Genomic DNA, 55,280 nt, shown 5'->3' on the forward strand with positions numbered 1-55,280 from the left:
CCGCCCTGGGCGGGCCGCATCCGGCGGGACCGCCCCGCGCCCGCCCGGCCGACCGGCGGGATCATCCTGCGCCGGCCGGGTGCGGCGGGACCGTCCTGCGTCCGCCCCGGACAGCGAGACCGTCCTGTGCCGGGTTCGAACGCTGGGGGACCGTTCCGCGCCGACCGCGCCCGGCGGGCCCCTTGCGCCCGCCCCGGCCGGCGGAGCCGTCCCCCTGGCAGGCCCTGCCAGGGGGACCGTCGTGCGTCCGCTCCGTCCTGCGGGGCCTTCCCGTGTCGGCCGCGTCCGGCGGGACCGCCCCGCGCCCGCCCCGGCCGGCGGCACCCCCGGGACCTCCTGCGCGGGCCGCGTGCACCGGACCGCCCTGCCCGGGCCCCGACAACGGAACCGCCCCGTGCGGACCCCGGAGACGGGGTCCGCACGGGGCGGTCATGGAGCGGGCCGGGTCAGGACGGGACCGCCACGGGGTCGCTCAGCGTGCCGGTGGCGTTCTCGGTCCAGGAGTGGTCCTCCTCCGAGCGGGACCTGATGGTGAGGGCACGGGCCCCGGACGGGTCCTCGGGACCGACGACCACCTGGAGGAGCGCGGCGTCGTGCGTACCGAAGGTGACCGGGGCGTTCAGCACCAGTTCCGCCACCTCGTCCAGGCCGACCGTGAGGGCCGCGTGCAGCGCCAGTTCCACGAAGGCGGTGCCCGGCAGGATCACGGTCCCCATGACGATGTGGTCGGCCAGCCACGCGTGCGTGCCCAGCGTCACCCGCCCGGTGAACAGGTGGCTGCCGTCCGGGAGTTCGGTGGCCGTGGCCAGCAGCGGGTGGGTGGCGGACTCCAGCCCCAGGCCGGCGGGCGAGCCGATGGAGTCGACCGCCTCCAGCCAGTAGCGGCGCCGCTGGAGGGCGTACGTGGGAAGCGTGACGCCACGGGCCCCGTGCCTGCCCAGGAACCCTTCCCAGTCGACGGCCGCGCCACCCGCACGGGCCTGGACGAGACCGTTGAGCAGGGCGACCGGCTCGGCACTGATGTCGGACCGCAGCACCGGTACGGCGGTGGCCTCGGGCAGCGCCTCACGGGCGAGCGCGGTCAGGACAGCGTCCGGGCCGATCTCCACGTACACGGTGACCCCGTCGTCGTGCACCGCGGTCAGGGCGTCGTGGAAACGGGTGGTGTTGCGGACGTGGTCGGTCCAGTAGTCGGCGCCGGTGATCTCGGCGCCGGCGGGCCGGCCGGTGACCGTGGACACCAGGGTGGTCCCGGGCGTCCGGTAGGTGAGGGACTCCGCGACGGCGCGGAAGTCGTCGAGCATGGGGTTCATCAGCGGTGAGTGGAAGGCGTGCGAGACGGTGAGCCGCCTGGTGCGCCGTCCTTCCCCGGTGAAGTGGCCGGCGATGGCGGTGACGTCGGCCTCGTCGCCGGAGACGACCAGCGAACGGGGGCCGTTGATGGCGGCGATGCCGGTGCGCCCGGTCAGGTGCGGGGCGACCTCCTCCTCGGTGGCCTCGATGGCGATCATGGCGCCGTCGCTGGGCAGGGCCTGCATCAGGGTGCCGCGGGCGGCGACCAGGCGGCAGGCGTCGTCCAGGGACAGGATCCCCGCCACGTGCGCCGCGGCGATCTCGCCGACGGAGTGGCCCACGAGGTGGCTCGGCAGGACGCCGAACTCGTCGGCGAGGAGCCGGCTGAGGGCGATCTGCAGGGCCAGCAGGCCGGGCTGGGTGTAGCGGGTCTGGTTGAGCAGGGCGGGGTCGTCGTCGAAGACGACGTCCTTGACGGGCCGTTCGGCGTCGAGGTGGCGGTCCAGGGTGGCGCAGACCTCGTCGAAGGCGTCCCGGAACACCGGGTACGTCTCGTGGAGGCGCCGTCCCATGCCCGCGCGCTGGGCGCCCTGGCCGGTGAAGAGGAAGGCGACCTTCTTGGTCCGCGGCCTGGTGGGCAGGGCGACGGGGGAGGGCGCCTGGACGAGGGCGTCGAGACGGGCGAGCAGGTCCTCCCGCGAGGCGCCGACGGCGGCCACCTGGTGTTCGAAGGTGGCGCGGTTGGCGACCAGCGAGTAGGCGATGTCGGCCGGGTGCAGCTCCGGGTGCTCGGTGGCGTGGTCCAGGAGCCGCTGGGCCTGGTCGCGCAGGGCCTGCTCGGACTTGGCGGACAGGATCCACGGGACGGCGGACCCTTCGGGCAGGTCCGGCTCCCGCTCGGCCTCCGCGTCCGCCGGGGCGGGCGGGGCCTCCAGGATGAGGTGGGCGTTGGTGCCGCTGATGCCGAACGAGGAGACGGCGGCGCGGCGCGGGTGGTCGGTCTCGGGCCAGGGCCGTGCCTCGGTGAGGAGCTCGATGTTGCCGGCCTCCCAGTCGATGTTCGGGCTGGGCTCGTCGACGTGGAGCGTCTTGGGCAGGGTGCCGTGGCGCATGGCCTGGATCATCTTGATGACACCGCCCAGACCCGCGGCGGCCTGTGCGTGACCGATGTTGGACTTGAAGGAGCCCAGCCACAGCGGCTCGTCACGGTCCTGCCCGTACGTGGCCAGCAGGGCCTGTGCCTCGATCGGGTCACCCAGCGAGGTGCCCGTGCCGTGGCCCTCGACCGCGTCGACCTGGTCCGGGGAGAGCCCGGCCGAGGCCAGGGCGGCCCTGATGACGCGCTGCTGGGCCGGCCCGTTGGGGGCGGTCAGGCCGTTGGAGGCACCGTCCTGGTTGACGGCGGAGCCGCGGATGACGGCCAGCACCGGGTGTCCGTTGGCCTCGGCGTCGGAGAGGCGCTCCAGCACGAGCATGCCCGCGCCCTCCGCCCAGGCGGTGCCGTCGGCACCGGCCGCGTAGGACTTGCAGCGGCCGTCGGGGGCCAGGCCGCGCTGGCGGCTGAACTCCATGAACATGCCCGCGTTGGCCATGATCGTGGCGCCGCCCGCGAGGGCCAGGGTGGACTCGCCGTTGCGCAGCGACTGGCAGGCCAGGTGCATGGCGACCAGCGAGGACGAGCAGGCCGTGTCGACCGTCAGGGCGGGGCCCTCCAGGCCGAGCGTGTAGGCGATGCGGCCGGAGGCCACACTGGACGTCGTACCCGTCAGCAGGTAGCCCTCGACGGGCTCGCCGCCGTGGTGCGTGAGCGAGACGTACTCCGTTGAGGCGACTCCGGCGAAGACGCCGGTGGAGCTGCCGCGCAGGGTGTCGGGCCGGATGCCCGCGTACTCGAACGCCTCCCAGGCGGTCTCCAGCAGCATCCGCTGCTGGGGGTCGAGCGCCAGGGCCTCACGGGGGCTGATGCCGAAGAACTCGGCGTCGAAGCGGTCGGCGTCGTACAGGAAGCCGCCTTCACGGGCGTAGGTCTTCCCGCGCACGTCGGGGTCCGGGTCGTAGAGGTCCTCGACGTCCCAGCCGCGGTTGTCGGGGAACCCGCCCACCGCGTCGCGGCCCTCCGCCACCAGCTGCCACAGCTTCTCCGGGCTGTCGGCGTCGCCGGGGAAGCGGCAGCCGATGCCCACGATCGCGATCGGCTCGGGTGCGCCGTTCTTCGCGGACACGGTACGGGCGGCACGCCGGGCCACCTGGGCACTGGCCTCGGACTGCCCGCTGCCCACCAGTTCGGTGCGCATGTAGCCGGCCAGGACCTCGGGGGTGGGGTAGTCGAACAGCAGGGTGGAGGGCAGCCGCATCCCGGACGCCTTGTTGAGCGTGTTGCGCAGTTCCACCGAGCTGAGCGAGTCGAAGCCCAGCTCCCTGAAGGAGCTCGTGGGCTCGATCGCGTCGGACGAACCGTGTCCGAGCACGGCGGCCACGTGCGTGCGCAGGAAGTCCAGCAGGACCTGGAGCTGCTCCGGCTCGGCGAGACCCGCGAGCGACTGCCGCAGTCCGCCGGCCGCCCCGCCGGCTCCGGCGGTCTGCGCCGCGCTGCGCAGGGGCGCGCGGACCAGTCCGCGGAACATCGGTGCCACGGGGGCGGACCCGGCGCGGGCACGCAGACCCGCGAGGTCGAGCTTGGCGGGTACCAGCGCCGCCGCGTCCGCCTCGAACGCCGCGTCGAAGTGTCCGAACGCCTGCTCGGCTGGCATCGGCAGCAGACCGTTGCGGTTCATCCGCGCCTGGTCCTGCTCGTCGAGCGTGTCGGCCATGCCGGTCTGCCACAGGCCCCAGGCGAGGGACTTGGCGGGCAGCCCGTCCGCCCGCCGCTGCCGGGCGAGCGCGTCGAGGAAGGCGTTGGCCGCGGCGTAGTTGGCCTGGCCGGGGGAGCCGAGGACACCGACCACCGACGAGAACAGCACGAACGCGTCCAGGTCCAGGTCCCGGGTCAGCTCGTGGAGGTTCCAGGCGGCGTCCACCTTCGGGCGCAGCACCCCGTCGAACCGCTCGGGGGTGAGTGCCGTGACGATGCCGTCGTCGAGCGTTCCCGCGCAGTGCACCACGGCGCCGAGCGGGTGTTCCCGCGGCAGCTCCGCGAGCAGGGCCGCGAGGGCCTCCCGGTCGGCCGTGTCGCAGGCCGCGATCGTGACCTCCGTGCCCAACTCGGCGAGTTCCGCGACGATGTCGCTGCCCGCCCGCGCACCGCTGCGGCTGACGAGCAGCAGCCTCCTGGCGCCGTAGGTGTCCACCAGGTGCCGGGCGAGGAGCGTGCCCAGCGCGCCGGTGCCACCGGTGATGAGCACCGTCTTCTGCGGGTCGAACGGTGCCGGCGTGTCCTGCCCGGCGCGGGCGCCGTTGCGCACACGGCCGATGCGGGGGGCGAGGAGCCGCCCGTCGCGCAGGGCGAGCTGCGGCTCCGCGGCGGCCAGGGCCGCCGGGAGGGCCCGCAGGGACGCGTCCGAGCCGTCGAGGTCGACCAGGACGAACCGGTCGGGGTGTTCCGACTGGGCGGTGCGGATCAGTCCCCACACCGCCGCCGCGGCCAGGTCGGCCGGTCCGTCACCGGTACCGGTACCGGTGGACATCGCGCCCCGGGTGAGGACCACCAGACGGGAGTCCTCCCGTTCGTCGGCGACCATCGCCTGGACGAGACCGAGCACGTGGTGGGTGAGGGAACGGGTGGCCTCCACCGGGTCGGCACCGGGCTCGGACACGCACCAGGTGACGAACACGTCCGGCCCGGTGGTCCCGTCCTCCCGCACCGCCGGGAGCGTCACTGCGTCCGGCCGTACGTCGACCGCGGCACCGAGCCGGGACAGGGAGTCCGCCAGGTGGCGTTCCTGCGGGTCGGCGACGACCGCCCACGTCGTCCCGGCCGCGCCCAGGGCGTCGCCCTCGGGCGCCGGGACGGCGAGCCAGTCGACCTCGTACAGCTCTCCGGCGTCGGCGGCCCGCGCGGCGGCGAGCTGGTCGGGACCGACCGTCCGCATGATCAGGGAGTCGATCGTCATCACCGGCGCACCCGTCTGGTCGGAGATGACCAGGGACACGGTGTCGTCGGTGGGCCACAGCAGGCGGATCCGCAGGGCCCTGGCGCCGGTGGCGTGCAGGGACACCCCGGCCCACGAGAACGGCACCCTGATGGAGTCGCCCGCCTCGTCGTCCCCGGGGATCAGCGCCGCCGGCTGGAGGGCCGAGTCGAGCAGACCGGGGTGGATGCCGAAGGCACCGGGGTCGGCGTCCTCGGGGAGGGAGACCTCCGCGTACGTCGTGGTGCCGTCCCGCCAGGCCGCCCGCATGCTGCGGAACAGCGGTCCGTAGCCGAAGCCCGCGCCGGTGACCCGGCGGTAGAACTCCTCCGTGTCCACGGCCTCCGTGCCGGCCGGGGGCCAGACCTCGTCCGCGAGCACGTCGATCGCGGCGGAGACCTCCTTGCGCTCGGGTGCGAGCGCTCCCGTGGCGTGGCGGGTCCAGTCGGCCTCGGACGGTGCGTCCTCGGACCGGGAGTAGACCGTGAAGGAGCGCCGCCCGAGGTCGTCCGCCGGCTCGACGAGGACCCGCAGCTGGAGCGCGCTGTTCTCCGGCACGGAGAGGAACACGTGGTGGGTGAGCTCTTCGATGTGCTCGCAGCCGACGTGGCGCGCCGCGTGCAGGAGCAGGTCGACGAAGGCCACACCGGGCACGATCATCGCGCCGAAGATGATGTGCTCGGCCACCCAGGCGGGATCGGTCCCGCTGATCCGGCCGGTGAAGAGGTGCCCGCCCCCGTCGGGGAGCTCGGCCAGGGTGCTCAGCACCGGATGGCCGGTCGCCGTCAGTCCCAGCCCGTCGGCGCCCAGGGCGGGCCTGGCCGCCTCCAGCCAGTAGCTCTGGCGCTGGAAGGGGTAGGTGGGCAGGGCGTACGGGGTGGTCTGCTCGGTGACGAGCGGGGCCCAGTCGACCGGCACGGTGGTGCGGGTGTGGAGGGTGGCCACGGCGGCGAGCAGGGTGTGCTGCTCGTCGCGCTCGCGGTGCAGGAGCGGGGTGAGTGTGGTGTCGGTGTCCTCGGGCAGGTTGTCCTGCGCCATGGTGCTGAGGGTGGCGTCGGGACCCAGTTCGAGGTAGTGGCGCACCCCGTTGGTGTGCAGGGTGTTGATGCCGTCGGCGAAGCGGACCGCCTCGCGGACGTGCTGGACCCAGTAGGCGGGAGTGGTGACGTGGCCGGGTTCGGCCGGCCGGCCGGTGAGGTTGGAGATGAGCGGAAGGGCGGGCGCGTGGTAGGTCAGGGCCGAGGCGACGCGCTCGAACGCCTCCAGCATGGGATCCATGCGCGGTGAGTGGAAGGCGTGCGAGACGGTGAGCCGCCGGGTGCGCCGTCCCTCCGCGGCGAAGTGGTCGGCGACGGCCGTGACGTCGGCCTCGTCGCCGGAGACGACCAGCGCGCGGGGACCGTTGATGGCGGCGATGCCGGTGCGCGCGGTCAGGCGCGGGGCGACCTCCTCCTCGGTGGCCTCGACGGCGACCATCGCGCCACCGCCCGGCAGGGCCTGCATCAGGGTGCCGCGGGCGGCGACCAGGCGGCAGGCGTCCTCCAGGGAGAACACCCCGGCGGCGTGCGCCGCGGCGATCTCGCCGATGGAGTGCCCGGCCAGGTAGTCGGGCGTGATGCCGAAGGAGGCCACGAGGCGGTACAGCGCGGTCTCCAGGGCGAACAGGCCGGCCTGGGTGTAGCGGGTCTGGTTCAGCAGCGTCGCGTCGTCGTCGAAGACGACGTCCTTGACGGACCGTTCGGCGTCGAGGTGGCGGTCCAGGACGGCGCAGACCTCGTCGAAGGCGTCCCGGAACACCGGGTACCTGTCGTGGAGGTGCCGTCCCATGCCCGCACGCTGGGCGCCCTGACCCGTGAACAGGAACGCCGTCTTGCCGGGCAGCGGCGTACCGCGGACCACGGTGGGGGACGGCACGTCGAGGACGAGGGCGTCCAGCGCCCGGGCGAACGCCTCGTGCCCGTCCGCGAGGACCACGGCCCGGTGCGAGAAGAGGCTGCGGGTGGTGACGAGCGCGTGGGCCACCCGGTCCGGACGCAGGCCGGGGTCGAGCGTGAGAAGGTCGTGCAGCTGCTGCGCCTGGGCGCGCAGGGCCTGCTCGGTCTTGGCGGACAGGATCCAGGGGAGGACGGTGCCCTCCGGGACGTCCGGCTCCTGCTCCTGCTCGGCCTCCGCCCCCTGCGGCGCGGGTGCGGCCTCCAGGATGAGGTGGGCGTTGGTGCCGCTGATGCCGAAGGAGGAGACGGCCGCGCGGCGGGGGTGGTCCGTCTCCGGCCACATCTGCGCCTCGGTCAGCAGCCGTACCTTGCCGGTGCTCCAGTCGATGTGCGGGCTGGGCTCGTCGGCGTGCAGGGTTCTGGGCAGGACGCCGTGCCGCAGGGCCTGGATCATCTTGATGACCCCGCCGATGCCGGCGGCCGCCTGCGCGTGCCCGATGTTGGACTTGAAGGAGCCCAGCCACAGGGGCTCCTCGCGGTCCTGCCCGTACGTGGCCAGCAGGGCCTGCGCCTCGATGGGGTCGCCCAGGGTGGTGCCGGTGCCGTGGGCCTCGACCGCGTCGACCTGGTCGGGCGTGAGCCCGGCTCCGGCGAGGGCGGCGTTGATGACCCGCTGCTGGGAGGGGCCGTTGGGGGCGGTGAGGCCGTTGGAGGCGCCGTCCTGGTTGACGGCGGAGCCCCGGATCACGGCCAGGACGGTGTGTCCGTTGGCCCGTGCGTCGGAGAGGCGCTCCAGGACGACCATGCCCGCGCCCTCGGCCCAGATCGTGCCGTCGGCGCCCGCCCCGAAGGACTTGCAGCGGCCGTCGGGGGCCAGCCCGCGCTGGCGGCTGAACTCCATGAACATGCCGGGGTTGGCCATGACGGTCGCACCGCCCGCGAGGGCCATGGTGGACTCGCCGTTGCGCAGCGACTGGCAGGCCAGGTGGAGCGCCACGAGCGACGAGGAGCAGGCGGTGTCGACGGTGACGGCCGGGCCCTCGAAGCCGAAGGTGTAGGAGAGGCGGCCGGAGGCCACACTCGCCGTCGTACCCGTCAGCAGGTAGCCGTCGACGGGCTCGTCGTCCTGGTAGGTGAGCGACGCGTACTCCTGCGTGACGACACCGGCGAAGACGCCGATGGAGCTGCCGCGCAGGGTGTCGGGCCGGATGCCCGCGTACTCGAACGCCTCCCAGGCGGTCTCCAGCAGGAGCCGCTGCTGGGGGTCGAGCGCCAGGGCCTCGCGGGGGCTGATGCCGAAGAACTCGGCGTCGAAGCGGTCGGCGTCGTACAGGAAGCCGCCTTCACGGGCGTACGTCTTCCCGCGCACCTCGGGGTCCGGGTCGAAGATGTCGTCCAGGTCCCAGCCGCGGTTCGAGGGGAACGCCCCGATGGCGTCCACCCCCTCGGTGACCAGCCGCCACAGCTCCTCCGGCGAACCGGCGTCGCCGGGGAAGCGGCAGCCCATCCCCACGACGACGATCGGGTCGTCGTCGGCGGGAGCGCCGTCCCCGGACCCGGCGGTTGCGGGGGCCTCCGCGGTCTCGGCGGCCTCCACGGATCCGGCCGTGGGGGCGACGGCGGGCAGCGCCTCGTCGTCGACCAGTTCGTCCCGGAGGTACGTGATCAGCGCGGCGGGCGTGGGGTAGTCGAACAGCATGGTGGACGGCAGGTGCAGACTCAGCGTCTCGCCCAGCGCCAGGAGCAGTTCCATGCCGGCCAGCGAGTCGAAGCCGAGTTCCTTGAACGGCTGCTCGGGGTCGATCACCGGCGGGGAGCTGTGGCCGAGGACGACGGCGGCGTGCCTGCCGAGCACCTCCAGCAGCAGCTCGCGCTGCCCGGCCTCGGGCAGACCGGCGAGCTGCCGGCCCAGCGAGGAGTCGTCCCGGACGGGGCCGCCCTCCTGCCCGGCGTGCGGCGCCTGGGCGGGGATCAGGTCCGCCAGCAGCGGCGACAGCCGGAGCGACGCCCGCTGGGCGCGGGCACCCGCGACATCGATCCCGGCCGGCACGAGCGCCGCCCGCTCCGTCCCGAGGGCCGCGTCGAAGAGCGTGAGCGCGCGTGCGGCCGGCATGGGGGCCAGGCCCCCACGGCTCATCCGGGCCAGGTCCTGCGCGTCGAGGGTGTCGGCCATGCCGGTCTGCCACAGGCCCCAGGCCAGGGACCTGGCGGACAGTCCGGCGGCACGGCGCCGCTGGGCGAGCGCGTCGAGGAAGGCGTTGGCCGCGGCGTAGTTGGCCTGGCCGGGGGAGCCGAGGACACCGACCACCGACGAGAACAGCACGAACGCGTCCAGGTCCATGTCCCGGGTCAGCTCGTGGAGGTTCCAGGCGCCGTCCACCTTCGGGCGCAGCACCGTGTCCAGCCGGTCCCGGTCGAGTTCCGTGACCACCCCGTCGTCCAGGACGCCCGCGCAGTGCACCACGGCGCCGAGCGGGTGCTCCCGCGGCAGCTCCGCGAGCAGGGCCGCCAGGGCCTCCCGGTCGGCCGTGTCGCAGGCGGCGACGGTGACCTCGGCGCCCAGTGCGGTCAGTTCCTCGACGAGGGTGCCCGCCGCGTCGGGACCGCTGCGGCTGGTCAGCAGCAGCCTGCGGACCCCGTGCCGGGTGATCAGGTGACGCGCCAGGAGGGCGCCGAGAGCGCCGGTGCCACCGGTGACGAGCACCGTCCGCTCCGCGTCGAACGCCGCGTCCGGCACCGGACCGGCGGTCACGGGAGCGAGCCGGGGGACCAGCAGCCGGCCCTCGCGTACGGCGAGCTGCGGTTCCGCGGTGGCCAGGGCCGCCGCGAGGGCGTCGGCGGAGACCGGCGAGCCGTCGAGGTCGACGAGGGCCAGCCGGTCCGGGTGCTCGGACTGCGCCGACCGGATCAGGCCCCACACCGCCGCGGCGGCCGGGTCGGCGTCGGGATCGCCGTACCCCGCGTCCGCCTCGGTGGACATCGCGCCTTCGGTGAGGAGCACCAGCCGGGAGGTGCCGGCCCCGTGGGCCAGCGTCTCCTGGAGCAGCTCCAGGGCCTGGTGCGTCGCGGTGTGCGCCGCCCGGGCCGGGTCGGCGCCGTGCTCGGCGCCGACCCGGCCGACGACCGTCTCCGGCCGGGCCGCACCGGCCCGCAGCGCCGCGCGCAGGGCCGCCACGTCCGGGTACGTCCGTGCCTCGGGGCCGAGCGCCGCGAGCGCCGCGGCGACCAGGCGGTCACCGGTGTCTCCCATGAGGGCCCACTTCGAGCCCTCGGCGAGCGCGGCGTCCGCAGGTGTGGGCACCGGGTGCCACACGACCTCGTGGAGCGCGCCGTCGCGGCCGGAGCGGGCGGCGTCGAGCTGTTCGGGGCGCACCGGCCGCAGGACGAGCGAGTCGGCGGTCAGGACCGGCGCGCCGGCGGGGTCGGTGACCCGCAGCGAGACCGTCTCCGGCGCCGGCCGCGTGATCCGGACGCGCAGGGCGTGCGCGCCGGTCGCGTGGAGGGTCACACCGCTCCACGCGAAGGGCACGTGGATCGTGCCGTCGGCGTCGGCTCCGGTGCCGGCCGCGGCCAGCAGGAACGGGTGCAGCGCGGCGTCGAACAGCCCGGGGTGGACGCCGTACCGGTCGGGACCGGTGCCCTGGGGGAGGGCGACCTCGGCGTACAGCGTGTCGCCGTCCTGCCAGGCGGCCTTCATGCCCTGGAAGACGGGGCCGTAGCCGAGCCCGGCGTCGGCGATCCGCCGGTAGAAGCCGTCGGTGTCGAGGAGTTCGGCGCCGGCCGGCGGCCAGGTGGTGTCCCCGGCCGCGGCGGCGGTGTCCGCGGGGGCGGTGGTCAGGGTGCCGGTGACGTGGCAGGTCCAGTCGGAGCCCCACGGGGCGTCCTCGGGCCGCGAGTGGACGGCGAAGGTCCGCCGCCCCGCGTCGTCGGCCGGCCGGACGAGGACCCGCAACTGCAGGGCACCGCGCTCGGGAAGGGCCAGGAACACCTGGTGGGTGAGTTCCTCGACCCGGGTGCAGCCCACCAGGGACGCCGCGTGCAGCAGCATGTCCACGAACGCCACGCCCGGCATGACCGGGGTGCCGAAGACGGTGTGGTCCGCCGCCCAGGCGGGCGCGGAGGCGTTCACCCGGCCGGTCAGGAGCAGCCCGCCCGGGTCGGGCAGTTCGGCCGCGGTCGTCAGCAGCGGGTGGCCCGTGGCGGTGAGGCCCGCGGACGACACGTCGCCCGTCGTACTGGCGGTGAACCAGTGGCGCTCCCGCTGGAAGGCGTAGGTGGGCAGGTCGGGCAGCGTCCGCGGCGCACCGAGGTGCGCGGTCAGGTCGGCCGGCGCCCCGTGGACGTGGACGTGTGCCAGGGCCCCCAGGAGGGTGACGGGCTCGGGGTGCCCGTTGCGCAGGACGGCGGTGCCGGTGGCCTCACCGCCGGTGGCCTCGTTGACGAGCCCGGACAGGACCGGGTCGGGGCCGAGTTCGAGGTAGTGGCGCACCCCCTCGGCGTGCAGGGTGCCGACGCCGTCGGCGAAGCGGACCGCCTCGCGGACGTGCTGGACCCAGTAGGCGGGGGTGGTGATGTGGTCGGCCTCGGCGATCCGGCCGGTCAGGTTGGAGACGACCGGGATCGCCGGGGCGTGGTAGGTGAGTTCGGCGGCGACGCGCTCGAACTCCTCCAGCATGGGGTCCATGCGCGGTGAGTGGAAGGCGTGCGAGACGGTCAGGCGCCGCGTCTTGACACCGTGCGCGGCGAGGACGGCCGCGATGTCCGAGGCGGCCTCCTCGTCACCGGAGATGACCAGGGACGACGGCCCGTTGACCGCCGCGACGGAGACGTGCTCCTCAAGCCCTTCGAGCAGCGGACGGACGTCCTCCTCCGCGGCCCGCAGGGAGATCATGACGCCGTCGGCGGGCAGGGCCTGCATCAGGGTGCCGCGGGCGGCGACCAGGCGGCAGGCGTCCTCCAGGGAGAACACCCCGGCCGCGTGGGCGGCGGCGATCTCGCCGATGGAGTGCCCGGTGAGGTAGTCGGGGGTGATGCCGAAGGAGGCCACGAGGCGGTACAGCGCGGTCTCCAGGGCGAACAGGGCGGCCTGGGTGTAGCGGGTCTGGTTGAGCAGCGTCGCGTCGTCGTCGAAGACGACGTCCTTGACGGGCCGTTCGGCGTCGAGGTGGCGGTCCAGGACGGCGCAGACCTCGTCGAACGCCTCCCGGAACACCGGGTGGGTGTCGTGGAGGCGCCGGCCCATGCCCGCGCGCTGCGAACCCTGGCCGGTGAACAGGAACGCCGTCGCGCCTTCGCGCGCGGTTCCCGTGACCACCGTGCGCGACGTCTCCTGCCGGCTCAGCGCGCCCAGCCCGGAGAGCAGCTCCTCGCGCCCGCCGCCGAGGACCACCGCGCGCTGCCCGAAGCGTGCGCGGGTGGCCACCAGGGCGTGGCCGATGTCCACGGGCCGCAGGTGGGGGTGTTCGGTGACGTGGTCCAGGAGCCGCCGGGCCTGCTCGCGCAGGGCCTGCTCGGTCCTGGCGGACAGGATCCAGGGGAGGACGGTGCCCTCCGGGACGTCCGGCTCCTGCTCGTCCCCGGCGTCCTCCGCCGCGGGCGGGGCTTCGAGGATGAGGTGGGCGTTGGTGCCGCTGATGCCGAAGGAGGAGACGGCCGCGCGGCGGGGGTGGTCCGTCTCGGGCCACGGCTGCGCCTCGGTCAGCAGCCGTACGTTGCCGGTGCTCCAGTCGATGTGCGGGCTGGGCTCGTCCACGTGCAGGGTCCTGGGCAGGACGCCGTGGTGCATGGCCTGGATCATCTTGATGACCCCGCCGATGCCGGCGGCCGCCTGGCTGTGGCCGATGTTGGACTTCAGCGAGCCCAGGTACAGGGGCTCCTCGCGGTTCTGCCCGTACGTGGCCAGCAGGGCCTGTGCCTCGATGGGGTCGCCCAGGGTGGTGCCGGTGCCGTGGGCCTCGACCGCGTCGACCTGGTCGGGCGTGAGTCCGGCGCCGGCCAGGGCCGCGCCGATGACCCGCTGCTGGGAGGGGCCGTTGGGCGCGGTGAGGCCGTTGGAGGCGCCGTCCTGGTTGACGGCGGAGCCCCGGACGACGGCCAGGACGGTGTGTCCCTTGGCCCGTGCGTCGGAGAGGCGCTCCAGCAGGACCATGCCCGCGCCCTCGGCCCAGATCGTGCCGTCGGCGCCGGCCGCGAAGGACTTGCAGCGGCCGTCGGCCGCCAGCCCGCGCTGCTGCCCGAACTCCACGAACATGCCCGGGGTCGCCATGACCGTGACGCCGCCCGCCAGGGCCAGCGTGCAGTCCCCGGCCCGCAGCGACTGCGCGGCCTGGTGCAGGGCGACGAGCGAGGAGGAGCAGGCCGTGTCGATCGTCACGGCCGGGCCTTCGAGCCCGAAGGTGTAGGCGAGACGGCCCGAGGTGACGCTCGCGGTGTTGCCGGTGAGCAGATAGCCGCCCAGCCCGTCGTCGCCCTCGTGCAGCCGCGGGCCGTACTCCTGGGACATCGCGCCCACGAACACGCCGGTGCTGCTGCCGCTCAGCTCGCCCGGGTCGATCCCGGCACGTTCGAACGCCTCCCAGGTGACCTGGAGGAGCACCCGCTGCTGCGGGTCCATCGCCGTGGCCTCGCGCGGGCTGATGCCGAAGAACTCCGTGTCGAACTCGGCGGCGTCGTGCAGGAACCCGCCCTGCCGCGTGTAGGTCTTGCCGCGCACACCGGGTTTGGGGTCGTACAGGGCGTCCAGGTCCCAGCCGCGGTCGGTGGGGAACTCCGAGATGGCGTCCACGCCGTCGTCGACCAGCCGCCACAGGTCCTCGGGGGAACCGGCGCCGCCGGGGAAGCGGCAGGCCATGCCGACGATCACGATCGGGTCGTCGGCGTCGGCCACCCGGAGCGCCGCGGGCGCCGCGGTGGGCGACGCGGCGTCGCCCACGGCCAGTTCGCACAGCCGCCGGGCGAGCCGGGACGGGCTCGGGTGGTCGAAGACGACGGTCTCCGGCAGGGCCAGTCCGGTGGCCTGCACGAGGCTCTCCCGGAGCTGGACCGCCATCGTGGAGTCCAGGCCCAGCTCGCGGAACGCCTGGCCGACGTCGACCGTGTCCGTGGACAGGTGGCCGAGCACGATGGCCGTGCGCAGCCGCACCAGCTTCAGCGCCTCGCGGTCGCGCTCCTGCGGCGCCAGGCCGGCCAGCCGGCCGGCCCACGTCGGGCCCGCCCCCGAGGACTCCTCGCTCTCCCGCACCTGGTGCGGGAGAGCGGTCCTCGCGGTGGACTCGAAGGCGGCCGCGACCTCGGGCCAGTAGCGCCGGTGCTGGAAGGCGTACGTGGGCAGCGCGACGCGGCGCGGCGTGCGCCCCGCGAAGACGGCGGACCAGTCCACCGCGAGGCCGCGCACATGCAGCTCCGCCAGGGAGGTCAGCAGCTGCGGCCACGGCTCCTCGTTGCGCCGCAGCGACCCCGCGACCAGCGCGTCCGGCAGCGTCTCGCGCAGCCCGAGGGTGAGGACGGGGTGCGGGCTCGACTCCACGAACGTGCCGAAGCCGTCCTCGGCCATGGTCCGCAGCGTCGCCTCGAACAGGACGGGCCGGCGCAGGTTGGTGTACCAGTACGCGGCGTCGAGCCCGGCGGTGTCGACGGCACCCGCGGTGACCGTCGAGTAGAACGCGATGTCGCACGAGCGCGGCGTCACCCCGGCGAGCTGCTCCAGCAGCTGCTCCCGAAGGGCCTCCATGTGCGGCGAGTGCGAGGCGAAGTCCACGGCGGGAACGGCCTTCGCGCGGATCCCGTCCGCCTCGCAGCGCGCCAGCAGCGCGGCCACGGCGTCGGGGGACCCGGCCACGACCGTGGCGCTGGGCCCGTTGACCGCGGCGACGCTCAGCTCCCCGTCGAAGGGGGCGATGTACTCGGTGACGCGGTCCGCCGGCAGCGGCACCGAGGCCAGCGCCCCGGTACCGGCCAGTGTCATGATCGTCCGGCTGCGCAGCGCCACGATCCTGGCGGCGTCCGCCAGGTCGAGGGCGCCCGCGATGTGCGCCGCGGCGACCTCGCCCTGCGAGTGCCCGACCACCGCGTCCGGCCGCACGCCCAGCGACTCCCACACCCGGGCGAGCGAGACCATCACCGCGAAGAGCACGGGCTGGACGACGTCCGCGCGTTCCAGGGCGGGCGTCCCGGGCCGGCCTTCGAGCGTGTCCACCAGCGACCAGTCGACGTACGGGGCGAGGGCCTCGTGGCACGCCTCGATCGAGGCACGGAACACCGTCGACGTACGCAGCAGTTCGCGCGCCATGCCCTCCCACTGCGAGCCCTGGCCCGGGAAGACCAGCGCCAGCTTGCCGTGGTCGCCGACGACGCCCGTGACGAGCCCCGGCAGCTCGTCGCCGGTCCGCAGCGCCTCCAGCTGTGCGCCGTGGTCGGGGCCGAGGGCGACGGCGCGGTGCCCGAAGTGCGTACGGGAGCCGGCCAGCGACGCGCCGGTGTCGAACGCGTCGGTGTCCGCCGTCCGCCACTCCAGCAGCCGGCCCGCCTGGGCGCGCAGGGCCGCTTCCGTACGGCCCGACACCGGCCACGGGGCCAGCGGCACCTCCGGCTCGCCGGCCTGCGGCGCGTCCTCCTCGGACGCGGTCCGCCCGGGCGCCTCGGCGACCACGACGTGGCAGTTCGTCCCGCCGACGCCGAAGGAGCTGACACCGGCCAGCAGCGGCGCGTCCGGCCACGGGCCGGACGCGGTCTGCACGCGCAGGTTCAGCGCCTCGGGGTCGATGTCCGGGTTGGGTGTCTCGTAGTTGAGGCTCGCCGGGATCTCCCGGTGGCGGATGCTCAGCGCCGTCTTGATCAGCCCGACGATGCCCGCCGCGCCCTCCAGGTGCCCGACGTTGGTCTTGGCCGAGCCGACGAGGACGGGGGAGCCCGCGGGACGCGCGCTGCCGTACGCGGCGCCCACCCCGGCCGCCTCCAGCGGGTCGCCCGTCGGGGTGCCCGTGCCGTGCAGTTCCACGTAGCCGACCTGGCGCGGGTCGACGCCGGCGTTCTCGCAGGCCTGCCGCAGCACGGCGGCCTGGGCCTCGGCGCTCGGCACGGTGAGGCCGTCGGTGGCGCCGTCGTTGTTGACCGCGCTGCCGAGGACGACCCCGTACACCGTGTCGCCGTCGCGCACCGCGTCGGCCAGCGGCTTCAGCACGACGACGCCGCCGCCCTCGCCGCGCACGTATCCGTTGGCGCGGCTGTCGAAGGTGAAGCAGCGTCCGTCCGGCGACAGACCGCCGAAGCGTCCGGCGACCTCGGCGCTCTCGGGCGCGAAGTTGAGCGCCACACCGCCCGCGAGGGCCAGGGTGCACTCGCCCTTGCGCAGGCTGTCCACCGCCAGGTGCACCGCGACCAGCGACGACGACTGCGCCGAGTCCACCGTGAGGCTCGGGCCCTGCAGGCCCAGCGCGTAGGAGACCCGGTTGGCGATGACACCTCGGTTCAGGCCCGGCAGCGAGTGCTGGGTGATCGCGCCGCCGCGCTGTGCCAGCGCCGCGTAGTCACCGGCGATCGCTCCGACGACGACGCCCGTGGCGGTGGAGCGCAGCGTCTCGGGGACGACCCCCGCGTCCTCCAGCGCCTCCCAGGCCAGTTCGGCGAAGAGCCGCTGCTGGGGGTCGATCGCCACCGCCTCGCGCGGTGAGATCCCGAAGAACTCGGCGTCGAAGCCGTCCACCCGGTCGAGGAACCCGCCCCGGCGCAGTCCGGCACGGTGCCGCTCGGGTGCGTCCGGCAGCACCTCGTCCGGGTCCCACCGGTCCGGTGGCACCTCGGTGATGGCACTGCGGCCCGCTCGCAACAACTCCCAGAAGGCGCCGGCATCAGATGCCTGGGGGAGACGGCATGACAAGCCGATGATTGCGATGGCATCACTGCCGTGAACAAGATCACTCGTCATTATGGCGAGCGCCTCCCTCATCCTGCGCTCCGAAAACGCCGGGCTGGCGTTCATCCTGGCTGTTTGATCATCGGCTGCACGGGGCACCCCCAGCTACCCGTAGCGCCCCCTAGGCGTGTACGGGGCCCCCTACGTGCCTCCCGCCGGAGAGCGGCCGCCGGCCCCGCCGGCCCGGACGGACCGGCGCGGGCACACGGCGGGCGCGCACACGAAATCCGCCCGACCCGTGGGACGGGTCGGGCGGACGGTGGGGCCGGGAGGGTCAGGCGGACTCGAAGCTGACGGTGTGGGTCGTCTGCAGGAGCTGCTCGCGGTTCCTTATGCCCATCTTGCGGTAGACACGGGTCAGGTGCTGTTCCACGGTGCTGACGGTGATGAACAGCTTCTCGGCGATCTCGCGGTTGGCGTACCCCTGGGTGGCGAGGACGGCCACGCGCCGCTCCGACTCGCTCAGCCCCTCGAAGTCGTCCGGGCCGGCGTGGTCGCCGCCGCGGGAGCCCGCGCTCCGCTGCCGGGGGACGCTCTGGGACGTGGACGTCGGAAGCAGCGACTGGCAGAGGGACTCCGCCTGGCAGGCCTTGGCGAGCCGCCAGGCCCGCCGGGCGGTCGGCCGCGCCCGCTTGTCGCCCAGCCGCTGGTAGGCGCGGCTCAGGTCGGCCAGGACGGCGGCGGCCTCGTACCGCGCGCCGCAGGACTCCAGCAGCCGGAACGCGTCCCGCAGCACGGGCGGCTGCCGCGCGGTCGTCTGGGTCAGGGCCAGGGTGTGCAGGGCCATCCCGCGCGAACGCGTGAGCCCGTCGTCCGGCCGGGCGAGCTGCTCCTCGACGAGCCGGACGGCCTTGTCCTTCTCGCCCAGCCGCAGCCACGCCTCGGCCTCGCCCAGCCGCCAGGGCGCCAGGGCGGGGGTGTCGAGGTTCCAGCGCCGCATCAGCCGGCCGCACTCCTGGAAGTCGCTGAGCGCCAGGTACGTGTTGCCGGTGGCGAGGTGGTGGCGGCCCCGCGCGTACAGGTAGTGCAGCCCCGGACGGGTGAGGAACAGCGCGGGCGGCGGCTCGGGTACCAGGTACTCGGCCGCCGCCCGGTGATCGCCCCTGGCGGTGTGTGCCTCGATGAGTATGGCCAGCGCCAGCGCGCTGCTGACGTTCCACTTGGGCCCGGACAGCAGGTCGTAGGCCGACTCGGCCCGGCGCACCGCCTCGGCCAGCCGTCCGCGCCGCAGCGATATGAGCGCGCCGACGCACTCGCTCTGGGCCCGCCAGCCGGTGGTGTCGGAGTTCCCCGCGTCGGCGGCGAGGAGCTCGTACCACTTGTCGGCCGTGTCGGTCCGCTCCGCGTAGCACAGGGTCAGCAGTGCCTTCGGCAGGCTGCTGCGCTGGGAGAGCGGCCGGTTCCCGGCGCTCTGGAACACCTGGTCGGCCAGGCTCAGGGCGTATTCGTCGGCCCCCCGCTCCAGGACGAGGGAGAGGGCGTGCCGGGCGCGCATCTCGGAGTGGGACGTCGCCGGAGCGGCGGTGGACAGCAGCGGACGGCTCAGCCGGTCCAGCACCCCGGGGACCTCGGAGGCCATCAGCATCCGGGTTCCGTACAGCGCGGTCGTCGTCCCCTCACCGCTGGTGTTGAGGTGGTCGACGATCTCCACGGCCTCGTCGAAGCTGAGGTGGAACAGCATGCCCTCGGCGATCCACCACGCGTCGTCGCCCGTCAGCTTCCCCTTGAGTATGGGGTCCTTGAGGCCGAGGAAGTGCAGGGCGGAGTCGGCGGGGTTGAGCTGCCACTGGCCGTACGCGTACTGCGACTTCACCGACAGGCGCTGCGACTCGTTCGACGAGCATTCGCGGGCCAGCTCCAGGTACCGGATCGCCTGCGGCAGCTCGCCCTCGTCCAGGGCCTGGCAGGCGGCGGCGCGCAGGACGGGCAGCACCCACTCCTCGTGCAGCGGGCCGATGCTGAGCAGGTGCGTGGCGACCGTCTGCGAGGGCGCCCCGTTGTCGTACAGCAGGCGGGCGGCCCGGTACCGCAGGTGCGTCACCTTGTTGTGGGGCATCTCGCCCAGGAGCGCCTGCAGCATGCCCGTCCGGCGCAGCCGGGAGACGTCCAGCGCGCCGATGCCGGAGAACAACCGGTCGTAGCGTTTCAGCAGCTCCGGGTCGATGTTGCTCAGGCGGCTCAGCAGGACGGGTGTGGACGCGTCGCCCAGCAGCGCGAGGCACTGGGCGAGCCGCACCGCACGCGGTCCGAGCCGGTGCAGGTAGGCGAGGACCGCCTGGTGGAAGACGGGGCCGGCCGGCAGTTCCGTTAAGCCGGCCGGCCGCGCATCGGACTCGGTTCCCTCGGCGGACCTCGGCTCGGCGCCGGCCGCGGAGGCGGTGTGCAGCCGGTACTCCTCGACGAGCGCCTGGGCGAGCAGCGGATTTCCGCCGCTCTGCCGGTGGATCTCGACGACGACGCGGTCCGGCGGGGGGGACGGGAGCCGGCTCGTGGCCAGTTCCCTGATGCCCAGGGGGGAGAACGGTTCCAGGTGGAAGTGGCGGGCCGTCGTCCGGTACAGCAGGTCGTGCAGGATGGGCGGCGGCTGCTCGTCGACGGAGACCCCGTGCGTGAACACCAGGGCCAGCGGCAGGTGACTCAGCCGCTGGGCCAGGTAGCGCAGGCAGAAGAGGGTGTCCGGGTCGGTGTGCTGGATGTCGTCGACGGTGATCACCACGGGCCGCCGGGCCGCGAGTTCGGCGATGATCCGGTGCGTCTGCCGGGCGACGGTCAGGGGGTCGTCCTGGGTCGCGGGCGGAGCGGGGGAGGTGGCCAGGCCGGTCGGTCTGCCGTGGCGGGCGGTGCCCCCGTCCCCGGCGCACGCTTCCTCGGGCGCGTTGAACCGGGCGGTGATCGAGTGCATGAGCTGGGCGAGCGCGCTGTAAGGGACGTGGCGCTCGTTGGGCGAACTCACCACGCCGAGCACCATGGCACCCGCCGAGGAGGCCCGCTCCGTCAGGGCGTCGAGCACCGTTGTCTTGCCCACCGCGGTCGAACCGCTGATGGTGGCGATCCCACCGCTGCCGCGGGACAACTGGATCAGTAGGTCGTTCAGCTGTTCAATCAGCTTGCTGCGCTCCCGTAGCACTTCCCGGAACACCCCCGTTGATCTTTGAGCACGGCGCGCGACCGCTCCCAGCAGGGCCGGAAGCGGAAGCGCTGCAAGTTTGTGACATTCCTCAAGGCAATGTCCAGCGGCGAAATATTTGGCGCGGCGCGGTGGGTGACACGGTGCTATGCGCAACCGCTTCACCTCTCTGAACTGTGCTTTCGTCGGCGACGGGACGTTATTGACCCGTCAGTAGGGCTGCTCGGCGTGGCTGGATCTTTCCGAAAATGAGCCAATAGGGAGCTGTCCTTTGTCTTTTTTTGCCCGTGCTAAGAGGAAGGTTACTTTCCGGTTCCTGGGCGGGCCTTTCCGGTGACCGGCCGGACGGTCCTCAGGACGGCGTTAGCGGTCGCTTCTCTTTCGGAATGCGGAGCGGGATGCGGCGCCCGGGTGCCGGGGACGGGCGTTTTCGCCGGAGGTTCTGCGGCACACGGCATCCGCGCGGACCGCATTGCGCGAAGCCGCTCGCGTGATCCACTTTGCAACAGCATTCCCGGCGCGGGCCGGCGGGCCCGGGACGCCGGCCGATGCCCGTGTGACGGGCAGGAGGCCGCCGGGAGAAAAGCAGGACACCGCTCATTGAAAGTCCGCCGGGCACGGGGGCGCGCACCGCACCGTCACCGCGGGCCCTCCGGCCCGCTTCGAGGATTGGCGAATTTCCTTCGTCTGCATCGCACGGCCACTGCCGAACGACGTCAATCGTTCACGTAGTCCTTACATGCGGGCAGCACAATGGAAGTCCGGCGGCCGCCGCGTGCGGGCACATGCCGAAAGACCGGGCCCGCCGACAACCGGAACGGCCGCGGCGGTCAGGTCCCGTCGCGTGGCACACGGGTGCCCCACACCCCGTGCAGGGCGTCGCGGACCTCGCCCACCGTGGCGCCGGCCGCGAGGGCGTCCTTCATCGGGTACAGCACGTTGCCGGTGCCCGCGGCGGCCTTCTGCATTCCGGTGAGGGCCGCACCCACCCGCTCGTGGCAGCGCCAGGCCCGTAATTTCGCGGTCCGCTCGGCCCGGCGGGTCCCGGCGTCCGGATCCGTGCACAGGAACACATGAGGTTCTCCGCCGTGTCCCTCTCCGCCGTGTCCCTCTCCACCGAGGGGCGCGCGATCGGCACCCGCCCCGGCACGTCCGCCGGCACCGGCCTGCCGGGTGGTCCGGTGGGCCGAGCGCTCCATCTCACCCCGCTGGAAGCCGGCTTCGACGGCGCCGGCCGCCCCGCCCAGCTCCTCGACCCTGGCCAGCAGCTCCCCGATCGCCGCCCCGACATCACCGGTCGCCTCCCGCGCCGGCCGACGCCGCGGGGCGGGCGGCCCTCCGGCGGCCGCCCGCGGGTGGCGCAGCACCAGCGACGCGGGGCCCCGCGCCCCGAACTCCTCGCGCATCACCCGCGCCCAGATCCGCTGTGCCGCCCGGAACGCGGCGCTCTCCCCCGCGGAGGAGGCGCGCGCTGCGAAGAGGAACGACAGCCGCGGCGCGACGTCGTCCACGTCCCACCCGGCCGACACCGCGGCACGCACGTACTCGATGCCGTCGGCCAGCATGAAGGCGGCCTCCTGCGCGGCCGAAGCGCCCGCCTCGGCCATGCGGTGGCCCGAGAGGGAGAGGGCGCTCCACCCGGGCATCTCGGCCCGGCAGTACTCGAGGATGTCCGTGACCAGCCGCAGGGAGGACCTCGGCGGGAAGGTGCAGGTGCCTTGGGCGAGGTACTCCTCGCACACGTCCCTGCGGATCGTCCCGGCCAGCCGCCGGGCGGGCACGCCCTGTTCCTCGCCCGCCAGCTGGTACAGCAGCAGGAGCGGCGCGGCCGACGCGTGGGCCGTCATCGACGTCGACACCCGGTCCAGCGGGATACCGGCGAACAGCACCCGCATGTCGTCCAGGGAGTCGACGGTCACCCCTGCCCCGCCGGTCTCGTCCGGGGCGACCGGCGCGTCGGAGTCGTGCCCGGTCCGGGCGGGCGGGTCGAAGGTGACCGACAGCGTTGTCGCGCCGCCGTCGAACAGCCGCCGGTAGCGGGCGTTGGACTCCGGCGCCGTACCGAAACCGGTGCACCGCCCGGCCGTCCAGGGCCGTCCGGCGTACAACGACGGATGCGCACCCGGCGGAGAGGGGGCCGCCTTCGGCTGCTCCAGCCCGACGGGCGGACCGGGCTGCGTTCCAGGCACCACGCAAGGCTCCTTCCGTCGCGGCTTCCGTCGCGGCCGGACCCGCGCGTACGGCGGGGCGCACAGGTGTGCTCGTGCCGGTGATCACCGGGCCGGACTTCAGGATGGAGAGGCGGCGACATCGGTGTCAATGCCTGGCGGTCCTTCCTGTGGAACCCATGGAGGATCGAGAGCAAGCGGGTCATATCGGTAGGGGTCGGCAGGGGTTGCCCCCGGCACCCACCGTCCTGCCGGACCGCCGCCGCGGACGCCCGGCCGGTCGGCCGGTGCGGTGGCGGCCACGGGCGGTGGCGGTGGCGGTGGCGGTGGTCGCTGACGACGCCGCCGGACCGGTCAGCGTTCCGCGGCCGTCCTGCCGTTCTCCCCGTTGTTTCCGTTGCTCCCGTTGCTCCCGCTGTTCCCGTTCTGGCCCTTGTCCTTGTCGCTGTCCTTGTTCTTCACCTTCTCGGCCTTCTTCGCCAGGCCGGGCGGCTGACGCGGCGTCTTGGTCGTCGTGCCCTCCTGCGCCACCGCGGCGGGCGCGGCCGTGCCGTCCGGCGTGACGGGTGCCTCCGGGGCCGTGTCGACGGCGGACCGGCGGTCCGGGGCGGCGGCGGAGGGGCGGACGCTGTACGCGGATGCGGCACCGGAGGACGTACCGGGAGAGGCACTGCTGCGGTCCGGGGACGGCACGGCCCCGGAGGCGGAGCCCTCCTCCTGTCGCGCCGCGCCGTCGGAGGGGTCCGCCTCCGGGGCCGGGGCCGTGGAGGCCCGGGTCGCGCTCGGCCCGTCGTCCTGCGGCCGGGAGCCGTCGCTGACGCCGAAGGCGGTGACCACGACGGCGGCGAGCGCGGCGGTCGCGCCGACGGCGAGGACACGGCCCCGGCCCGGCGCGGCACCGGAGGTCTCCTCACGCAGGCGGACGGGGGGCAGCGGCTTCATATGGGTGCGGTCGACGGTCTCCAGCGCCTCGTGGTGGGCGACGAGGCTCGTGGCGAGCTCCGGCGGGACGGCCGCCGGGCGGACCGTGCCGGCCGACGCCGCCAGCAGACGGGCGCAGTCGTGGGCCGTCGGCCGGGTCTGCTCGTCCAGCGCCGTCATGTCCCGCAGCAGGTCCGCCAGTTGTTCCGGCAGGGAGGAGGGCAGGACGGGCTGCCGGTGCAGCCGCGCGATCGCGGCTTCGAGGGGACCGCCGTCGTACTCCAGCCTGCCCGTGAGGCATTCCAGGAGCACCAGGCCGAGGGCGTAGACGTCGGCGGGCCGGCCGACGGGCTGACCCAGGACCTGCTCGGGGGAGAGGTAGGCGGCGGTACCGACGAGTGTGCCGGTGGCGGTGCGGGTGGTGGCGTCGAGCAGCCGGGAGATGCCGAAGTCGGTCAGGTAGGGGCGGAGGGCGGCGTCCAGGAGGATGTTGGACGGTTTGACGTCCCGGTGGACGATGCCCGCGTCGTGCGCGTGGGCCAGCGCCCGGGCGAGGTCGGCGCCGAGCGCGGCCGTCGCTCCGGGGGACAGCGGCCCGGCGGCGATGAGGTTCTTCAGCGTGCTGCCTTCGACCAGCTGCATGACCAGGAAGGCACGGCCGTCGTGCTGTCCGGCGTCGTAGGCGGTGACGAGCCCGGGATGGTGCAGCCGGGCCAGGATCACCGCTTCGCCGTGCAGGTCCTCCCCGGCCCCGAAGCCGGTGTCGGGCCGGAAGACCTTGACCGCCACGGGGCGTCGCAACTTGAGGTCGAAACCTCGGTGGACCTCCGCGGCGCCGCCCGAACCGAGCAGGCCGTCCAGCCGGTACCGGCCGCTCAGTATCTCTGCGGAAGACCGGCCGGCCATGGCTCTGGCCGACTCACGAAGCCTCATTACCTCTCCCACCGCATCTAGGGACTGGTCCCTCTGGTGAGTCGTGGTCGACCACCGCGGGCCCGGGTACCCACGAGGAACCGGAGTACCCCACCCTTCGGACCGACGGACCAGGCCCGCGTCCGGCACCTGACCCTAACCCTGCCGGGACCATCGTCCGCGCGCGGTGCCCTGTGGCCGTCCCGGCGGTGGCCGGGGGCCGACGGGAACCGCATCCGCGCGTGAACGCCCGGCGTGACGGTGTGACAACTCCAGCCGTGACCGCCGCGACTGCCGTGACTGTCGCGCACCCGGCGTCGGCGGAGCGGTGGCGCCGGCGGGCTCGGACAGGTGGCCGGGCAAACAAAAAGGCAAGGAGACCTCTCCTTGCCGCTCTCAAGGTATAGCGCACCGGGGGGCTTGCGGCAAGCCCTGGGTCGTGGCGCAGAATCGGCGGCCGAGGCCACGACCAGCGGAAACGGGGTATCACGTGCGGGTGTTGCTGTCGGTGTGCGAAGGGTGCGACGGCGCCGGACCGGTGGCGGGACCGCCCCGGCCGGTCTGTGCCGTGCGGCGGAGGGCAGCGACTTCGGAGGTGCCGCGATGACCGGGCGGACTGAACCGACTGAACGGACCGGGCGGACCGGGCGGTATGTGGTGGATCTCCGGGCGGTCGACGAGACACAGGCCGCGGTCGTCGGCGGCAAGGGCGCGCACCTGGGTGCGCTGTCGCGCATCGAGGGCATCCGCGTACCGGCCGGTTTCTGCGTGACGACGGACGCCTTCCGGCGCGTCACGGCGGGCGCACCGGAGCTCGGCGGCCTGCTCGACACGCTGTCGCGCCTGGACCCGGACGACCGGGAGGCGATCCGCACGCTCAGCGCGGAGATCCGCCGGACGATCGAAGGGATTCCCGTCCCGGACGATCTCGCGGCCGAGGTCGAAGGCGCGCTCGGCCGGCTCGGCGGACCGGTCGCCTGCGCCGTCCGCTCCAGCGCGACGGCGGAGGACCTGCCGACCGCCTCCTTCGCCGGTCAGCAGGACACCTACCTGAACGTCGTCGGGCCGGCATCGGTCCTCCGGCACATCAGCCGGTGCTGGGCCTCGCTGTTCACCGAACGGGCCGTGGCCTACCGCCGGCGCAACGGCGTCGACGACCGCACGGTCCACATGGCGGTGGTGGTGCAGCAGATGGTCCTCCCGGACGCGGCAGGCGTCCTGTTCACGGCCGACCCCGTCACGGGCAACCGCAAGGTCGCCACCGTGGACGCCGGCTTCGGCCTCGGCGAGGCACTGGTCTCCGGCCGGGTGAACCCTGACGTCCACAAGGTACGGGACGGCGAGATCGTCGCCGAGACGATCGCCGCCAAGCAGCGTGCCGTCCACGCCCTGCCGGCCGGAGGCACGCGGGAGGTGCCGGTCGAGCCCGGGCGGCAGACGCAGCCTGCGCTGACGGGTGCGCAGGTCCTGCGGCTCGTCCGGCTCGGGCGGCGGATCGAGGCGCACTTCGGCAGCCCGCAGGACATCGAGTGGTGCCTGGCCGACGACGGCTTCCGGTTCGTCCAGAGCCGGCCGATCACGACGTTGTTCCCCCTCCCCGGGACCGACGACCAGGAGAACCACGTCTACGTGTCCGTCGGCCATCAGCAGATGATGACCGACCCCATGAAGTCTCTGGGGAGCTCCATGTGGCAGCTGACGGCGATGGTGCCGATGCACGAGGCGGGCGGGAGGCTGTTCGTCGACGTCACCCGGCGCCTGGCGGCGCCCGCGAGCCGCGCCGCGCTGCTGGACGCCGTGGGAAGGTCCGACCCGCTGACCAGGGACGCCCTGGAGACCGTCCTGGCCCGCGGCGATTTCGTCCCGTCCCTCCCGGACCCGGACCCGGAGCCCGGCGGACCGCCGTCCGGCGGAGCGCCCGTACCGATCGAGACCGATCCCGCCGTCGTCACCGAACTGATCGAACGCAACCGCGCGTCCGTCGCCGCCCTGGAACGCGCCGTCCGGACGAAGGGCGGACCGGCGCTGTTCGACTTCCTGCTGGAGGACTTCGAGGAGCACCGGCGGATCCTCGGTGATCCGCTGAGCATGCAGGTGATCATGGCGGGGATGGAGGCCACGTGGTGGCTCAACGACAGGCTCCAGGAGTGGCTGGGCGAGAAGAACGCGGCCGACGGGCTCACCCTGTCCGCCCCCGGCAACATCACGTCGGAGATGGGCCTGGCGCTGCTCGACGTCGCGGACGTGATGCGCCCGCACGCGGAGGTGGTGGCGTTCCTGCGGCGCTTCCAGCACGGGAACACCCAGCGCGGGAACGCCCGGCGCGGGCGGGCTCATGGCGAAGGCACCCCTGACGATGACGTCCGGGGCGGAGGCTTTCTGGACGAGCTGGCGGGACTCCCGGGCGGGCGCGAGGCCCGTGACGCGATCGAGGCGTACCTCGACCGGTACGGCATGCGCTGCGTCGGCGAGATCGACATCACGAGGCCGCGCTGGCGCGAGCGCCCCGCCACCCTCGTGCCCGTGATCCTGGACAACATCAGGAACTTCGAGCCGGGCGCCGCCGCACGGCAGTTCGAACAAGGACGGCGGAAGGCGCGGGAGAAGGAACAGGACGTGCTGGCGCGCCTGCGGGCGCTGCCGGACGGGGACCGCAGGGCCGACGAGACCAAGCGGATGATCGACCGGGTCCGCACCTTCATCGGGTACCGGGAGTACCCGAAGTACGGCATCGTCAGCCGCTACTCCGTCTACAAGCAGGCATTGCTGAGGGAGGCCGGACGCCTGGTCGGGGCCGGTGTGCTGACGCGCGAGGAGGACATCTTCCACCTCACGTTCCAGGAACTCCACGACGTCGTGCGCTCGCGGCGGGTGGACGAACGGCTCCTCCGGCGGCGCGAGGACGCGTTCCGGTCGTACCACGCGCTCACCCCGCCGCGGGTGCTCACCTCGGACGGCGAGGCCGTCGACGGGGCGTACCGGCGCGACGACGTGCCGGCCGGCGCCCTGGTCGGACTGCCGGTCTCCGCCGGGACCGTCGAGGGGAGGGCCCGCGTCGTCCTCGACATGGCGGAGGCCGAGCTGCAGGCGGGCGACATCCTGGTCACGGCGTACACGGACCCCAGCTGGTCGCCCCTGTTCGTCGGGATCGCGGGCCTGGTGACGGAGGTGGGCGGCCTGATGACCCACGGCGCGGTGATCGCCCGGGAGTACGGTCTGCCCGCCGTCGTGGGTGTGGAGCGGGCCACCCGGCTGATCCGGGACGGGCAGCGGATCCGGGTGCACGGGACCGACGGGTACGTCGACCTCCTGTCCTGACCGGGCGCGCACGGCGACGGCGGCGGGGAATGCACGGAGAGCCGCACCGAAAAATACCGATCGATAATCGCACTGATGGGATCTTTTTGTCTTCGAGTTTGGCGCCCCTTGGTGCGGTTGCACAAATATGAGACCGCTGTGTTTCCCCCGCCGTCAGGGAGAGGAAAAATCTGCAAAAATAATGGAAGTGCGCTTTAGGCGAACCTAACGGTGGCATCCTGTCGGTGTCGAGAAACGCAGTCGACAGCGACAGGAGGCATCGACGGTGTGGTCGAACAGGCGCACACAGGACGCACCCTTGGGCGACGAACTCGCCCGCCAGGCGGCGACGGCTCTCGCCGGTCTGCTGGCGGCGAGAACGATGACTCGTACAGACCTGGCCCGTGCGATGGGTATCTCGCCCGGGCGTGTCAGCCAGATCCTGTCCGGCGACGAGAACCTCACACTGAAGTCCCTGGCCACCGTCGCCCAGGCCCTGCAGTCCAGTGTCGAGATCACGTTTCGTCTCGCCCCGCCGAGGCGTGAGGCCGCGCAGGACAGCCCGACCGACCGGCCGAGCTCCCCCTACGCGCCGACGGTCCGCTAAGGACGACGGGGTGCCCACTGTCCTGAACGGGGCGGCGGTACCTCACGCCAGACGGGCGCGGAGGCATGGAAGGCCGCCTCGTCACGGAGCTTGCGCAGCGCGGCGTCGCCGGTGCGATGACCGTGGTCGTGGGCGAGGTGGAGCAGCAGCTGGCATGCGTGCGCCGCCTCTCCGAAGTGGCACAGCGCTTTCGTCCTGTCCTCCGGCGAGATCCGCCGGCCGCTGTCGAGATGGGCCTTCTCCACGTCGTTCTCCGTCTTGATGGAGCGCTCGGCGGCCTTCCTCGCCTCTTTGGTCCGCTGCTCGATCTCGGTGCGGCGCTTGTCGAGGGCGCGCGCGCTCAGGCCGAATCCCGGTTCCTCCAGCCGCGACAGGAGATGGGTCCGGACGTTCGCGGCGAACCGGGCGAGCGCGTAGCCGTCGGTCAGGCCGAGGACCATGTCCTCGCACCAGTCGGCGCGGTCGCTGGTCAGTGCGCGTGACAGCGCGCCGAGCAGCCATGAGATGCCGAAGGTCAGCAGAGCGGTGACGGGCCGCCCCGAGTTCGGGGCCTTCTCGCGCGGTACGACGGCCGCCCCGGTCGCCACCCCGACGGCGACGGGAGGCAGGGACGACAGGTGGGGCAGGACGTACACGCAGGTCACCACGGCGATCACCGTCGTCGTCAGGAGCACGGTGGCGAACAGGGTCCTGGAACGGCGCGTGCCGGCGAGCCGGCCGCGCGCATGGAAGCGCAGCACCAGGCCGATCCAGCTCACCGCAAGACAGGCGATGGCAGGCAGCGCGACGGTTGAGACCATGTCGTCCCCCGATGGACAAGGCCGTACTTCTTCGGACGGCTTTTGAGCGAAAGGCAGGTCATTGCGTCCGGAACGTGCAGGACGTTGCGCGTCCGCTTTCCCGTGAGTACATAAGGATTTATCATCCTCGCCGTGCCTGCCGGGCGCATTTCTCGGTATTTACCCGTTTCGGTTCTCCGGGCACGCCTGGTGCGGCTGGCATATGTGCGCAGTTCTGGAACGAAAAGGCGATGGTCGAGTGAATGCGGCAATACCGCGATGCGGCGGCGCGCGGCAGTCGGGTGCTCCTGGCGCGACGTGCCGGGCGACCGGTTCGATCGCCACGCCGACCCGCCCTTCCGGCACCGTCGCCGGTCGTCGCGGCAATCGGAGAGCCGAACGTCACGTGGTGCTGCACGCCACCCGGCCGTAGTTACTGCGAGGGAGCCGGGCCCCGGCCCTCAGCCCTTGCCGAAGTGCACCGCAGGGAAGGCACCCGCTGCCCTGAGGGTTCCGGAGAAGCCGCCGGCCAGTTCGGTGAGACGTGCGGTGGCGGCCGGGCCGAGGTGGTCGTACGGGGCGGCGTCGAGGCGGTCGGTGAGCACCTCGGTCTCGCCGCGCAGGGCCGTGCCCGCCTGTGTGAGGTCGCCCGCCCCGTCCAGCAGGCCGCGCTCGCGCAACTGGTCCCGGGCGGTGTCCCACTGCTGCGCCGACCATCCGCGGGTCCGCATGAACACCGCCGATGTCGGTGCCGTGCCGGTGGCGTTGTGCAGGACCAGCGCCTCGACGCCGGACAGGCCGGCGACCGCCAGGGCGGCGAGGTGACCATCGCCTCGGTGTTCGCGCAGCAGTGTCGCGGCGTGCCACAGGGCCAGGTGCGGTTCCTCGGGTACGGGGAGGCCGGCGTTGGCGGCGTACAGCGGCCGTGCCTCCCGGCGGCATGCCTCGGTGGCGCGCAGCGCCAGTTCGGCCGCCTCGGTCATTTCCGCGGACGCGAGGGCCTCCTTTCCGAGCAGCCGCTGCAGCGTCCGGTCCGCGCCGCGCAGCCGTGCCGTGAGCACCGCGTCCGGTGTGGTGACGGTCCATGCGGCGGGGATGTACCGCCGCACGTGCTCGTGGTCGAAGTTGTAGAACGTCGCTGTGACGGTGCCCGCGTCGACGGCCCCGAGCGGTGCCGCGCGGCTCGCGAGGTAGGCCATGGCGCCGCGCTCCAGCCCGAGTGCCGCGAGTTCCTCCTGCGGTTCCGGCGCGAAGTACACGGATGCGTGCAGAGGGCTGACGGCGTGGTGGCAGTGGCGGCCCGTACTCGCCTCGAAGGTGGTCATGCTGTGGCTCCGGTTCTGGTGATCAGGCGCGGTCGCGCGGCCGGGCGGGCAGGGCGCATCAGGCTTCGTTCGTGGGTTCGCGGTGCGGGCGGTCGGTCAGTCCGGTCGCGGTCTGGGTGAGGTGCCGGGTCAGGACCTCGGCTGCGGTGTCGGCGTCGCGGGCGAGGGCCGCCTCCTCCAGCCGGCGGTGCTCGGCGGCGCCGTCCCGGTCGGGGTTGCGGTGCGCCGACCAGCGGCGGGCCAGTTCGCTCGCGGTCCACAGCCGGTCGAAGGTCTCCAGCAGGACGAGGTTGCCGCACCCCTCCAGCAGGGTGCGGTGGAAGAGGCGGTGGGCTTCGGCCCATGTGCTGCTGTAGTGCTCGCCCTCCTCCGGTACGTACGCCGGGGTGCGGGACAGACGGTGGTGGGAGGCGCGTACGCGGGCTTCCCAGTCCACGTCGCCGCGTTCGACGGCCATGCGCAGCATGACCGGTTCGATCGTCCGGCGGGCCTCCGCGATCTCCTGCCAGCGGCGGTCGGAGTAGGCCGGGACGGCGAAGCCGCGGTTGGGCAGCCGGTCGGCGAGGCCGTCGCCGACCACCCGCACGAGCGCCTCACGCACGACGGCCAGGCTCACGCCCTGCTCTTTCGCGAGGTCCTGGGGTTTGAGGGCATCACCGGGGGCGTGGTCCCCGCGCATGATCGCGTCCCGCAGGTGTGTGTAGACCTGCTCGGAGAGGATCTGCTTCCCCGCCGGGGGTGGGGTGTGAGTCGTCTGGGTCATGCCCACACGATAGACGATCGGATCAATAATCGATTATCGATGTTATGGTCGATCTCGCTGGTGAGCGGAAGCATGACCGCGCCGCCTCCTGGCGCCATCACGGCGGGACCTGCGCCGACCGCATCAGCACCACCCCACAGCACACCTGAGAGGCACGACACGATGAGCTCCAACGACCCCTTTGCCCGTCTCCCCGAGGCGGCCGCCTTCACCGTTGTCAGCACCACCGTCACCGACGGCGACGCATGGCCGATCGAGCAGTACTCCGGCCTCTCCGGCGTCCCCGGCGGGAAGGACGTCTCCCCACAGCTCTCCTGGAGCGGCGCCCCGGAAGGCACCAAGAGCTACGCCGTCACGGTCTACGACCCCGACGCCCCCACCGGGTCCGGGTTCTGGCACTGGGCGGTCGCCGACATCCCCGCCACCGTCACCGAGCTGCCCGAAGGAGCGGGCGACGACACCGGCTCGGGCCTGCCCGGGGGCGCGTTCCAGCTGCCCAACGACGCCCGCGCGGCCCGCTTCATCGGCGCCGCCCCGCCGGCAGGGCACGGCCCGCACCGCTACTTCACCGTGGTGCATGCCCTCGACGTCGACACCATCGGCGTCCCCGCCGACGCCACCCCGGCCGCCCTCGGCTTCACCATGGCCGGCCACATCCTCGGCCGCGCGGTCCTGACCGCCACCGCTGAGACCCCCGCCTGAAGAACACCCATGGGGCCCGCGCCGGGCACAACCGGGCCCTCCACCTGCGGCAACGTCCGGTGGGAGGCGCTGAGGGCCGCGGCGAACCGGCCGGCCACTTGTCCATGCCGAGCTGGAAAGTGCCGTACCGGTTGGTGTTCGACCAGAACGACGCCCGCACCCCTCGTCGGTCTTCATCCGAGGGTTCTCGCTGAACAGCGCTCGTGCGGCCGGAGGCCACACGGGGAAGGGCCTGCCGGGCCGCGAACGTCCGCCCCGGGCCCGACGGGCCGGACGCACGGCCGGAGCGGCCTGCGTCGAGCCGGTCGTGCGCCCGGGGCGGAGGTGTTACTTCTCCAGGACGCCCGAGGAGGCGATCACGATCTTCGCGCGGGTGGCACCGGAGTGCGAGCCCAGGGACTCGATCTTCTTCACCAGGTCCTGGCCCTCGACGACCTCGCCGAAGACGACGTGCTTGCCGTCCAGCCAGGACGTGAGCACCGTGGTGATGAAGAACTGCGAACCGTTGCTGTTCGGGCCGGCGTTGGCCATGGACAGCAGGAACGGCTTGTCGTGCTTGAGCTTGAAGTTCTCGTCGTCGAACTTCGCGCCGTAGATGCTCTTGCCGCCGGTGCCGTCACCGCGGGTGAAGTCGCCGCCCTGAAGCATGAAGTCCGGGATGACACGGTGGAAGCCCGAGCCCTCGTACCCGAAGCCGTGCTGGCCGGTGGCCAGCTCACGGAAGTTCTGCGCCGTTTTGGGAACGACGTCGTCGTACAGCTTGAAGACGATCCGGCCCGCGGCGTCGCCGTCAATGGTGATGTCGAAGAAGACGTTGGTAGACATGGGGGAATCCTGTCATGACGCCACGCACCGCTGTGCAGCCGCCCCGGTGCGGACACTCCGATGGCCGGGTTCCGCCGATGCGGAACAGCCGACGGAACAGCCGACGGCACGGCCGCACGACGGACTCCGCCGCCCGCAGCCCACCCGCCCGCTGCCCGTGCGGCCCACCGGCGCGCCGCAACCCTGTCGCCGCCGCCCGCGCGCCGGCTTCCCGCACGACCGGCGCCGGCGCAGGCACCGGCGCCGCTTCCTCACGCGCGTGCCGGTCGGCTTCGGTGAAGTGCCGTGCGGGAGTGCGTCTGCTCCGGTGGCCCCGTCGGGGAGGGCGTCGGTGTCTGCGGCGGGCGTACCTCCGCCAGCGTGGTGGCCAGGGTCTGCCAGACGTGCGTCGCCAGGTCGAGGTTCCGCGACTCCGCCGCCTGCCGGCCGAGCTCCTGGAGGGCCGCGATGCCCTCGTCGACGCGGCCCGCCAGGATCATCAGCCGGCCGTCGAGGACCGACAGCCGTACCCGGTCCCGGTAGGACAGGCGCAGCTCCTCCCCGCACAGCAGCGCACGGCTGAGCGCGCGGGCGTCGTCCAGCCGGCCCTGGTGGAAGGCGAGGTGGGCCTGGAGCGCCCGCACCTCCTGCACCTGCAGAGGAGTACCGATCAGGGCCAGGACGGACGCGGCCTCGCCCAGCCAGCGCTCGGCGGCGGCGACCCGCGGCGGTGACATCTGCAGCGCGGCGGCGGTGGCGGCGGCCCGCAGCCGGGACCACAGGAGCAGGTCGTCACCGCTCCGGGGAAGCCCGAGGGCCGTCTCCAGCCTGGTCTGGGCGGCCGCGTGGTCGCCCTGCCGGTTGCTGACCATGGCGGCCGTCCACAGGGCCTCGGCCGCCTGGGACGGCGAGGCCTCGGGCAGCAGTTCCCGCTCCAGCTCGTCGACGTGCCGCCCGGCCGCCTCCAGCCTGCCGAGTTCCGTCTCGATGCTGATGACCACCATCAGGGCGGCCATGGTGTCGGGCACCGGCAGCCTCTCGGCGCGGGCGATGGACAGGGCCTCCACGGCCGCCGGTTCCGCCGTCCGCATGTCTCCCAGCGCGCGCGTGCAGCGGGCGTACTGGACGTGCGACCGCACCCGGAGCTCCGCCGCCTCCAGCAGATCGCTCAGCTCGATGATCTCCAGCAGCCGCTCGCGCTCGCGCTCGTAGTCGCCGTCGCGGCCCGCGGCGCGGCTCAGCAGCCACAGGGCCTGCCAGCGGGCGGCGGGATCGTCGCCCGCGTCCTCCTCGACGGCGCGGCTGAGGGCCGCCGTCTCGTCCGTGCCGGGCGGCGCCGACGCCACGGCGGCCAGCACCCCGGTCAGGGACCTGCCGTCCGAGGGGCCGGTCAGCATGGACGCGTCGACACCGAGGCGCTGGGCGAGGTAGGTCACGGCGCGTTCGGTGGGGCGCCGTTCGCCCGACTCCAGGCGTGACAGGTATCCCGTCGACAGGCCCTCACCGACGAGGCCGGCCTGGCTCATCCCTCGTTCCAGCCGAAGCCTCTTCAGCCGACGGCCGAAATGGGGCTGTTCCAGCATGTCCCCCCTCCATCTCCCCCCTCCTTCTCCTCCCGTGCGCCCCTCCCGCGACGGTGCGGTCCGCAGGACCTGCGTTTTCCGTTCCCCCGGCGGGCGCGTGGAGTTGTCAACATTTTACGAACCGCCCGGAACGGCGGCAACTCGTGATGTGCAGGTCAACCACCTTCCCCAGAGGTCGCGTTGCCCTTGCGCACGGGCGCGGACCGGTGGCCGTGCACGCCGGGAACCCGTCCCGCACAGGGGAGTTGACAAGTTGCCCGGGTCGCTTGGCAAACTCTTGTCAGGGTGGTTGCCGCACCTTAATCTCGAAGGCGCCGTCCTGATGCGGTTCCCCTGTTCGTTCCGTGGAGGTATGCGTGCTGCGTCACCCCCGACCGCGCTCGTGGGAGATGCCGACCGTCCGGCTGTCCGGGACCATCGGTCCCGCGGCCGTCATGAGGACGGCGGTGGGCCCCGCGGCGCACCAGGCGTTCGCATTCTGCGGTGCCGGTGCCGGTGCCGGTACTGGTGCCCCGGCCTTGGCCGCACCCCCGCTGCCCGGCGGGCCCCCCTCCGGGCGGGACGGTGAGATCGAATGGCCCTGACAACGTTATCCAGGTGTCGGCCGGCCTGACGCCGGTGCCTCTGCTCCTGATCGGATCCGGGAGTTCCGGCACCCGGCGCCGGAACTCCCGGAACGACGCGGAGCACTTGGCCCGCGGCCACCGACGAGGTGGCCCGCGCACTCACCGGACACCTGCCCGCACCCGGGCACCGGCGTCCGGGTTCCGCTCCGCGTCCGCAACCCTTCCCAGCCCCCACGCGCAGGAAGAAGGACGGTACGTCCGTGGCGACCACGAGTTTCCCCGACGCTTCGCCCCGCAGGAAGAACCGAGCCGCACACCCGGCTCCCCGCCCCCGCCGCGACATCGCCAGGAGTGGCGCCCCGCGCAGCGCCGCTCCACAGGATGTCTGCACCGCCCATGTGTCTCCGCAGGACCTGGTCGTCAGGGCCGCGGACGCCGAATTCGCCCGCCAATTCGGCCTGAGCGCCGACGGGATACGCGGATCGAGACTCGTCGATCTCCTCCGCTCTCCCGTTCCCGCACGACTGCGGCAGCAGTTCGCCGCGCTTTCCTCGGGCCGGCTGCGGCGTTTCACGGAAAGGGTCACGGGCCGGGACGGAACCGGTCTGGCCTTTTCCGCGGAGTTGACCGGAACAGCCGTCAGGAGACCCTCGGGAGAGGTGTCCGGAATTCTCGTTCTCCTGCGCCGCACAGGAGACGCACGGCAAACGGTGAAGAGCAAGGATCCGGTGAAGGGAAAGGAGGCTGGAAGGGAGCCGGGAAAGGGTGAGGAGGCGGAAAAGGCGACCGGAAAGGGCGGGGAGCCGGTGCCGGCCGGCACCGGACCCGTGCTCGACGCCCTGGACGCCCAGGTCCTGGAAGGCGTGGCGGGCGGTGAGTCCACGATGCAGCTGGCCTCCCGTCTCTATCTGAGCCGTCAGGGGATCGAGTACCGCGTCGGACAGATGCTGCGGAGGTTCGACGCGCCCAACCGTCCCGCCCTGGTCGCGCGTGCGCACGCGCTCGGGATGTTCGCTCCCGGGCAGTGGCCGCCGCATGTCCTTCCGGAGCGCGTGAAGTAGCGCCCGACCCGCGGGGCCGCGTCCCGCCGGTCCGGCGGCCGTGGCGGTGCCCACCGCCACGGCCGCCGTCGTACGGGCGCCGCGCCCGCCCCTATGCCGCCGTGGGCTGCCACGCCTCCTGGAACCGGCGGCGGGCGCGGAACAGGCGGGAGCGGACCGTGCCCACGGGCAGGGAGAGGACCTCGGCCATCTCCTCCTCGTTGAGCCCGTAGGCGCGCAGGGTGAGGACCTGCCGGTGGGCCTGGGACAGCCGTTCCAGGACGTCGCTGATGTGCACCGCGTCCAGCGGGTTGGCCTCCTGCCGTGACTCCATCTCGGAACAGGTCCGTTCCTCGCCGTAGCGCTTGGCGGTCCGGACCGCCTCGCGGATCGTCACCGAGCGCACCCAGCCGTGGAACGCCGCCGGTTCGCGCAGGGTCTTCAGACCGCGGTAGATGGCGAGCAGCGCTTCCTGCGTGGCGTCGGCGCCGTCGTCGTGGGTGACGGAACGGCAGATGCGCGCGACGTAGGGCGTGATGGAGGTCAGCAGCTGGTTCATGGCCGCTTCGTCGCCCGACTGGGCACGGGGGAGCAGCGTCAGGGGGGAGGGGAGTTCGGTGACATCGGCCATGTCGGAAAGGCTCCTTACGACGCCGGGTCGGCGGGTGCGTGGACGGAGGGGCCGCGCTCAGCCCGCGGCCGCCCGTGCGGGCTCGGGCTCCGCCGCGGTCGCGAAGGCGAGGAGCCCCTCGCGCACGTCGTCACGGAACGCCCGCATGAAGGACGGGCTGAAGCAGGCGGTGTAGTACGGGAACTCGATGGCGAGCCGGCCCTCGAAGGAGACCACGCACGCCATGACGGGGCTGCGTCCCGCCTGCGGGAAGTAGTGCTCGCGGGCCGGCACCAGGCGGACGTCGACCGCCTCCAGTTCACCGGGCAGCCGGGGGCCGGGGACGACACCCATGTTGGTGGCGATCACCGTGGCCAGCTGCAGCGCGGGGTTGCGGGGGATCTCCGGCGTGATGCGCACCTCGTGGAAGTGGTCGCCGCGGGAGATGTAGTCGCTCAGGCGGGCGTGCACGGTGCGCGCCGTCTCCAGCGGGTCCGGGTTCCCGGGCACCTCCAGGGTCTGCAGGTGGGTGGTGACCGCGGGCACCATGGCGGACGCGGACAGCGGCGGGGACAGCCGGGAGCGCAGGTCGACGGGGGAGAGGCAGCCCAGGGTGCGGGGGCCGTCGCCGTCCAGGCGCCGCCTGGCCGTGGTCAGGAGGGTCGCGGCGACGAGCGCGTGCACGGAGACACCGGAGCGCCGTGCCGTCCGGCGCAGACCCGTGGTCAGCTCCGTGTCCAGGAGCAGCCGGCAGACCTCGATGTGCCCGTCGTCGGCGGCCCCCGCACCGCCGGCCCCCGCGTCGGCGCCTTCGCCGTCGACCTCCGGGCGCCGGACGTCGTAGGGCACCAGCGTGACCGGGTGCAGCCCCGCCTCCTCGATACGGCTGTCGAGGTACCTGGCGGTGTCGGCCTCGTCGGCCGCGGGCAGCAGCCGGCTGACGGGCTCCGGCCACCGGGGCATGCCGGACACGGGGGTCCCGTCGGCGCGCCCGCCCTCGACCAGCGTCCGGTAGTGGTCCCACAGCGCGTTGTGCAGCGCGATGCTGCTGTGGCCGTCCGTGACGGTGTGGTCCACCACCAGCAGGAACAGGTGGTGCTCGCCGTCCGGCGCGCTGACCAGGACGGCCCGGCTCAGCGGGCCCCCGACCGGCAGGGGGTTGTTCAGCTCGGCCGCGTACGCCTCCTCCTCGTCGCCGGTACGGGTGACCAGCCGGGGCCGTTCGTCCTCGCCGAGGAGGGACAGCGCGTGGCCCGCGCCGTCCGGCACGATGCGCGACCGCAGCGTCGGGTTCGCCTCCGTCATGGCGTCGAACGCGGCCGACAGCGCCTCGACATCGACGCGTCCGCGCAGCGCGCAGGACAGGAAGGCCCTGCTCCGCTGGCCCACGTAGAGCGACTCGACCGGACACAGCGCACGGTGCATGCCGTCAGCCTTCTTTCCGTTGTCCATTTCATGTGTCCACGGCCCGGGAATGCCCACGGCCTGGGAATGTCCATGGCCCGGGAACGGCCTGCCGCCGTCGTTGTCCGCGGAGGATCGGGAAGTCCTTTCGAGAGTGCACCGGAAAGCGCTGTCGATTCCATCCGGGAAGCGCCGCTCGGCGAAGTCACGTGTTTTCCCTAAAGGTTGTTCCGGACCGGGCACCCTTCTGCCCCTCGGTCGTTCGGGCACTCCCTCGCCCCCCGGCCCTTAGGGAAACACCTGGACGGCCGCCCGTGAGGCCGGTCCGGGCTTGACCCGGTGGGTTCCGGCATTCCACCGTTGGGTGCTGTGAAACCGGGGCCGGGCGGTGCGTATCCCCTGCCCCTGGTGTGCGACCCCCTTTTCCGCCCCGTGGGCCGGCCCGGCGCGTACACACACGTGAGGGCGGCACGGAGCGGTGGCCGCACCCGTCCGACCGGCCGGGCCTTCGCCGTCCGGGACATTACGGCTTGTCACGTGAGGGTTGTGCTATGTCACTGCAGGAGGACGAACGTCGACCGCTGTCCGGGGCCCAGCTGTCCGGAGCCCAGGAGGGACTCTGGTACGCCGGGCGGCTGGCACCGGACAGCGCCGCGTACAACACCGCGGAAGCGGTGGAGATCCACGGACCCCTCGACACCGGCCTGTTCGAGGCCGCGCTGCGGCGCACCGTCGGCGAGGCCGACACCTTCGCCCTGCGCTTCACCGACACCGACGAGGGCCCCCGCTGCCACCCCGCCCCGGACGCCGACGACTGGCCGCTGCACCGGGTCGACGTCGGCGGCGCCGAGGACCCCGGGGCCGCCGCGTGGGAGTACGTCCGCGCCGACCTCGCCACCCCCGTGGACCTGGACAAGGGCCCGCTCTTCGCGCACTCCCTGCTGACCCTGGCCCCCGACCGCCACATCTGGCTGCTGCGGGCCCACCACCTCCTGCTCGACGGCTACAGCTACAAGCTCCTCGGGCGGCGCCTGGCCGAGACGTACAACGCGCTGGCCGAAGGCCGGGAGCCGGAGCCCTCCGGCTTCGCGCCGGTGAGCCGGCTCCAGGCCGAGGAGGAGGCGTACCGGGCCTCCGAGCGGTACGTCCGCGACCGCGACCACTGGGCCGGGCGCCTGGCCGGCCTGCCGGAGCCCGCCCGGCTCACCTCCCGGTCGGCCGCCGCCACCGCCCCCTTCCTGCGCCGCACCGCCGAACTCGACCCCGTCGAGGCAGGTGCCCTCACGGCGGCCGCCGACCGGCTCGGCGTCTCGCGCACCGACCTGCTGACCGCCGCCACCGCCGTCCACCTGCACCGGATGACCGGGGCAGGGGACCTGGTGCTCGGCATGGCCACCATGAGCCGGCTCGGCAGCGCCGCCCTGCGCACCCCCGGCACCGCCTCCGACGTCCTCCCGCTGCGCGTGGCCGCCGACCCCGGCACGCCCGTCGGGGAACTGGTGCGGGCCGTCGCGGACGAACTGAAGGCCCTGCGCCGGCACCAGCGGTACCGCGGCGAGTTCCTGCGCCGCGACCTGGGCCTGCTGGGCACCGGACGCCGGCTGTACGGGCCGGTCCTGAACATCGTCCCCTTCGACGAGTCCCCGGTCTTCGGCGGCCACCCCACCACCTGGCACCACCTGTCCGGCGGGGCCGTCGACGACCTGCAGATCTCGGTGCGGCCCGGAGCCAGGGCCGGGGGACTGTGGCTGGCCTTCGACGCCAACCCCGCCCTGTACGAGGAGGACGAACTCGCCCTGCACCGCGACCGGTTCCTCAAGGTGCTGCGCGGACTGGCCGAGGCCCCGCCGACGGCACCGCTGGCGGAACTGGACCTCCTGCTGCCGGGCGAGCACCCCCGCGACACCCCCGTACGCACCTGTCCCGCCGGGCGGACCCTCACGGAACTGTTCGAGGAGCAGGCGGCGTCCGTGCCCGGCCGGACCGCCGTCACCTGCGGGGCCGAACAGCTCACGTACGCCGAGCTCAACGCCGCGGCCAACCGCCTGGCCCGGCTGCTGACCGAACGCGGCGCGGGCCCGGGACGCGTGGTGGCGCTGGCGCTGGAACGCGGCGCACGGCTGCTGCCCGCCCTGCTGGCCGTCCTCAAGACCGGCGCGGCCTACCTCCCCCTGGACCCCGGTCACCCGGCCGAGCGGCTGCGACTGGTGGCCGAGGACGCGGCTCCCGTCGTCCTCGTCACCGAGCGCGCCCACGCCCACCTGGCCGGGGACACGGTCCCCGCCGTACTGCTGGACGACCCCGGGGTCACGGCGGACCTCGCCCGCCGCTCCGCCGCCGACCTGGCCGACACCGACCGGCACGGGCCGACGGGTCCGTCCGACACCGCGTACATCATCCACACCTCCGGCTCCACCGGCCGCCCCAAGGGCGTGCCCGTCCCGCACGCCAACGTCGTACGGCTGCTCGCCGCCGCGGCGGAGCACTTCGACTTCGGCGCGGACGACGTGTGGACGCTCTTCCACTCCTACGCCTTCGACTTCTCGGTGTGGGAGATCTGGGGAGCCCTGCTGCACGGCGGCCGGGTCGTCGTCGTTCCGTACGCCGTCAGCCGCTCCCCGCGGGACTTCCTGGAGCTGCTGCACCGGGAGGGCGTCACCGTCCTGAACCAGACGCCGTCCGCGTTCGAGCAGCTGATCGACGCCGACGCGGAACGGGCCGGGGACGGGACGGGGGACAGCGGCGCCCTGCGCTACGTCGTCCTGGGCGGCGAGGCCCTCACCCCGGCACGGCTGCGCCCCTGGGCGGACCGGCACGGCCTGGACCGCCCGGCGCTGGTGAACATGTACGGCATCACCGAGACCACCGTGCACGTCACCCACCACCGCGTCACCCGGGCCGACCTGGACGACCCGCGCCGCGGCAGCGTCATCGGCACCCCGCTCGCCGATCTGCGCGTCCACCTGCTGGACCCCGCCGGGCGCCCGGTGCCCCCCGGCGCGGTGGGCGAGATGTACGTCTCCGGCGCCGGGGTGGCCGCCGGCTACCTCGGCCGGCCCGACCTGACGGCCGAGCGCTTCCTCGACGACCCCTTCGGCCCGCCCGGCACCCGCATGTACCGCTCGGGCGACCTGGCGCGGCGCCGCCCCGACGGGACGCTCGACTACCTGGGCAGGGCCGACGCGCAGGTCCAGCTCCGCGGCTTCCGCGTCGAGCCCGGCGAGATCGAGGCCGTCCTCGCCGCCCATCCGCGCGTCGCCCGCGCCGCCGTCGTGGTCCGCCGCGCCGACAACGGCTCCCGCCAGCTCGTCGCCTACACGGTCCCGGCGGACGGCGCCCCGGCGGACCCCGCGGAGCTGCGGGCCCACGCCGCCGCCCGCCTGCCCGAACACATGGTCCCGGCCGCCTGCGTCCCCGTGGACACGCTGCCGCTGACCGCCAACGGCAAGCTCGACGTACGCGCCCTGCCCGCGCCGGACTTCGCCGCCCGGGCGGCCGGCGCCCGCCCGGCCACGCCGCAGCAGGCGCTGGTGTGCGGCCTGTTCGAGGAGGTGCTGAAGCTGCCCGGGGACACCGTGGGCACCGACGCGAACTTCTTCGACCTCGGCGGCGACTCCCTGCTCGCCACCCGCCTGCTGGCCCGCCTGCGGCACGGCACCGGCGCCGAGATCCCCATCACGGCCCTCTTCGACACACCGACCCCGGCCGCCCTGGCCGAGCGGCTCACCGAAGGGTCCGGCGCCGCCCTGCCGCGGCCCGCCCTCGGTGACGCCGTACGCCCGGAGCGGGTGCCGCTGTCCTTCGCCCAGGAACGCATGTGGTTCCTCCACCGCCTCGACGACGGGGCGGCCACCTACAACATCCCGCTCGTCGTCCGGGCGGACGCCGACCTCGACCCCGACGCGCTGGAGGCGGCCCTCGGCGACCTGGCCGACCGCCACGAGAGCCTGCGCACGGTCCTCGCCGAGCACGACGGGACGCCGTACCAGCGGATCCTGCCCCCCGGCGGACCGCGGCCGCCCCTGCACCGCGTGGACTGCCCCGCCGCGGAGACCGCCGCCCACGTCACCGCCGCCCTGCGGCACCGCTTCGACCTGACCGCGGAGAGCCCCCTCGCCGCCTGGCTGCTGGGCACCGGGCCCGACCGGACCCTGCTGTTCGTCCTGCACCACAGCGCGGCCGACGGCTGGTCGCTGCGCCCCTTCGCCGACGACCTGAGCACCGCCTACGCGGCCCGCCGGGCGGGCCGGGCGCCGCAGTGGGCCCCGCTGCCGGTGCAGTACGCAGACCACGCGCTGTGGCAGCGCGCCCTGCTGGCCCCCGGACCGGACGGCACGGGCCGGCTGGAGCGGCTCACCGCGCACTGGCGCGGCGCGCTGGACGCCCTGCCCGAGGAGTGCACCCTGCCCGGCGACCGGCTCCGCCCCGCCACGCCGCGCGGCGGCGGCGCGCACGTCGGGGCCACCGTCGACGCGGCCCTGCACCGCGACCTGCTGAACCTCGCCGACCGTGCGAACGCCAGCCTGTTCATGGTGCTGCACGCCGCCGTCAGCGCCCTGCTCACCCGCTGCGGCGCCGGCGAGGACATCGTCCTCGGCACCCCGGTCGCGGGCCGCACCGAACCCGCCCTCGACCACCTGATCGGCCTGCTCACCAACACCGTGGTGCTGCGGGCCGACACCTCGGGCGACCCCGCCTTCCGGGACCTCCTCGCCCGGCTGCGCACGGCCGACCTGGCCGCCCTGGACCACCAGGACCTGCCCTTCGACCGGCTGGTGGAGGAGCTCAACCCGCCCCGCACCCCCGGCCGGCACCCCCTGTTCCAGGTCATGCTGGCCCTGCAGAACAACGAACCCGCCGTACTGCGGCTCGACGGGACGCGGGCACGGCTGCGGCCGACCGCCACCGGCACCGCCAAGTTCGACCTCTTCGTCGACGTCCTGGAGCGCCACACCCCCGAGGGCACCCCCGACGGCCTCACGCTCCACGTCGAGTACGCCACCGACCTGTACGACGCCGGTACGGCCGAGGCGTTCGCCGGGGCCCTGCACGACGTCCTGCGCGCCGTGTGCGCGGATCCCGGGATCCGCGTCGGCGAACTGCCGGCGGTCCCCGCCCGCACCCCCGCCCCGGCCCCGGCGGACACCGCCGCGCTGGAGGACGCGGCACGGTCCGTGCCCGGCATCCGGGACGCCCGCGCCCTCCCCGGCGCCGACGGCGGCCCGCCGCGCCTGTACGTGGTGCCCGGACGGGCGGACGCCGCGGAACGCGTCGAGGACGCCCTGGACCGGGCGGGCCACGGCACGGTCCGGGTCACCGCGGTCAACGCGCTGCCCCTCGGCGCCGACGGCACCGTCGACACCGGGGCCCTGCGCGCCCTGCCCGCCGTCGACCGCACCGCCGCCGGGGCCTGGCGGGAACGGCTGGCCCGCGTCCCCGGCGTCACCGCCGCCGAGGTGTCGGTGGAGAACATCCCCGAGGAACTCGGGCGCCGCCACGCCGGCCTGCCCGGCCGCGCCGACGCACCCGCGCCCGCCGGCCGTACCGGCGCCGCGGCGTCCGCCGTCCCGGCGCTCAGCGAGGGCCCCGCGCTGGCCGAACCGTCCGTGTCCGGCTGGGCCGACGCCCTGCGCCGCGCCGCGGAGCGGAACCGGGGCGACATCGTCCACGTCCACGCCGACGGCAGCGAACACCGCCGCAGCTACGCCTCCCTGATCCCGGAGGCGTCCCGGGTGCTGGCCGGCCTGCGCCGGGCGGGCCTGCGCCCCGGCGACCAGGTCATCCTCCAGTGCGACGCGACGGAGGACTTCCTCGCCGTGCTGTGGGGCTGCATCCTCGGCGGCTTCGTCGCCGTTCCCCTGACCGTTCCCCCCTCCTACGACACGCCCTCGGCGGCGCTGACCAAGCTGGAGGGCATCTGGCGGATGCTCGGCCGGCCCTGGATCGTGTGCTCCGCGGACCGCGAGGCCCCGCTGCGCGGCCTCGCCGCCCGGCAGGACTGGCCCGGACTGCGGCTGACCACGGCCGACGCCCTGCGCGAGGCCCCCGAGGACCACGACTGGCACGCCGCCCGGCCCGACGACCTCGTCCTGATGCTGATGACGTCCGGCAGCACGGGCCTGCCCAAGGCGGTGCGGCTCACCCACCGCAACGTGCTGACCCGCTCCGCCGCCACCGAGCAGCTGAACGGGCTGGGCCCGGCGGACGTCTCCCTCAACTGGATCCCGCTCGACCACGTCACCGGCGTGGTGATGTTCCACCTGCGGGACGTGTACCTGGGCTGCCGCCAGATCCACGCCCCCACCTCCTGGATCCTCCAGGACCCGCTGCGCTGGATGGACCTCGCCGACCGCCACCGGGTCACCGTCACCTGGGCGCCCAACTTCGCCTTCGGCCTGCTAGCCGAGGAGTCCCACCGCTTCACGGACCGCGCCTGGGACCTCTCGCCGATGCGGCTGGTGATGAACGCCGGCGAGGTCGTCGTCGCCCGGGCCGCCCGCCGGTTCCTGCACACGCTGAAGCCCTTCGGCCTGCCGCAGGACGTGATGCACCCCGGCTGGGGCATGTCCGAGACCTGCTCGGTGGTCACCGACGCCGTCCTGCCCGGCGAACCGGCGGACGGCGAGGGCACGTTCGTCAGCTGCGGACGCCCCTACCCGGGCTTCGCCATGCGGATCGTCGACGACGGCGCCGCGGTGCTCGCCGAGGGCGACGCCGGGCGGCTCCAGGTCCGCGGCACCTCCGTGACCGGCGGCTACCACGACAACCCGGCCGCCAACGCGGAGGCGTTCACCGACGACGGCTGGTTCGACACCGGCGACCTGGCGTTCCTGCGCGACGGCGAGCTCTACATCACCGGCCGCGTCAAGGACGTCATCATCGTCAACGGCGTCAACCACTACAGCCACGAGATCGAGGCATGCGTCGAGGAACTGCCGCACGTCGTGCGCAGTTTCACCGCCGCGGTCGCGGTGCGCTCCGACCCCTCGTCGCCCACCGACGAACTGGCCCTCTTCCTCCACCTGGCCCCCGAGGCCGCCGCGCGGGACACCGCGGGCGCCCTGCGCGAGATCGCCGGCAAGGTGACCCGGGAGATCGGCGTCAGCCCCGCCTTCCTGATCCCGGTCGCACCGGACGACATCCCCAAGACCGAGATCGGCAAGATCCAGCGCACCAAGCTGCGCAAGGGCTTCGAGGCCGGCGACTTCGACGAGCAGGTCCGCGGGGCCCAGCTGCTGCTGGGCGGCTCCGCCACCGTCCCCGACTGGTTCCTGCGGCCGGTGTGGCAGCGCGCGGAACCGCCCGCCCGCGGCGCGACGGCCCCCGGCCGGCACACCGTCGTGCTCACCGGCGGCGACCCGCGGGTCCAGCGGCTCGCCGGACGGCTGGCCGACGCCCTGCGCACCGGCGGCGGCCTGTGCACCGTGGTGACCGAGGGGTCGTCGTACGGCCGGCTCGACGCCGCCCGCTACCGTGTCCGGCCCGCCGAGGAGGCCGACCTCACCGAGCTGCTCCGGCAGCTGGAGCGCGACCGGCGCCCGGTCGACGCGGTCCTGCACCTCGACGGCCTGCGCGGCGCCGGGGCCCTCCGGACGGCACCGGCCGACGGGCCCGGCGCGGAGCCCGCGCCGCACGACGCGGCCGGCCCGGGAACGGCGCCGTACGACACGGGCGCCACGGAAGGACTGCTCGCGCTCGCCCGCGCCCTCGCCGCCCGGCCCGGCCGGCCGCGCCCCGTCGACCTGCTGTACGTGACCGCGGGCGCCCAGGGCGTACGCCCCGGGGACCGCCCGCACCCGGCGCACGCCATGGCGGGCGCCCTGCTCAAGTCGCTGGGCGAGGAGTTCGGCTGGCTGCGCGGCGCGCACCTGGACCTCGCGCCGCACGACGGCGAGGACCCGCTGCCCGTCCTGCTGGCCGAGTCGGGCGCCGCGGCGGACGGCGCGGAGGTGGCGTACCGCGACGGACACCGTCACGTACGGCGCCTCGAACCCCTGCCCGACACCCCCCTGCCCGGCACACCGCCGCGCACCGGACAGCCCGCGTCCGACGGCTTCACGCTGCTCACCGGAGGACTGGGCGGCGTCGGCAGCGAGCTGGCGGCCCACCTGCTGCGCACGCCCGGCACCCGGCTGCTGATCCTCGGCCGCACACCGCGGGCCGAACTCGGCGCGTCCGGCGGCGAGGACGCACACGGCGGCGAACCGGACCGCGCGCAGGTCCTGCGGCGGCTGGGCGAGTCGGGCGAGGTCCGCTACGCCTGCGCCGACGTCACCGACGAACACCGGGTGCGGGACGCCGTGGACGCGGCCGCACAGGAGTGGGGCGTACCGCTGACGTCGGTACTGCACCTGGCCGGAACCCTCGTCGAACGCCCCGCGGACGACCTGGACCACGCCACCTGGCGCCGGGCACTGGAGGCGAAGGCCCGCGGCGCCTGGACGCTGCACCGGCTCACCGCGGACCACCCGGTCCACTCCTTCGTCACCTTCTCCTCGGTGAACGGCTACTTCGGCGGCGCCATGAACGCCGCCTACGCCGCCGCCAACGCCTACCTGGACGCCCTGGCCCAGTACCGCCGCGGCCTCGGACTGCCCGCGCAGTCCCTGGCCTGGAGCATGTGGCGCGAGCACGGCATGAGCCGCGGCTACCGGCTCACCGCCCTCACCGAGGCCCGCGGCTACCGGCTGCTCGACGCCCCCGCCGCGCTGCGCTCCTACGACCTGGCCCGCGCCCTGGACGAGCCGCACCTGCTGATCGGCGCCGACCGCAGCGCCCCCTGGGTGCGCAGCCACGTGACGGCCCCGGTCCGCCAGGTGCGCCGCCTGGCCGCGCGCGTCGGCCTGGAGGACGGCACCGACCTGGGCGCCCTGTACCGGGCGGCGGCCGACGGCGCCCGTGCGGCCGGCCTGGACGACGGGGCCTGGACGCTGCGTTCGGCGGGCACCACCGAGCACCGGGAACGGGCGGACGCGGGGGAGGACCTGCGGCGGCTGGAGAGCCGGCTCGCCGAGGTGTGGTGCGGGGTGCTGGCCCGCGACCGGGTGGGCCGGGACGAGAACTTCTTCGACCTGGGCGGCAACTCCCTGCTGCTGGTCACCGCCCAGACCGCCGTGAACAGCGCCTTCGGCACCGACCTCTCGGTCGTCGACCTGTTCGCGCACCCCACCGTACGGGACCTGGCCCGCCACCTGGCGACGCGCGCCGGCGCCGGGACCGGGACGGCCGGGGAACCCCCGGAGCGGGGCGGACCCACGGACGAAGGGGCCGCCGGCCCCGCGGCACGACGGCCCGACGCGGCCGCCCCCGGCGGCCTGGACCGCGCCAGGGAACAAGCACAGCGGCAGCGCGCGGCCCGCGCCCGGCGCACCGCACGGCACGGGAAGGACCGAGGCCATGCATGACGACACCACCGCCCCCCACGACACAGCCCACGGCACAACCCACGGCGAGGAGATTCCCGCCGTCGCCGTCATCGGCATGGCGGGCCGCTTCCCCGGCGCCGACGACCTCGACACCTTCTGGGACAACCTCGCGGCCGGCCGGGAGTCGATGCGGCCCGTCACCGAGGAGGAGTTCCTCGCCGCGGGCGGCGACCCGCGCGACCTCGACGACCCCTCCCTCGTACGGATGGCCTCCGTCGTCGAGGGCATCGACCGCTTCGACGCCGGTTTCTTCGGCTACAGCCCCGCCGAGGCCGCCGTCGTCGACCCCCAGCAGCGGCTGCTGCTGGAGACGGCCTACCAGGCGCTGGAGGACGCGGGCTGCCTCGGCGGCGACCGCGACCGCGACGGCGAGGCGTTCGGTGTGTACGCGGGCAGCGGCGACAGCCGCTACTACCCCGCCCACGTGTACCCGANCGACCGCGACGGCGAGGCGTTCGGTGTGTACGCGGGCAGCGGCGACAGCCGCTACTACCCCGCCCACGTGTACCCGAGGTACGCCGGACAGCCCGGCTCGGTCGAACTCGTGCACGCGGCCACCGCCAACTCCCTGGGCACCCTCGCCACCCGCGTCTCCTACGAACTGGGCCTCACCGGCCCGAGCGTGTCCCTGCAGACGGCCTGCTCCACCGCGCTCGTCGCCGTGCACACCGCCTGCCAGGACCTCCTGGACTTCCGCTGCGACACCGCGCTCGCCGCCGCCGTCTCCCTCAACCCCTCGGCCGCGCTGGGCTACCGGCACGTGCCCGACGGGCCCTTCTCACCGGACGGCCACTGCCGCGCCTTCGCCGCGGACGCCGCGGGCACCTCCTCCGGCGACGGCGTCGGGGCCGTCGTGCTCAAGCGCCTGGAGGACGCCCTCGCCGACGGCGACCGCATCCGCGCCGTCATCCGCGGCAGCGCCGTCAACAACGACGGCCGCCGCAAGGTCGGCTTCAGCGCGCCCAGCGCCACCGGACAGACCGAGGTGATCCTCGCGGCGCAGGCCCAGGCGGAGGTCGACGCCGGCACCATCGGCCTGGTCGAGGCCCACGGCACCGCCACCAAGCTCGGCGACCCCATCGAGGTCTCCGCGCTGACCGAGGCGTTCCGGCAGAGCACGGAGCGGACCGGCTTCTGCGCCCTCGGCTCGGTGAAGACCAACATCGGCCACCTGGGGGCGGCCGCCGGCATCGCCGGGCTCATCAAGGCGGTCCTGGCCCTGGAACACCGGCAGATCCCGCCGAGCCTGCACTTCGAGCGGCCCAACCCGCTCATCGACTTCGCCTCGGGCCCCTTCCGCGTGCCCACCGCCCTGGAGGACTGGCCCGCGGGCGAGCACCCCCGCCGGGCCGCCGTCAGCGCCTTCGGCATCGGCGGCACCAACGCCCACGTCGTCCTGGAGGAGGCCCCGCCCACCGCCCCCGCGGCGCCCCGCCCGGCCGAGGACGGCCGCCGCCTGGTGCTGCCGCTGTCCGCACGGACGGCCGGCGCCCTGCGGGGCCAGGCCGACGCACTCGCCCGCCACCTCGAACGGAGCCCCGAGCTGCGGCTGGACGACGTCGCGCACTCCCTGCGCGCCGACCGGCCCGTGCTGCGCCATCGCCTCGCCGTCACCGCGGCCTCCCGCGAGGAGGCCCTGGACGCCCTGCGCGCCGCCGCACCGGACACCCCGCCGCCCTCGGACGACCCCGTCCGCGTGGCCTTCCTGCTGCCCGGCGGCGGCACCCAGTACCCCGGCATGGGAGCGGAGCTCTACCGCGACCGCGCCGTCTACCGCGACACCGTCGACGAGTGCGCCCGCATCCTGCGGCCCGCACTCGGCGCCGACGTCCGCACCGCCCTGTTCGAGGACCCGCGGCCCGACGACACCGCGGCGTTCCTGGGCCTGGTGGTGACCGAGTACGCCCTGGCCCGCACCCTCATGGAACAGGGCGTGCGCCCCGACGCGCTGATCGGCCACTCGCTCGGCGAGTACACGGCGGCCTGCCTGGCCGGGGTCGTCGACCTGGCGGACATGCTCCCCCTGGTCACCGAACGGATCCGGCTCATCAGCTCCGCGGGCGGCGCCACCGTCGGCGTCGCGGCCCCGGCCGAGGACGTACGGCCGCTGCTCGACGACGGGCTGTCCCTGGCCGCGGTGAACGGCCCGAGCGCCTGCACCGTCGCCGGGCACCTCGACGCCGTCGCCCGCTTCGAGGCCGAACTCACCCGCCGCGGCGTCCCGTTCCGCCGGCTGCGCATCCCCGTCGCGGCCCACTCCCACGTCCTGGACCCGGTCCTGCCGACCTTCGAGGGCCACCTGCGCCAGGTCACCCTGCGCCCGCCGCGGATCCCGTACGTCACCAACGTCACCGGCACCTGGATCACCGACGACCAGGCCACCTCCGTGCAGCACTGGATCGACCACACCAGGAACACCGTGCGGTTCGCCGACGGCATCGCCGCCCTGTGGGAGCGGCAGCACCCCGTGCTGGTGGAGATCGGACCGGGGGACACCCTGACCAAGCTGGCCACCGGCCGGCTCGCCGACGGGGCACCCGTGACGGTGACCACCATGCGGCACGCCAAGGCCGAGGCGTCCGACGGCTTCGTCCTCGCGGAAGCCCTCGGCCGGCTGTGGAGCGCGGGCGTGGACGGTGCCCTTCCCCCGGCGCCGGACCGGGCCCGGCGGGTCCCGCTGCCGCCGTACGCCTTCGACCGCCGGCGCCACTGGATCGACGCCCCCGGAGCCCGTACGGACCCCGCCGCCCCCGAGGCCCCGGCCGCGGCGCGGGCGGGGACGGCCCTCGCCCCGCGCCCCCGGCTGGCCACCGAGCACGTGCCGCCCCGCTCCGGACGCGAGCAGGAGGTGACCCGCCTGTGGGAGGAGACGCTCGGCATCGGCGGCATCGGCGTGCACGACAACTTCTTCGACCTCGGCGGCGACTCGATGCGCGCCGTGGTGCTGGCGGGACGGCTGCGCCAGGCCGGAGTCCTCGACGTACCGGCGGCGGAACTGCTCGCCGCGCCCTCGGTGGCCGGCGTCCTCGCCGCGGCCGACGGGCGGGACCGGGACACGCCGCAGACCGCGCCCACCGCCCTCGGCCCGCTGCTGCCGCTGCGCGCGGAGGGCACCGCCACCCCCCTGTTCTGCCTCCACCCCGGCGCGGGCGTGTCCTGGCGCTACACCGGCCTGCTGCCCCACCTGGGCGGCGACCAGCCCGTCTACGGCATCCAGGCGGCCGGCCTCGACGGCACCCGGCCGCCCGCACCGGACGCCGCCGCCATGGTCGGCACCTACCTGGACCTGCTGCGGGAGGTGCAGCCGCACGGCCCGTACCGGCTGCTGGGCTGGTCCTACGGCGGATTCGTCGCGCACGCCATGGCCTGCGCGCTCCAGGAGAGCGGCGAGCGGGTCGAACTCCTCGCGATGCTCGACGCGCCGCAGCCGCACGGCACCGCCCACGACCCCGACGCGGCGGAACGGCAGGTGGCGGCACTGCTGTCACGGGTGGCCGGCCTGCCCCTCGACCCGGGAGCGGCGCCGCCGGACGTCGACACCGTCCTGGAGCGGATCGGCGACCGGGTCGCCGCGGACCCGGCCGCCTCGCCCGTCACCCGCGACGAGGCGGCCGCCATCGCCGGGGTGATGCGCAACAACCTGCGCATCGCACCGCAGTTCGTCCCCGGCGTCTACCGCGGTGACGTCCTGTTCTTCAGCGCGGCCCGGGAGGAGCCGACCGGCTTCGCGACGGACCTGGCGGTGCAGCCCGGCAAGGCCGACAGCTGGCGGCCGCACGTCGACGGCACCCTCCACGACCACCAGGTGCCGTGCGGGCACTACGAGATGACCGAACCCGAGCCGATGGCCCGCATCGGCGAGGCGGTCGCCAAGGCACTGCGGGGTCCCACCGGCTGACCTCCGCCGCCCTGGACCTCACCGCCCTGTTCCACCGGTTTTGGCCCTTCCGGCCCCCGAGTACGCCCACCGACCGTGCAGGAGAAGCCGCGTGACCGCGACCCAGGACCTCTACGAACTCGGCGACGCGCCCGAGCTCGGCACCGTTCCCAAGAAGATGTACGCCTCGCTCATCCGCCGTGAGCGCTACGGTCGGCCCGTCGACGCCTTCCGCACCGAGGTGGTCGACGTCCCGCCCGTCGGCCGCGGTCAGGTGGCGGTGAAGGTCATGGCGGCCGGCATCAACTACAACAACGTGTGGGCGGCGCTGGGTTCGCCCCTCGACGTGATCGCCGCACGGCAGAAGGCGGGTGCCACCGAGGACTTCCACATCGGCGGCTCGGACCTGTCCGGGATCGTGTGGGCGGTCGGCGAGGGCGTGCGCGGGGTGAAGCCCGGCGACGAGGTGGTCGTCCTGGCCGCCCGGTGGGACGAGTCGGCCGAGGACGTCCGCATGGGCACCGACCCGGTGGTCTCCACCAGCCAGCGGGTGTGGGGCTACGAGGAGAACTACGGCTCCTTCGCGCAGTTCGCGGTCGTCGACGACTACATGCTCCACCCCAAGCCGGCCCGGCTGTCCTGGGCCGAGTCCGCCTGCTACATGGCGACCGCCGCCACCGCCTACCGCCAGCTCTTCGGCTGGGAGCCGCACACGGTGCGCCCCGGCGACCCGGTGCTGATCTGGGGCGGCGCCGGCGGCCTGGGCTCCATCGCCATCCAGCTGGTCCGGCACGTCGGCGGCATCCCCGTCGCGGTCGTCTCCAGCGAGGAGCGCGGCGAGTTCTGCCTCAAGCTGGGCGCCGAGGGGTGGATCGACCGGCGGGAGTTCGACCACTGGGGCCGGCTGCCCGACACCTCCGACGACGCCGCCATGGCCCGCTGGCTGACCGGTGCCCGCGCCTTCGGCCGGCGCTTCTGGGACGTGCTCGGCGAGCGCCGCAGCCCGCGCATCGTGCTGGAGCACTCGGGCGCCGACACCATCCCCACCTCCCTGTACATGTGCGACAACGGCGGCATGGTGGTCATCTGCGGCGGCACCACCGGCTACAACGGCGACGTCGACCTGCGCTTCCTGTGGATGCGGCAGAAGCGTCTGCAGGGCTCGCACGTGGCCAGCGCCCGTGAGGCACGGGAGGTCACCCGGCTGGTCGCCCAGGGCGTCGTCGACCCGTGCCTGTCCCGGACGTTCGGCTTCGACGAGATCGGCCTGGCCCACCAGCTCATCCACGACAACCAGCACCCGGCGGGGAACATGGCGGCCCTGGTGAACGCGCGGGAGTGAGCGCGGGTCCGCGCCCCGGAGCGCCGGGGGTACCGGCCCAGCGGCCGTCATCCGCCGGGGACGACGAGTCCCGACTCGTACGCCACCACCACCGCCTGCGCCCGGCTGGCCAGGTCGAGCTTGGTCATCGTCCGGTTGAGATGGGTCTTGACGGTGGCCTCGCTGATGCACAGGCGGCCGGCGATCTCCGGGTTGGACAGGCCGCGCGCGATCAGTCTCAGCACCTCCACCTCACGGGAGGTCAGCGCGTCCAGGTCCGCGGGCGGTTCGCCGGTAGCCTGGCGCGCGTACGCCTCGACCAGGCGGCGGGTGACGCTGGGCGCGAACAGCGCGTCACCGCCGCCGACCGCGGTCACCGCGGCGAGCAGCCGTTCCGGGCCGGAGTCCTTGAGCAGGAACCCGGAGGCCCCGGCGCGCAGCGCCCCGTACACGTACTCGTCGAGGTCGAAGGTGGTCAGCACCAGGATCCGGGGCGCGGGCTCGGCGGCCTGGGCGAGGATGCGCCCGGTGGCCTCGATGCCGTTCATACCGGGCATCCGGATGTCCATCAGGATCACCTGGGGAGCGGTCTCGGCGGCCAGCAGCACGGCCTCCGCGCCGTCGCCGGCCTCGCCCACCACCTCGATGCCGGGTGCGGCGCGCAGCAGTCCCACCAGGCCGGCCCGGATGAGGAACTGGTCGTCGACGACTAGCACTCTGATCATGTGGTGACGTCGTCCCCCTGCACGGTGGCCGTTGCGGAGGTCGGCAGGGTCAGCCGTACGGCGAAACCCCCCTGCTCCCGCGGGCCGATGCTGATCCGCCCGCCGTAGAGCTTGGCCCGCTCGCGCATGCCGAGCAAGCCGTGCCCGCCGCCGGTGCGCACTCTGTCCGAAACCACCCCCTCCCCGTCGTCCGTGACCAGAACGGTCACCTGGTGCGGCGCGTACCCCAGCCGTACCTCCGCGCTCGCGCCCGGCGCGTGTTTCAGGACGTTCGTGAGCGCCTCCTGGACGACCCGGTAGGCGCACAGCTCCACACCGGGCGCGAGCGGGCGCGGGGTGCCCTCGACCGTCAGGGACACCGGGACCCCGCCGGCGCGGACGCGCTCGGCCATCTCACCGAGGCGCTCCAGGCTCGGCATCGGACCGGCCGAGGCGGTGTCGTCGTCGGCGCGCAGCACCAGGAGCATGCGGCGCAGCTCGTCGAGGGCCTCCCTCCCGGTGGCGTCGATGGTGTCGAGCGCGGTACGGGCGGTGTGGCGGTCGGTGTCGAAGACGAAGCGGGCCAGACCGGTCTGCACGGAGATCACGGACATGTGGTGGGCCACCACGTCGTGCAGCTCCCGGGCTATCCGGCCGCGCTCCTCGGCCACCTCGCGCCGGGCCCGCTCGGCCTGTTCCCGGCGCAGCTGCCGGGACAGCTCGGCCGAGCGGCGGGCGACGACGCCGAACCGCCACAGCACCGCCGGGTAGACCACCGCCTGGCCGACGACGGACGGCCAGCCGTCGGTGTGGCTCACGGCGCCCGCGTAGATCCAGGTCGCGCCCATCAGCGCGGCACAAGGTACGGAGACGCGCAGCCGGTGCAGGGCGGCGACGGTGTAGACGGCGAGCATCGGGCCGAAGCTGCACACCACGGCCCAGTAGCCGAGGGTGATGTACCCCAGCCAGGTCGCGTGCACGAGGCAGCAGACCACGGCCGGCGCCCGGCTGCGGAGCACGAGCGGCAGGTGGACGAGGAGCACCAGCGCGTAGGCGGTGGCGTCGAGCGGACGCTGCCCCTGGCGGGCCGCTTCCGGACCGAGCAGCAGGGCCACACCGGCCAGCGCCGTGGCGAGCAGTGCGTCCACTGCGAGAGGGCGGAGCCGCATACCGGCAGCGTAGAACCACCCCCGGGGGACGGGCGCCGTACTTCCGCCGCGCGGCCGGGGTGGTTTGCCCCGGCCGTCCGGGGTACCTGCGGTGGAGTACGACGCACGCACTATCTCGGGAGGCATCCCATGGGCAAGCTGGGCGACATGGCGAACAAGGCCAAGGAAATGGCGAAGGGCCACCCGGACCAGGCCGACAAGGGCGTGGCGGGCGCCGAGCGAGTGGTCGACGAGCGGACGGGGAACAAGTACGACTCCCAGACCGACAAGGCCGCCGACGCGGCACGTCGCTCGTACGGGGACGGCGGCACGACGCAGCGCTGATCCCCACGGCCGGCCCGCGGCCCCCGGTGCGTACCGCGCCGGGGGCCGCCGGACGTTCCGTCAGTTCTCGGCGCCGGCCCGGCCCAGGACGTAGCTGAGCACTCCCGCTCCCAGGGCCACCACCCGAACCTGCACCGCGCGTGAGGGGTCGGCGCGGAGGCCGATGCGCAGACCGTCCCCGGAGGGGCACGCCCGCAGGTCCCGCAGGGTTCCCGGCGACCGGGCCGCATGGCCCGCGCGGTCCGCGCGGACCGCCCCGGGTGCGTACAGGGCCTTCCACGCGGCCTCCTTGGCCGAGAAGAGCTGCGTCACCGACCACGCCCCGTCCGCCGGCCACGCCCCGTCCGCCGGCCGGGACCCGCCGACGAGCAGCGCCTCCTCGTCCTCGCGCAGCACCAGGCGTGCCGCGCCGCGGGGGAGGGGCCGCAGCTCCAGGTCACAGCCGACGGGGGTGTCCGGGCCCGGTGCGCGGGCCACGGCGACGGCGATCCCGGCGCTGTGCGAGATCGACGCCGCCCGCCCCGGCGGAAACACCGGCAGCCGTCCCGCGCGGGGGATCTCGCCGCAGGCCGGGCCCACCGCGCGCAGGGCCCGGCGGGCGGCCTGCCGGCCGGCCAGGAACTCCAGGCGGCGCCGCGGCGGCATGGC

At 74.1% G+C, this 55,280-nt stretch carries 22 protein-coding genes and 1 pseudogene; 9 read left to right on the forward strand and 14 right to left on the reverse strand.

The window, feature by feature from the left end:
* Positions 1-446: 446 nt before the first annotated feature.
* The 4 genes from KM933_RS39830 to KM933_RS30735 form a co-directional block, all read right to left on the reverse strand.
* The gene (locus tag KM933_RS39830; RefSeq protein WP_430727390.1) at positions 447-17,237 is read right to left on the reverse strand and encodes a type I polyketide synthase; all 16,791 of its coding nucleotides are present in this window, start codon (positions 17,235-17,237) and stop codon (positions 447-449) included.
* A 241-nt stretch (positions 17,238-17,478) separates the two neighbouring features.
* On the reverse strand, positions 17,479-20,343 hold the full coding sequence (locus KM933_RS30725; protein ID WP_221358246.1) for an ATP-binding protein: 2,865 nt from the start codon (positions 20,341-20,343) through the stop codon (positions 17,479-17,481).
* A gap of 818 nt (positions 20,344-21,161) precedes the next feature.
* Entirely contained in the window at positions 21,162-22,523 is a 1,362-nt protein-coding gene (locus KM933_RS30730; protein ID WP_221358248.1) for a methylmalonyl-CoA mutase family protein, read from the reverse strand.
* Positions 22,524-22,853: 330 nt separating this feature from the next.
* Positions 22,854-24,353, reverse strand: a complete 1,500-nt coding sequence (locus KM933_RS30735; RefSeq protein WP_260334405.1) for a serine/threonine-protein kinase — start codon at positions 24,351-24,353, stop codon at positions 22,854-22,856.
* Positions 24,354-24,935: 582 nt separating this feature from the next.
* Between KM933_RS30735 and rph the strand changes: the two genes are divergently transcribed.
* Both rph and KM933_RS30745 read left to right on the forward strand, forming a co-directional pair.
* On the forward strand, positions 24,936-27,650 hold the full coding sequence (rph, locus tag KM933_RS30740) for a rifamycin-inactivating phosphotransferase (protein ID WP_221358249.1): 2,715 nt from the start codon (positions 24,936-24,938) through the stop codon (positions 27,648-27,650).
* A 298-nt stretch (positions 27,651-27,948) separates the two neighbouring features.
* On the forward strand, positions 27,949-28,236 hold the full coding sequence (locus KM933_RS30745; protein WP_260334406.1) for a helix-turn-helix domain-containing protein: 288 nt from the start codon (positions 27,949-27,951) through the stop codon (positions 28,234-28,236).
* On the opposite strand, the gene KM933_RS30750 is transcribed toward KM933_RS30745, so the two are convergent.
* The 3 genes from KM933_RS30750 to KM933_RS30760 all read right to left on the reverse strand — a co-directional run bounded on the left by KM933_RS30750 (position 28,233) and on the right by KM933_RS30760 (position 31,103).
* On the reverse strand, positions 28,233-29,036 hold the full coding sequence (locus KM933_RS30750) for a hypothetical protein (protein WP_221358250.1): 804 nt from the start codon (positions 29,034-29,036) through the stop codon (positions 28,233-28,235). The two genes, KM933_RS30745 and KM933_RS30750, sit on opposite strands and share 4 nt — an antisense overlap.
* A 440-nt stretch (positions 29,037-29,476) precedes the next feature.
* Entirely contained in the window at positions 29,477-30,340 is an 864-nt protein-coding gene (locus KM933_RS30755) for an SCO6745 family protein (RefSeq protein WP_221358251.1), read from the reverse strand.
* Between the two features lie 58 nt (positions 30,341-30,398).
* A complete protein-coding gene (locus KM933_RS30760; RefSeq protein ID WP_221358252.1) occupies positions 30,399-31,103 on the reverse strand; it encodes a GntR family transcriptional regulator in 705 nt (234 codons plus the stop codon).
* A gap of 162 nt (positions 31,104-31,265) precedes the next feature.
* On the opposite strand from KM933_RS30760, the gene KM933_RS30765 reads away from it, so the two are divergent.
* Positions 31,266-31,805, forward strand: coding sequence for a YbhB/YbcL family Raf kinase inhibitor-like protein (locus KM933_RS30765; RefSeq protein WP_221358253.1), 540 nt, complete (start codon positions 31,266-31,268; stop codon positions 31,803-31,805).
* Between the two features lie 327 nt (positions 31,806-32,132).
* Here KM933_RS30765 and KM933_RS30770 read toward each other — a convergent pair whose 3' ends face one another.
* Together KM933_RS30770 and KM933_RS30775 are read right to left on the reverse strand one after the other, a co-directional pair.
* Positions 32,133-32,630: a peptidylprolyl isomerase gene (locus tag KM933_RS30770; RefSeq protein ID WP_221358254.1), complete on the reverse strand. Its 498-nt coding sequence runs from the start codon at positions 32,628-32,630 to the stop codon at positions 32,133-32,135.
* A gap of 251 nt (positions 32,631-32,881) precedes the next feature.
* Positions 32,882-34,192 (reverse strand): helix-turn-helix domain-containing protein, encoded by a 1,311-nt coding sequence (locus KM933_RS30775; RefSeq protein WP_221358255.1) that lies wholly within the window; start codon positions 34,190-34,192, stop codon positions 32,882-32,884.
* Positions 34,193-35,156: 964 nt separating this feature from the next.
* On the opposite strand from KM933_RS30775, the pseudogene KM933_RS40385 reads away from it, so the two are divergent.
* Both KM933_RS40385 and KM933_RS40390 read left to right on the forward strand, forming a co-directional pair.
* Positions 35,157-35,450, forward strand: a pseudogene (locus KM933_RS40385) (PAS domain-containing protein); the annotation flags it as partial.
* Positions 35,451-35,564: 114 nt separating this feature from the next.
* Positions 35,565-35,819 (forward strand): LuxR C-terminal-related transcriptional regulator, encoded by a 255-nt coding sequence (locus KM933_RS40390; protein ID WP_308013598.1) that lies wholly within the window; start codon positions 35,565-35,567, stop codon positions 35,817-35,819.
* Between the two features lie 91 nt (positions 35,820-35,910).
* Here the strand turns inward: KM933_RS40390 and KM933_RS30785 are convergent, their stop codons facing one another.
* Entirely contained in the window at positions 35,911-36,429 is a 519-nt protein-coding gene (locus KM933_RS30785) for an RNA polymerase sigma factor (RefSeq protein ID WP_221358268.1), read from the reverse strand.
* Between the two features lie 57 nt (positions 36,430-36,486).
* Positions 36,487-37,833, reverse strand: coding sequence for a phthiocerol/phthiodiolone dimycocerosyl transferase family protein (locus KM933_RS30790; RefSeq protein ID WP_221358270.1), 1,347 nt, complete (start codon positions 37,831-37,833; stop codon positions 36,487-36,489).
* A 530-nt stretch (positions 37,834-38,363) separates the two neighbouring features.
* Here KM933_RS30790 and KM933_RS30795 point away from each other — a divergent pair.
* The 3 genes from KM933_RS30795 to ccrA all read left to right on the forward strand — a co-directional run bounded on the left by KM933_RS30795 (position 38,364) and on the right by ccrA (position 52,456).
* Positions 38,364-47,216 (forward strand): non-ribosomal peptide synthetase, encoded by an 8,853-nt coding sequence (locus KM933_RS30795; protein WP_221358273.1) that lies wholly within the window; start codon positions 38,364-38,366, stop codon positions 47,214-47,216.
* 76 nt (positions 47,217-47,292) lie between these two features.
* Entirely contained in the window at positions 47,293-51,135 is a 3,843-nt protein-coding gene (locus KM933_RS30800; RefSeq protein ID WP_430727391.1) for a type I polyketide synthase, read from the forward strand.
* Positions 51,136-51,226: 91 nt separating this feature from the next.
* A complete protein-coding gene (ccrA, locus tag KM933_RS30805; RefSeq protein WP_221358277.1) occupies positions 51,227-52,456 on the forward strand; it encodes a crotonyl-CoA carboxylase/reductase in 1,230 nt (409 codons plus the stop codon).
* 47 nt (positions 52,457-52,503) lie between these two features.
* Here the strand turns inward: ccrA and KM933_RS30810 are convergent, their stop codons facing one another.
* Both KM933_RS30810 and KM933_RS30815 read right to left on the reverse strand, forming a co-directional pair.
* Positions 52,504-53,160: a response regulator gene (locus KM933_RS30810; RefSeq protein WP_221358279.1), complete on the reverse strand. Its 657-nt coding sequence runs from the start codon at positions 53,158-53,160 to the stop codon at positions 52,504-52,506.
* A complete protein-coding gene (locus tag KM933_RS30815; RefSeq protein WP_221358281.1) occupies positions 53,157-54,308 on the reverse strand; it encodes a sensor histidine kinase in 1,152 nt (383 codons plus the stop codon). Before KM933_RS30815 ends, KM933_RS30810 begins: the two co-directional genes overlap by 4 nt.
* Before the next feature lie 129 nt (positions 54,309-54,437).
* On the opposite strand from KM933_RS30815, the gene KM933_RS30820 reads away from it, so the two are divergent.
* Positions 54,438-54,632 (forward strand): antitoxin, encoded by a 195-nt coding sequence (locus KM933_RS30820; protein ID WP_221358288.1) that lies wholly within the window; start codon positions 54,438-54,440, stop codon positions 54,630-54,632.
* Positions 54,633-54,692: 60 nt separating this feature from the next.
* Here KM933_RS30820 and KM933_RS30825 read toward each other — a convergent pair.
* Positions 54,693-55,280, reverse strand: a 588-nt coding sequence (locus KM933_RS30825; protein WP_221358289.1) for a 4'-phosphopantetheinyl transferase superfamily protein, incomplete at its 5' end; no start/stop codon positions are given.

It is taken from the genome of Streptomyces beigongshangae (genome assembly GCF_019710745.1).
Lineage (GTDB): Bacteria > Actinomycetota > Actinomycetes > Streptomycetales > Streptomycetaceae > Streptomyces > Streptomyces beigongshangae.

Excerpts from the sequence above, each read along its gene's own strand:
- KM933_RS39830 (WP_430727390.1), bottom strand. The coding sequence starts at position 17,237 with ATGAGGGAGGCGCTCGCCATAATGACGAGTGATCTTGTTCACGGCAGT.
- KM933_RS30735 (WP_260334405.1), bottom strand. The coding sequence starts at position 24,353 with ATGAGGCTTCGTGAGTCGGCCAGAGCCATGGCCGGCCGGTCTTCCGCA.
- rph (WP_221358249.1), top strand. The coding sequence starts at position 24,936 with ATGACCGGGCGGACTGAACCGACTGAACGGACCGGGCGGACCGGGCGG.
- KM933_RS30750 (WP_221358250.1), bottom strand. The coding sequence starts at position 29,036 with ATGGTCTCAACCGTCGCGCTGCCTGCCATCGCCTGTCTTGCGGTGAGC.
- KM933_RS30755 (WP_221358251.1), bottom strand. The coding sequence starts at position 30,340 with ATGACCACCTTCGAGGCGAGTACGGGCCGCCACTGCCACCACGCCGTC.
- KM933_RS30760 (WP_221358252.1), bottom strand. The coding sequence starts at position 31,103 with ATGACCCAGACGACTCACACCCCACCCCCGGCGGGGAAGCAGATCCTC.
- KM933_RS30765 (WP_221358253.1), top strand. The coding sequence starts at position 31,266 with ATGAGCTCCAACGACCCCTTTGCCCGTCTCCCCGAGGCGGCCGCCTTC.
- KM933_RS30770 (WP_221358254.1), bottom strand. The coding sequence starts at position 32,630 with ATGTCTACCAACGTCTTCTTCGACATCACCATTGACGGCGACGCCGCG.
- KM933_RS30775 (WP_221358255.1), bottom strand. The coding sequence starts at position 34,192 with ATGCTGGAACAGCCCCATTTCGGCCGTCGGCTGAAGAGGCTTCGGCTG.
- KM933_RS30785 (WP_221358268.1), bottom strand. The coding sequence starts at position 36,429 with ATGGCCGATGTCACCGAACTCCCCTCCCCCCTGACGCTGCTCCCCCGT.
- KM933_RS30790 (WP_221358270.1), bottom strand. The coding sequence starts at position 37,833 with ATGCACCGTGCGCTGTGTCCGGTCGAGTCGCTCTACGTGGGCCAGCGG.
- KM933_RS30795 (WP_221358273.1), top strand. The coding sequence starts at position 38,364 with ATGTCACTGCAGGAGGACGAACGTCGACCGCTGTCCGGGGCCCAGCTG.
- KM933_RS30810 (WP_221358279.1), bottom strand. The coding sequence starts at position 53,160 with ATGATCAGAGTGCTAGTCGTCGACGACCAGTTCCTCATCCGGGCCGGC.
- KM933_RS30815 (WP_221358281.1), bottom strand. The coding sequence starts at position 54,308 with ATGCGGCTCCGCCCTCTCGCAGTGGACGCACTGCTCGCCACGGCGCTG.
- KM933_RS30820 (WP_221358288.1), top strand. The coding sequence starts at position 54,438 with ATGGGCAAGCTGGGCGACATGGCGAACAAGGCCAAGGAAATGGCGAAG.